This is a genomic window from Mesorhizobium sp. B4-1-3, from assembly GCF_006439355.1.
GTDB lineage: Bacteria > Pseudomonadota > Alphaproteobacteria > Rhizobiales > Rhizobiaceae > Mesorhizobium.
This window is the reverse complement of the sequence record NZ_VFTG01000025.1, coordinates 1-54,747: the sequence shown is the minus strand read 5'-3', so window position 1 is coordinate 54,747 and position 54,747 is coordinate 1. Positions and strand designations below refer to the sequence as shown.

At 63.6% G+C, this 54,747-nt stretch carries 58 protein-coding genes, 1 other RNA gene and 1 pseudogene (1 of these 60 only partly in view); 21 read left to right on the top strand and 39 right to left on the bottom strand.

The genetic code is table 11. The features are described 5' to 3' along the window. Window positions 1–304, bottom strand: the beginning of a protein-coding gene (locus tag FJW06_RS24370; protein WP_140755301.1) for an endonuclease/exonuclease/phosphatase family protein. The gene continues 809 nt to the left of window position 1, outside the view; the window shows 304 of its 1,113 coding nt (coding positions 1–304); its start codon is at window positions 302–304; the stop codon falls past the left edge of the window. Window positions 305–470: 166 nt separating this feature from the next. On the opposite strand from FJW06_RS24370, the gene FJW06_RS24365 reads away from it, so the two are divergent. After that, window positions 471–1,043: a BA14K family protein gene (locus FJW06_RS24365; RefSeq protein WP_140755299.1), complete on the top strand. Its 573-nt coding sequence runs from the start codon at window positions 471–473 to the stop codon at window positions 1,041–1,043. Window positions 1,044–1,214: 171 nt separating this feature from the next. After that, window positions 1,215–1,499 carry a PilZ domain-containing protein gene (locus FJW06_RS24360; RefSeq protein WP_041008222.1) on the top strand — a complete coding sequence of 95 codons (285 nt, stop codon included), beginning with the start codon at window positions 1,215–1,217 and terminating at the stop codon, window positions 1,497–1,499. A 163-nt stretch (window positions 1,500–1,662) separates the two neighbouring features. Here FJW06_RS24360 and ilvC read toward each other — a convergent pair whose 3' ends face one another. The 3 genes from ilvC to FJW06_RS24345 form a co-directional block, all read right to left on the bottom strand. Continuing rightward, window positions 1,663–2,682 (bottom strand): ketol-acid reductoisomerase, encoded by a 1,020-nt coding sequence (ilvC, locus tag FJW06_RS24355; protein WP_140755297.1) that lies wholly within the window; start codon window positions 2,680–2,682, stop codon window positions 1,663–1,665. A 25-nt stretch (window positions 2,683–2,707) separates the two neighbouring features. Next, window positions 2,708–3,361, bottom strand: a complete 654-nt coding sequence (locus FJW06_RS24350; RefSeq protein ID WP_140755295.1) for a TetR/AcrR family transcriptional regulator — start codon at window positions 3,359–3,361, stop codon at window positions 2,708–2,710. 130 nt (window positions 3,362–3,491) lie between these two features. After that, window positions 3,492–3,947: a MarR family winged helix-turn-helix transcriptional regulator gene (locus FJW06_RS24345; RefSeq protein ID WP_140755293.1), complete on the bottom strand. Its 456-nt coding sequence runs from the start codon at window positions 3,945–3,947 to the stop codon at window positions 3,492–3,494. Between the two features lie 95 nt (window positions 3,948–4,042). On the opposite strand from FJW06_RS24345, the gene FJW06_RS24340 reads away from it, so the two are divergent. Together FJW06_RS24340 and FJW06_RS24335 are read left to right on the top strand one after the other, a co-directional pair. Continuing rightward, on the top strand, window positions 4,043–4,348 hold the full coding sequence (locus FJW06_RS24340) for a Rieske (2Fe-2S) protein (RefSeq protein WP_140755291.1): 306 nt from the start codon (window positions 4,043–4,045) through the stop codon (window positions 4,346–4,348). Between the two features lies 1 nt (window position 4,349). After that, entirely contained in the window at window positions 4,350–5,069 is a 720-nt protein-coding gene (locus FJW06_RS24335; protein WP_181178538.1) for a glutathione S-transferase family protein, read from the top strand. Here the strand turns inward: FJW06_RS24335 and FJW06_RS24330 are convergent. Together FJW06_RS24330 and FJW06_RS24325 are read right to left on the bottom strand one after the other, a co-directional pair. After that, window positions 5,023–6,252 carry an NAD(P)/FAD-dependent oxidoreductase gene (locus FJW06_RS24330; RefSeq protein ID WP_140755287.1) on the bottom strand — a complete coding sequence of 410 codons (1,230 nt, stop codon included), beginning with the start codon at window positions 6,250–6,252 and terminating at the stop codon, window positions 5,023–5,025. The two genes, FJW06_RS24335 and FJW06_RS24330, sit on opposite strands and share 47 nt — an antisense overlap. Window positions 6,253–6,335: 83 nt before the next feature. Continuing rightward, window positions 6,336–6,746 (bottom strand): helix-turn-helix domain-containing protein, encoded by a 411-nt coding sequence (locus FJW06_RS24325; RefSeq protein ID WP_140755285.1) that lies wholly within the window; start codon window positions 6,744–6,746, stop codon window positions 6,336–6,338. 269 nt (window positions 6,747–7,015) lie between these two features. Here FJW06_RS24325 and FJW06_RS24320 point away from each other — a divergent pair, with 269 nt between their 5' ends. Further along, window positions 7,016–7,909, top strand: a complete 894-nt coding sequence (locus FJW06_RS24320) for an SDR family oxidoreductase (protein ID WP_140755283.1) — start codon at window positions 7,016–7,018, stop codon at window positions 7,907–7,909. Between the two features lie 200 nt (window positions 7,910–8,109). Here the strand turns inward: FJW06_RS24320 and FJW06_RS24315 are convergent, their stop codons facing one another. From FJW06_RS24315 to FJW06_RS24305, 3 genes are all read right to left on the bottom strand, one after another. Continuing rightward, a complete protein-coding gene (locus FJW06_RS24315) occupies window positions 8,110–10,029 on the bottom strand; it encodes a potassium transporter Kup (RefSeq protein WP_140755281.1) in 1,920 nt (639 codons plus the stop codon). Between the two features lie 139 nt (window positions 10,030–10,168). Continuing rightward, window positions 10,169–12,082, bottom strand: coding sequence for a potassium transporter Kup (locus FJW06_RS24310; RefSeq protein ID WP_140755279.1), 1,914 nt, complete (start codon window positions 12,080–12,082; stop codon window positions 10,169–10,171). An 86-nt stretch (window positions 12,083–12,168) separates the two neighbouring features. Beyond that, window positions 12,169–12,909, bottom strand: a complete 741-nt coding sequence (locus FJW06_RS24305) for a pyridoxine 5'-phosphate synthase (RefSeq protein WP_140755277.1) — start codon at window positions 12,907–12,909, stop codon at window positions 12,169–12,171. Window positions 12,910–13,036: 127 nt separating this feature from the next. Here FJW06_RS24305 and FJW06_RS24300 point away from each other — a divergent pair, with 127 nt between their 5' ends. Then, a complete protein-coding gene (locus FJW06_RS24300) occupies window positions 13,037–13,435 on the top strand; it encodes an STAS/SEC14 domain-containing protein (protein ID WP_140755275.1) in 399 nt (132 codons plus the stop codon). Between the two features lie 26 nt (window positions 13,436–13,461). Here FJW06_RS24300 and FJW06_RS24295 read toward each other — a convergent pair whose 3' ends face one another. The 9 genes from FJW06_RS24295 to FJW06_RS24255 all read right to left on the bottom strand — a co-directional run bounded on the left by FJW06_RS24295 (window position 13,462) and on the right by FJW06_RS24255 (window position 24,273). Then, window positions 13,462–14,589, bottom strand: coding sequence for an ATP-dependent RecD-like DNA helicase (locus tag FJW06_RS24295; RefSeq protein ID WP_140755273.1), 1,128 nt, complete (start codon window positions 14,587–14,589; stop codon window positions 13,462–13,464). A 136-nt stretch (window positions 14,590–14,725) separates the two neighbouring features. Then, window positions 14,726–15,076 (bottom strand): nitrile hydratase accessory protein, encoded by a 351-nt coding sequence (locus FJW06_RS24290; RefSeq protein WP_140755271.1) that lies wholly within the window; start codon window positions 15,074–15,076, stop codon window positions 14,726–14,728. Continuing rightward, the gene (gene nthB, locus FJW06_RS24285) at window positions 15,063–15,722 is read right to left on the bottom strand and encodes a nitrile hydratase subunit beta (protein WP_140755269.1); all 660 of its coding nucleotides are present in this window, start codon (window positions 15,720–15,722) and stop codon (window positions 15,063–15,065) included. Before nthB ends, FJW06_RS24290 begins: the two co-directional genes overlap by 14 nt. Beyond that, window positions 15,719–16,336, bottom strand: a complete 618-nt coding sequence (gene nthA, locus FJW06_RS24280) for a nitrile hydratase subunit alpha (protein ID WP_140755348.1) — start codon at window positions 16,334–16,336, stop codon at window positions 15,719–15,721. Before nthA ends, nthB begins: the two co-directional genes overlap by 4 nt. A gap of 65 nt (window positions 16,337–16,401) precedes the next feature. Next, a complete protein-coding gene (locus FJW06_RS24275) occupies window positions 16,402–19,554 on the bottom strand; it encodes an efflux RND transporter permease subunit (RefSeq protein WP_140755267.1) in 3,153 nt (1,050 codons plus the stop codon). After that, entirely contained in the window at window positions 19,551–20,861 is a 1,311-nt protein-coding gene (locus tag FJW06_RS24270; RefSeq protein WP_140755265.1) for an efflux RND transporter periplasmic adaptor subunit, read from the bottom strand. The genes FJW06_RS24275 and FJW06_RS24270 overlap by 4 nt, the downstream gene beginning before the upstream one ends. 215 nt (window positions 20,862–21,076) lie before the next feature. Beyond that, on the bottom strand, window positions 21,077–21,673 hold the full coding sequence (locus tag FJW06_RS24265; RefSeq protein WP_140755263.1) for a LysE family translocator: 597 nt from the start codon (window positions 21,671–21,673) through the stop codon (window positions 21,077–21,079). A 101-nt stretch (window positions 21,674–21,774) separates the two neighbouring features. Next, window positions 21,775–22,350 carry an acetolactate synthase small subunit gene (gene ilvN / locus FJW06_RS24260; protein WP_140755261.1) on the bottom strand — a complete coding sequence of 192 codons (576 nt, stop codon included), beginning with the start codon at window positions 22,348–22,350 and terminating at the stop codon, window positions 21,775–21,777. A 141-nt stretch (window positions 22,351–22,491) separates the two neighbouring features. After that, entirely contained in the window at window positions 22,492–24,273 is a 1,782-nt protein-coding gene (locus FJW06_RS24255) for an acetolactate synthase 3 large subunit (RefSeq protein WP_140755259.1), read from the bottom strand. A 345-nt stretch (window positions 24,274–24,618) separates the two neighbouring features. On the opposite strand from FJW06_RS24255, the gene FJW06_RS30260 reads away from it, so the two are divergent. Together FJW06_RS30260 and FJW06_RS24250 are read left to right on the top strand one after the other, a co-directional pair. After that, window positions 24,619–24,780: a hypothetical protein gene (locus FJW06_RS30260; RefSeq protein WP_181178536.1), complete on the top strand. Its 162-nt coding sequence runs from the start codon at window positions 24,619–24,621 to the stop codon at window positions 24,778–24,780. 82 nt (window positions 24,781–24,862) lie between these two features. Continuing rightward, window positions 24,863–26,671 carry an NAD(P)/FAD-dependent oxidoreductase gene (locus FJW06_RS24250; RefSeq protein ID WP_140755257.1) on the top strand — a complete coding sequence of 603 codons (1,809 nt, stop codon included), beginning with the start codon at window positions 24,863–24,865 and terminating at the stop codon, window positions 26,669–26,671. 51 nt (window positions 26,672–26,722) lie between these two features. On the opposite strand, the gene FJW06_RS24245 is transcribed toward FJW06_RS24250, so the two are convergent. Further along, entirely contained in the window at window positions 26,723–27,313 is a 591-nt protein-coding gene (locus FJW06_RS24245; RefSeq protein WP_140755255.1) for an HD domain-containing protein, read from the bottom strand. After that, a complete protein-coding gene (locus FJW06_RS24240) occupies window positions 27,310–28,461 on the bottom strand; it encodes a gamma-butyrobetaine dioxygenase (RefSeq protein ID WP_140755253.1) in 1,152 nt (383 codons plus the stop codon). Before FJW06_RS24240 ends, FJW06_RS24245 begins: the two co-directional genes overlap by 4 nt. Window positions 28,462–28,595: 134 nt before the next feature. Here FJW06_RS24240 and FJW06_RS24235 point away from each other — a divergent pair, with 134 nt between their 5' ends. Continuing rightward, on the top strand, window positions 28,596–29,456 hold the full coding sequence (locus FJW06_RS24235; RefSeq protein ID WP_140755346.1) for a LysR family transcriptional regulator: 861 nt from the start codon (window positions 28,596–28,598) through the stop codon (window positions 29,454–29,456). Here the strand turns inward: FJW06_RS24235 and FJW06_RS24230 are convergent. From FJW06_RS24230 to FJW06_RS24220, 3 genes are read right to left on the bottom strand one after another with little or no spacing between them, the layout of a single operon-like run. Further along, window positions 29,379–29,987 (bottom strand): GNAT family N-acetyltransferase, encoded by a 609-nt coding sequence (locus tag FJW06_RS24230; RefSeq protein ID WP_140755251.1) that lies wholly within the window; start codon window positions 29,985–29,987, stop codon window positions 29,379–29,381. The genes FJW06_RS24235 and FJW06_RS24230 overlap by 78 nt on opposite strands. Before the next feature lie 38 nt (window positions 29,988–30,025). After that, complete coding sequence (locus tag FJW06_RS24225) at window positions 30,026–30,334, bottom strand: hypothetical protein (RefSeq protein ID WP_140755249.1); 309 nt, start codon at window positions 30,332–30,334, stop codon at window positions 30,026–30,028. A 5-nt stretch (window positions 30,335–30,339) separates the two neighbouring features. Beyond that, on the bottom strand, window positions 30,340–30,906 hold the full coding sequence (locus tag FJW06_RS24220; RefSeq protein WP_140755247.1) for an XRE family transcriptional regulator: 567 nt from the start codon (window positions 30,904–30,906) through the stop codon (window positions 30,340–30,342). A gap of 151 nt (window positions 30,907–31,057) precedes the next feature. Between FJW06_RS24220 and FJW06_RS24215 the strand changes: the two genes are divergently transcribed. Further along, the gene (locus tag FJW06_RS24215) at window positions 31,058–32,890 is read left to right on the top strand and encodes an ATP-binding protein (protein WP_140755245.1); all 1,833 of its coding nucleotides are present in this window, start codon (window positions 31,058–31,060) and stop codon (window positions 32,888–32,890) included. A gap of 167 nt (window positions 32,891–33,057) precedes the next feature. Here the strand turns inward: FJW06_RS24215 and FJW06_RS24210 are convergent, their stop codons facing one another. Both FJW06_RS24210 and miaA read right to left on the bottom strand, forming a co-directional pair. Then, window positions 33,058–33,849, bottom strand: a complete 792-nt coding sequence (locus tag FJW06_RS24210; protein ID WP_140755243.1) for a GGDEF domain-containing protein — start codon at window positions 33,847–33,849, stop codon at window positions 33,058–33,060. A gap of 124 nt (window positions 33,850–33,973) precedes the next feature. Further along, a complete protein-coding gene (miaA, locus tag FJW06_RS24205; protein ID WP_140755344.1) occupies window positions 33,974–34,918 on the bottom strand; it encodes a tRNA (adenosine(37)-N6)-dimethylallyltransferase MiaA in 945 nt (314 codons plus the stop codon). Between miaA and serB the strand changes: the two genes are divergently transcribed. Then, window positions 34,908–35,795: a phosphoserine phosphatase SerB gene (gene serB, locus FJW06_RS24200; protein WP_140755241.1), complete on the top strand. Its 888-nt coding sequence runs from the start codon at window positions 34,908–34,910 to the stop codon at window positions 35,793–35,795. The two genes, miaA and serB, sit on opposite strands and share 11 nt — an antisense overlap. 8 nt (window positions 35,796–35,803) lie before the next feature. Beyond that, the gene (locus tag FJW06_RS24195) at window positions 35,804–36,376 is read left to right on the top strand and encodes a GNAT family N-acetyltransferase (RefSeq protein ID WP_140755239.1); all 573 of its coding nucleotides are present in this window, start codon (window positions 35,804–35,806) and stop codon (window positions 36,374–36,376) included. 45 nt (window positions 36,377–36,421) lie between these two features. Here FJW06_RS24195 and FJW06_RS24190 read toward each other — a convergent pair whose 3' ends face one another. The 6 genes from FJW06_RS24190 to FJW06_RS24165 form a co-directional block, all read right to left on the bottom strand. Continuing rightward, window positions 36,422–37,939, bottom strand: a complete 1,518-nt coding sequence (locus tag FJW06_RS24190; RefSeq protein WP_140755237.1) for a DegQ family serine endoprotease — start codon at window positions 37,937–37,939, stop codon at window positions 36,422–36,424. Between the two features lie 195 nt (window positions 37,940–38,134). After that, complete coding sequence (locus FJW06_RS24185) at window positions 38,135–38,320, bottom strand: DUF2065 domain-containing protein (RefSeq protein ID WP_140755235.1); 186 nt, start codon at window positions 38,318–38,320, stop codon at window positions 38,135–38,137. A 6-nt stretch (window positions 38,321–38,326) separates the two neighbouring features. Continuing rightward, complete coding sequence (locus tag FJW06_RS24180; protein ID WP_140755233.1) at window positions 38,327–39,307, bottom strand: protease modulator HflC; 981 nt, start codon at window positions 39,305–39,307, stop codon at window positions 38,327–38,329. Further along, window positions 39,307–40,413 (bottom strand): FtsH protease activity modulator HflK, encoded by a 1,107-nt coding sequence (gene hflK / locus FJW06_RS24175; RefSeq protein WP_140755231.1) that lies wholly within the window; start codon window positions 40,411–40,413, stop codon window positions 39,307–39,309. The genes FJW06_RS24180 and hflK overlap by 1 nt, the downstream gene beginning before the upstream one ends. Before the next feature lie 247 nt (window positions 40,414–40,660). Then, the gene (locus tag FJW06_RS24170) at window positions 40,661–41,179 is read right to left on the bottom strand and encodes a dihydrofolate reductase (protein ID WP_140755229.1); all 519 of its coding nucleotides are present in this window, start codon (window positions 41,177–41,179) and stop codon (window positions 40,661–40,663) included. After that, window positions 41,179–42,195: a DUF4424 domain-containing protein gene (locus tag FJW06_RS24165; protein ID WP_140755227.1), complete on the bottom strand. Its 1,017-nt coding sequence runs from the start codon at window positions 42,193–42,195 to the stop codon at window positions 41,179–41,181. Before FJW06_RS24165 ends, FJW06_RS24170 begins: the two co-directional genes overlap by 1 nt. A gap of 141 nt (window positions 42,196–42,336) precedes the next feature. On the opposite strand from FJW06_RS24165, the gene cobF reads away from it, so the two are divergent. Then, window positions 42,337–43,101 (top strand): precorrin-6A synthase (deacetylating), encoded by a 765-nt coding sequence (gene cobF, locus FJW06_RS24160; RefSeq protein ID WP_140755225.1) that lies wholly within the window; start codon window positions 42,337–42,339, stop codon window positions 43,099–43,101. Between the two features lie 71 nt (window positions 43,102–43,172). Here the strand turns inward: cobF and FJW06_RS24155 are convergent, their stop codons facing one another. From FJW06_RS24155 to modA, 4 genes are all read right to left on the bottom strand, one after another. Next, complete coding sequence (locus FJW06_RS24155) at window positions 43,173–43,514, bottom strand: winged helix-turn-helix domain-containing protein (RefSeq protein WP_140755223.1); 342 nt, start codon at window positions 43,512–43,514, stop codon at window positions 43,173–43,175. 84 nt (window positions 43,515–43,598) lie between these two features. Beyond that, complete coding sequence (gene modC / locus FJW06_RS24150; RefSeq protein ID WP_140755221.1) at window positions 43,599–44,711, bottom strand: molybdenum ABC transporter ATP-binding protein; 1,113 nt, start codon at window positions 44,709–44,711, stop codon at window positions 43,599–43,601. Next, entirely contained in the window at window positions 44,708–45,412 is a 705-nt protein-coding gene (modB, locus tag FJW06_RS24145) for a molybdate ABC transporter permease subunit (protein WP_140755219.1), read from the bottom strand. Before modB ends, modC begins: the two co-directional genes overlap by 4 nt. Before the next feature lie 22 nt (window positions 45,413–45,434). Then, window positions 45,435–46,229 (bottom strand): molybdate ABC transporter substrate-binding protein, encoded by a 795-nt coding sequence (gene modA, locus FJW06_RS24140; RefSeq protein ID WP_140755217.1) that lies wholly within the window; start codon window positions 46,227–46,229, stop codon window positions 45,435–45,437. Window positions 46,230–46,389: 160 nt separating this feature from the next. Between modA and FJW06_RS24135 the strand changes: the two are divergent. Then, window positions 46,390–46,634, top strand: a pseudogene (locus FJW06_RS24135) (molybdopterin-binding protein). Here FJW06_RS24135 and FJW06_RS24130 read toward each other — a convergent pair. Together FJW06_RS24130 and FJW06_RS24125 are read right to left on the bottom strand one after the other, a co-directional pair. Beyond that, the gene (locus FJW06_RS24130) at window positions 46,612–47,406 is read right to left on the bottom strand and encodes a thymidylate synthase (protein ID WP_140755215.1); all 795 of its coding nucleotides are present in this window, start codon (window positions 47,404–47,406) and stop codon (window positions 46,612–46,614) included. The pseudogene FJW06_RS24135 and the gene FJW06_RS24130 overlap by 23 nt on opposite strands. Before the next feature lie 141 nt (window positions 47,407–47,547). Further along, complete coding sequence (locus FJW06_RS24125) at window positions 47,548–47,859, bottom strand: DUF2853 family protein (protein WP_042644091.1); 312 nt, start codon at window positions 47,857–47,859, stop codon at window positions 47,548–47,550. 169 nt (window positions 47,860–48,028) lie between these two features. Between FJW06_RS24125 and ssrA the strand changes: the two genes are divergently transcribed. Together ssrA and FJW06_RS24115 are read left to right on the top strand one after the other, a co-directional pair. Next, window positions 48,029–48,389, top strand: a transfer-messenger RNA (tmRNA) gene (ssrA, locus tag FJW06_RS24120). Window positions 48,390–48,492: 103 nt separating this feature from the next. Beyond that, window positions 48,493–49,044 carry an AAA family ATPase gene (locus FJW06_RS24115; protein WP_140755213.1) on the top strand — a complete coding sequence of 184 codons (552 nt, stop codon included), beginning with the start codon at window positions 48,493–48,495 and terminating at the stop codon, window positions 49,042–49,044. A 43-nt stretch (window positions 49,045–49,087) separates the two neighbouring features. Here FJW06_RS24115 and FJW06_RS24110 read toward each other — a convergent pair whose 3' ends face one another. Continuing rightward, on the bottom strand, window positions 49,088–50,293 hold the full coding sequence (locus tag FJW06_RS24110; RefSeq protein WP_140755211.1) for a multidrug effflux MFS transporter: 1,206 nt from the start codon (window positions 50,291–50,293) through the stop codon (window positions 49,088–49,090). A gap of 206 nt (window positions 50,294–50,499) precedes the next feature. On the opposite strand from FJW06_RS24110, the gene FJW06_RS24105 reads away from it, so the two are divergent. The 4 genes from FJW06_RS24105 to FJW06_RS24090 all read left to right on the top strand — a co-directional run bounded on the left by FJW06_RS24105 (window position 50,500) and on the right by FJW06_RS24090 (window position 52,273). Beyond that, window positions 50,500–51,183, top strand: coding sequence for a TetR/AcrR family transcriptional regulator (locus tag FJW06_RS24105; protein WP_140755209.1), 684 nt, complete (start codon window positions 50,500–50,502; stop codon window positions 51,181–51,183). A 116-nt stretch (window positions 51,184–51,299) separates the two neighbouring features. Beyond that, window positions 51,300–51,830 carry an SspB family protein gene (locus tag FJW06_RS24100; RefSeq protein WP_140755207.1) on the top strand — a complete coding sequence of 177 codons (531 nt, stop codon included), beginning with the start codon at window positions 51,300–51,302 and terminating at the stop codon, window positions 51,828–51,830. A 9-nt stretch (window positions 51,831–51,839) separates the two neighbouring features. Continuing rightward, complete coding sequence (locus FJW06_RS24095) at window positions 51,840–52,037, top strand: DUF4169 family protein (protein WP_140755205.1); 198 nt, start codon at window positions 51,840–51,842, stop codon at window positions 52,035–52,037. Between the two features lie 8 nt (window positions 52,038–52,045). Beyond that, window positions 52,046–52,273: a ribbon-helix-helix domain-containing protein gene (locus FJW06_RS24090; protein WP_140755203.1), complete on the top strand. Its 228-nt coding sequence runs from the start codon at window positions 52,046–52,048 to the stop codon at window positions 52,271–52,273. Here FJW06_RS24090 and FJW06_RS24085 read toward each other — a convergent pair. After that, a complete protein-coding gene (locus tag FJW06_RS24085) occupies window positions 52,270–54,075 on the bottom strand; it encodes a chloride channel protein (protein WP_140755201.1) in 1,806 nt (601 codons plus the stop codon). The two genes, FJW06_RS24090 and FJW06_RS24085, sit on opposite strands and share 4 nt — an antisense overlap. A 170-nt stretch (window positions 54,076–54,245) precedes the next feature. Here FJW06_RS24085 and FJW06_RS24080 point away from each other — a divergent pair, with 170 nt between their 5' ends. Then, window positions 54,246–54,674, top strand: a complete 429-nt coding sequence (locus FJW06_RS24080; protein WP_140755199.1) for a helix-turn-helix domain-containing protein — start codon at window positions 54,246–54,248, stop codon at window positions 54,672–54,674. Window positions 54,675–54,747 lie beyond the last annotated feature (73 nt).

The window sequence follows — 54,747 nt, the reverse complement described above, 5'->3', positions numbered from 1 at the left end:
GGTAGCCCTGCCCGACCATCTTGAACAGATAGCCGTATTCGAAGGCCTTCAGCGCTTCGATATTGTCGACCTCCTGCATGCAGATGATGTCGGCGCGGGTGGCCGCGATGGCGAGCGCCGTCAACTGGCGGGTGTCGTCGGACTGGGCGATCGTGCGGGCCTGTTCTAGAATGCGGTATTCGGCCTCGCTCTGGATGTCGAACAGGGCCAGCGTGCGGTCTTCGTTGAGCTGGTTGCGATAGCCCGAGAAATCGAACCTGCCCATCAGGTTCTCGACATTGAAGGTGGCGAGGCGCAGCGACATGGCCTTGACCTTTGCCCGCAAGCGCGGGCGAAGACAAGAGCCAGGCCTATGCTCGTCATGGTTGATGGAACCTTTCCGTTCATCCCCCGTTCAGACGAAAAGTTCCAACAATAGGCCTTTCCCCGGGGTGTGCTGGGCGTGGGGCCTTTACTCCTTGGAGAGTGAAATGAAACCGCTTTTTTCTTCCCTGAGATCCGGGCTTCTGGTCCTGGGCCTCGTCACCGGCGTGACCGCGCCGTCGGTCGCCGGACCGATCCTGCAGCCCGATCTCAGCGTCGCGACGAATGCTGCGCCGAAGATCATTCCCGTGCGCGAGGGCTGGGCCGGCAACAACGGCGGCAGCTTCCAGCAATGGCGTTGGCGCAACCGCGGCGGTGACTTCAGATGGCGTGGCGGCGACCGTCGCTTCTCACGCCACTGGGACGGCGGCCGGTGGGACGGCGGTGGCGACTGGCGCTTCCGGCGCCACCACCGGCACTTCCGTGACGGCGACGCGGCGCTCCTTGGGCTGGGCCTCGGCCTTGGCCTGGGCAGCTTGGCCTACGACAATTACTATGACCCATACTATTACGATCCATATCCGCGTTACGTTCAGCCGCGGCGCATCTACCGGACGGAGCGGCTATCCAGCGCGCATGTCCGCTGGTGCTATGACCGCTACCAGTCCTATCGCGCCTGGGACAACACGTTCCAGCCCAACTATGGTCCGCGCCGGCAGTGCATCTCGCCCTATATCTGAGCTCCTCGACAGCAGGATGAAACGGCGCCCATCGCGGGCGCCGTTTCTTTTGGCGCAACCTGTGCTCCCTATCGGCCGATATACCCTAAATTCATCGGCGGCGGCTATTCATCCACGCAGATACCGCCCAACATAACGATTCGCGCGAACGGGGTGCGAGACGCGCTCACCATGGCCGAAAACGAACACAGGAATCAACACAGGCAACGCGTGCTGAAAGGTGCTGCGATCCTGACCGGCATCAACAATTCCGAAGTGCGATGCACCGTGCGCAACATGCATTCGAACGGCGCGGAGCTGAAAGTGCCGATCGACGCGCGCGTGCCGGACGAATTCCTGCTTTATGTGCCGGTCGACGGCATCGGCTACAAGGCGGTGGTGCGCTGGCGCCGCGAGGATCGCATCGGCGTCGAGTTCACCGGCACCGAGCCCAAGCCGCACTGGCATTACGGGTGAGCCCCATCGACCGGCCTGACTGGTAAAACAAAGCCGACGGATTGCTCCGCCGGCCTCGTGAGATGCGCAGCTAAATCGAGAATTAGTTTCTTCGCCTTGTTGACGATCACCCGCGCGACCGCAGGGCACAGCCGGGTACGCGCAGGCAAGACGTGGATCGCCCTCAGTTCTTGGCTTTGTCGACCAGCTTGTTCTTGGCGATCCACGGCATCATGGCGCGCAGCTTCGCGCCGACTTCCTCGATTTGGTGGCTGTCGTTGTTGCGGCGGATGCCCTTGAAGCGCGACAGGCCGGCCCGGTATTCCTGCATCCATTCCGAGGTGAACTTGCCGGTCTGGATATCCTTCAGGATGCGCTTCATCTCCGCCTTGGTCTCGGCGGTGATGATGCGCGGACCCGAGACGTACTCGCCCCATTCGGCGGTGTTCGAGATCGAGTAGTTCATGTTGGCGATGCCGCCTTCATAGATCAGGTCGACGATCAGCTTCACTTCGTGCAGGCACTCGAAATACGCCATTTCCGGCGCGTAGCCGGCTTCCACCAGCGTCTCGAAACCGGCACGGATCAGCTCGACCAGGCCGCCGCACAGCACAACCTGCTCGCCGAACAGATCGGTCTCGCATTCCTCGCGGAAATTGGTCTCGATGATGCCCGAACGGCCGCCGCCGACGCCGCAGGCATAGGAGAGCGCGAGGTCGAGCGCGTTGCCCGAAGCGTCCTGGTTGACGGCGACCAGGCACGGCACGCCGCCGCCCTTCTGGTATTCGCCGCGCACGGTGTGGCCCGGACCCTTCGGCGCGATCATGACGACGTCGACCGAGGCCTTGGGCTCGATCAGGCCGAAATGCACGTTGAGGCCGTGCGCGAAGGCGATCGCTGCGCCGTCGCGGATGTTCGGCGCGATCTCGTTTTTGTAGATGTCGGCCTGCAATTCGTCGGGCGTCGCCATCATCATCAGGTCGGCCCATTTGGCGGCGTCCGCCACGCTCATCACCTTGAGCCCGTCGGCCTCGACCTTCTTCGCGGTCGCCGAGCCGGCCTTGAGACCGATGGCGATCTCCTTGACGCCGGAATCCTTGAGGTTGAGCGCATGCGCCCGGCCCTGGCTGCCATAGCCGATGATGGCGACTTTCTTGCCCTTGATCAGATTGAGATCGGCGTCACGATCGTAATAGACTCGCATTTTGGTCTTCCTTCCCTTTTGAAGATCAGAGGCTTTGCAGCCGGTTGTTTGCTCCGAAGAGAGCGAGAAACTGCTGCGTCGCGCGGCGGGCATCGCCGCCGATCGCTGCCTCAGTCAATTCCACCCGGTCGCCGAGCAGCAGACGGATCTGCACGTCGCGGCCGACCAGGCCGAAAAAGGTCCGGAACGCCATCTCGGCGTCCTCGAAATCGAGCAGTCCTGCCTGCCGGCCGGCTTCCAGCACCGGCTTCAGGCGTCTGGCAAGCGCGAAGCGGCCATTCTGCAGCACGATGGCGCCGAGGTCATCTTTCCCGGACCCGGCATGGCCGACCGCCACGCGGTTGAGGGCGATCGACGTATCGCTGGAGATCACCTTGAGCCAGTCGGAGGCGAAGCGTTCGAGGCTCGCCGTCAGCGACGCGAGGTCGAGTCCCTTGCGATCGACCGGTGTCACACGCACCTTCGAGGCCTGCCACTGCACCGTCGCCGTCAGCAAGCCGTCGCGGTCGCCGAACCATTTGTAGAGCGTTTCCTTGGAGCAGCTTGCCCGCCGCGCCACCGCGGTCATGGTAAGGTTGTCGCCCTCCTCGACCAACAGGCGAAGCGCCGCATCCAGAACGGCCTGCTGGCGCTCCGTCAGCGTTTCGCTTGTATCGATGTCGGCGCCTGCCTGCAGCACGATCTTTTCCGCTCTTCCGGTCGCCCTGATGCGTACCGTACGTTACGGTTCGGCTTATTGCGCATTCCGGTTTCCGATGCAAGGGGCTGCTGCGAAAAATGACCCCGCGAACCGGCGAAAGGCTCGTCAGCTAATCGCTAATCGGCGGATTGCGTAGCCGTCCGAGCAGGCTGGCCAATGTCTTCAGGTCCTGGGCTGAAAGCTTGTCGCCCATTTGGTCCGCGATCGAAGCGCCATAGACCGCCCAGATGCGGCGGCGCATTTCCCGGCCGCTTGTCGTGATACGCACGGTCTGGCCCCGGCCATCATCCGAAACAGGCAGCTTTTCCACCAGGCCATCCGCCTCCAGCCGGGCCAGCAGCCTTGAGACGCTATACTGCGCCAACAGGATGCGATCGATCAGTTCGAACGGCCTGAGGCCTCCCTCGCCCGCCTCTGCGAGCTCATGCAGCACGTCATACCAGGCGAGCGGCGGCAGGCCGTTTGCCTTCAGCGCGTCCTCTGTCCTCTCGACCAGTTGGCGCGAGACACGCACGAGGCGCGCCCAGGCGGCGATGGCTTCGGGCGACGGGAATTTCTTCGTCATCGGCGCAGCCTAGTGGATAGATGCAATTGCATCAAGCTTGACCATCAATGCAATTGCATCCATATAGATGCAATTGCATCGATAAGGAGTTTCCGATGAAACATGAAATCTGCAAGATCGCCGATGTCCCGCAGACCGGCAGCCTGGTCGCGCCCTTCTTTGGCCGCGAGGTTCATGTCTGGCGCAGCGGCGGGCGCATCCGCGCGGCGGCCAATGCCTGCCTGCATTTCGGCGGACCACTGGACTGCAAGGACGGCGCTTTCGTCTGCCAATGGCATGGCGCGAAATTCGACATGGATAATGGCGAGCGTCTCGAAGGGCCGGCGCCGAAGGGATCCCGCCTGATGTTCCTGTCGACACGCGTCGAAGACGGCGCGCTGAACTATGTCTGGGGAGAGTGAGATGACCGCCGGCCTCACCCTCGTCAGCCATCACCTGTGCCCCTATGTCCAGCGCGCCGCGATTGCGCTCGTTGAAAAAAGTGTGGCGTTCGAGCGGGTCTATGTCGACCTTTCCGACAAGCCGGAATGGTTCAAGGCGATCTCGCCGCTCGGCAAGGTGCCGCTGCTCCGCGTCCGGGACGACGCTTGGGAGGAGGTGATCTTCGAATCCGCCGTCATCCTCGAATTCCTCGAGGAGACCGAGGCCAATCCCTTGCACCCGGCCGATCCGCTGGCGCGAGCCAGCCATCGCGCCTGGATCGAATTCGGCTCGGCCATCCTCAACGCCATCGGCCGCTTCTATTCCGCTGCCGACGAAGCCGCTTTCCTCCACGAAAGCAGAGGCTTGTCCGATATGTTCGCGCGTGTGGAGGCGGAACTGTCGGCAAGGCAAAGCGGCCCATGGTTCGCCGGCGAGCGCTTCTCGCTGGTCGATGCCGTCTACGGGCCGGTCTTCCGCTATATCGACACGTTTGACCGCATCGGCGATTTCGGCATTCTCGACGGCAAGCCGCTCGCCCAGGCATGGCGCGCGGCCTTGAGCAGGCGGCAATCGGTCAAGAAGGCGGTCGGCGCGGACTATCCGCAGCGGCTGCATGCCTTCCTGCGGGCAAGAGGATCTTACCTGTCCGGGATCATCCGACTGCAGGCCATTGAAACTCCGCAAGCCCGATCCGCTTGAACGGGTCGATCACGGTTCCCGCGACCATGGCGGCGAGGAATTGCGGCCCCGGCGGAATTCGCGCCAGTCCCGCCACCATGCGGTCGCGGACAAAGGGCAAGGCTGCGGAGTCCGATTGATAGAACGGCGTCAGCGACAACGACAGCGCCTGGAATACGCGCACGTGCCAACGGCGTGCGCTCGCATAGGTCTCCAGCGCTTCATCGATACCGTTCGTCCGCGCCAGCGCATGGCTGAGCGCGGCCGCGTCGAGCAGCGCCATGTTCGCGCCTTGGCCGAGCTGCGGACTGGTCGAATGCGCGGCGTCGCCGATGACGGCAAGCCGCCGGCCGGCCGGTCGTTTCATCGTGTGATGGCCGTAGCGCGCGAGCGAGAGCTGCTCGAAACTATCGATCTGGTCGGTGAAGACCTCGCATTCAGGCCATACCGCAACCACCCTCGCCTTCCATGCTTCGAGCCCCTCGGCCTTTACGCGTTCGGCGTCGGCCGGCTTGAGGCTCCAGAAGAAGGCCGCCATGTCTTGCGCGCTGGGCTCGGGCCGGCCGATCGGCAGCACGCCGACCATGATGCTTGCCTTGTCGTAGCGCTGCAGCAGCGCGCTTTTGTCGAAGCCGCCCCGCCAGCCGAGCGACGCCCAGAATGCGCCATAGGCGAGCGGTCGCGGCATGGCGGCATCGCCGAGATAGTGCCGCAGTTTCGAGCGCGCGCCGCTGGCATCGACGATCAGGTCGAAAGGCCCGAGCCGCTTGCCGTTGGCGCAAACCAGCGTCGCGCGCTCGGCCGTCTCCGGCGTCTCGACTTCGAGATTGGTTTCGATGGCGATCGCTTCGCGCAAGGCGGCGCGGTGGAGCGCGCCGAACAGCGCCGCACGATGCACGGCAAGGCCGAAGCGGCGGCCGCGCAGCGCGTCGTAGCGGACCTCGAGCACCGTGCGTCCGGTCTGGGCATCGGTGCCGTGCAGCCGTTCGATGCGGCTGCCGAGCGAAAGCATCTCGTCGAGCAGGCCGAGATCGGCGAGCACGGTCAGCCCGGTCGGTTGCAGGATGAGGCCGGAACCGACAGGTTTCGGCGCGTCGAAACGCTCGAAAACGGTGACCTTGTGCCCGGCTCGCTTGAGGTAAAGCGCCGCCGCCAGCCCGGCCGGACCAGCGCCGGCAATCGCGATCTCGTAAGACTTGCCCATCGTCCCCCAACCCGAACCGGCGGGGACAATCCCGCGTGGAACGCGCCGGATCAATCGGGCGCTTTGACGCTTATATCCAGAAATCAGCCTTGGGCGGCATCGAAGGCCGCCCGCGCGTCGCGCACCGCGCCATGATTGAGTTCGGCCCATTGAATGAGCTGTTGCAGGGGCAGGAACATCGAGCGCCCAAGATCGGTGAGGCTGTATTCGACGCTTGGCGGCTTCGTCGGGAAAACTTCGCGATGCACATAGCCGTCGCGCTGCAGCTCGTAGAGCGTCTGCGTCAGCATGCGCTGCGAGATATCGGGAACCAGCCGGCGCAGTTCGCCGAAGCGATAGGGCTTCTCGGCCAGCGCCATCACCAGCAGCGAGGTCCATTTGCCGCTGATGCCCTGGATGACGTCGCGAACCGGGCAATCGGCGAAATTGCCGCCGCCGGTCATGGCCTTATAGACCTCGAGCTTGGCTTTCAGGTTGAATATCTTGCTGTCCATCGCGACATCCGCTCATCGAAACCAAAGCATGTCTCCCGAAGCGGGAACCGGTTTCGGGATAAAGACATGCGTAAAACAAAAACCTGAAGCGCATGGAGCGAACCTGAAAGATCGCGATACGCTTTAGGCCGGCCGGGTGGTTCCCTGACTGTGCCTACCTCCCGAAAAACTGCCTTCTTTACGGCTTGAGGTCAATTCCTATTTTAGCGCTGGTCTCTTTTTGAGACCATCACCTGATCCGCCTCCGACACAATTTTAGGGACCCTCCCATGACCGAAACCCTCCTCGTCACCGGCGCCTCCGGCCAACTCGGCCGCGCCGTCATCAATCACTTGCTGGATGCGCAGAAAATTGCGCCATCGAGCATCATCGCCGCTACCCGCAATCCCGAAAACCTCGCCGATCTGGCCGCGCGCGGCATCAGCGTCAGGGCCGCCGACTTCAACGACAGGACCTCGCTGGAGAGGGCATTTGAAGGCGCCGACCGCGTGCTGATCATCTCGACCGGCGACCTCGATCTGAAGACTGGCCGGCGCCTGAAGCAGCATGAGACGGCAGTGGCGGCGGCCAAGGCTGCGGGTGTTTCACACCTGCTTTACACCTCGATGCCAAATCCCGAGCCGGGCTCGCCGGTGCTGTTTGCCGGCGATCACTACGGCACCGAGCAGGCGATCAAGGCGAGCGGCATTCCCTACACCATCTTCCGCAACGGCTGGTATCAGGAGAACCTGTTCATGTCGCTGCCGCACGCCATTTCGTCGGGCAAGTGGTACACGTCGGCCGCCGACGGACGCGTCGCCCACGGCGCGCGCGACGACATGGCGGCCGCCATCGCCGCCGGCCTCGCATCCGGCTCCAAGGAAAGCCACATCTACACGCTGACGGGCCCGCACGCCTACACGACAAACGAGATTGCGGCGCTGGTAAGCGAGGTGACCGGCAAGCCGCTGGAGGTCATCCAACTCCCGGACGAGGCGCTGACCGAGGGCGTCAAGGCGGCAGGCGTTCCCGAGGATTTCGCCCGCATCATCGTCTCCTTCGATGTCAACACCCGCGCCGGCCGCATCGACGAGGTGACCGATGCCGTCGAAAAGCTCTCGGGCCGCAAGCCGCGGACGCTGAAGCAGTTCCTCGAAGCGAACAAGACTGCCTTGCTCGGCTGAAAACTGGCGCGCCTGGGAGCTTCTCAGGCGCGCTTCACTTCGCCTTCTTGAGCTGTCGATGCTCGATGAGGCTGACCCGTCTTTGGAAGCGCAAGGATGCAATGAGCGCCGAGAAGGCCAAACCCGACGATCGCAAGCACCAACTCGCCGCTCACGCCCCGCCCGCTTTCGCCACTCTCCGGCCGATGCGGCGCAGTCTGTCAGATCGCGACCTGGGTGCCAATCTCCACCACGCGTCCGGTAGGGATCTGGAAATACTCCGTCGCATCCGCAGCCGTTCGCGCCAAGCCTATGAACAGCCGGTCCTGCCAAACCGGCATGCCGGAATTGGGCGACGCCTTCAACGAGCGTCGCGACAGGAAGAAGGACGTCGTCATGATGTCGAACTTCCAGCCCTGCTTGCGGCAGATGGCCAAGGCGCGCGGAATGTTGGGCTGCTCCATATAGCCGAAGGTCAGGGTCACGCGCATGAAAAGCTCGTTGACGGTCTCCAGCTTCACGCGCTCGCTGTCGGGCACGACCGGCTGCGGCGCCGTCACCACCGAAAGGATGACGTTCTTTTCGTGCAGCACCTTGTAGTGCTTGAGGCTGTGCATCAGCGCCGTCGGCGCGCTCAGCGGATCGCTGGTCAGGAACACCGCGGTGCCCGACACCAGCTGGGGTTTTTTCTTCAGAAGATTCGCCGCCAGGAAATCGAGCGGGATCTCGTTGCGGCGGGTCTTGTCGAACAGGTACCGACTGCCGCGCACCCAGGTCCACATGCCGAGGATGATGGCGAAGGCGACCGCCAGCGACGCCCAGCCGCCCTCGAACACCTTGACGATGTTGGAGGCGAAGAAGCCGATGTCGATCAGCGCGAACACCGCGGTCAGGCCGATTGCCGGCCATATGTTCCATTTCCAGATGCGGGTCATGACGATGAACAGCAGCGTCGTCGTCACCAACATGTTGCCGGTGACCGAGATGCCGTAGGCCGAGGCGAGCCTGCTGGATTCGCCGAAGCCGACCACCAGCAGCATCACCACCAGCGCCAGCAGCATGTTGACGCGCGGCATATAAACCTGACCGGACTGCTTTTCGGACGTATGCAGGATCTCGAGCCGCGGCAGCATGTTGAGCTGCACGGCCTGCCGGGTCAGCGAGTAGGCGCCGGAGATCACCGCCTGGCTGGCGATGACCGTCGCCGCCGCCGCCAGCACCACCATCGGGATGAGCGCCCAGCCCTCGTTCATCTCGAAGAACGGGTGGCCGACCGTGCCGCCCTTGGCGAGCACATAGGCGCCTTGCCCGGCATAGTTCAAAAGCAGGCAGGGAAATACGATCGCAAGCCAAGCCAGAACGATCGGCTTGCGGCCGAAATGGCCGAGGTCGGCGTAGAGCGCCTCGGCGCCGGTGACGGCCAGGAACACCGCGCCGACGGTGACAAAGGATACATCAGGCGAATTGATGAAGAAGGCCACGATGTAATGCGGGCTGATGGCCCACAGGATTTCCGGATCATCGATGATGTGATTGAGACCGGACAGGCCGATAGCGAGGAACCAGATTGCCGTCACCGGGCCGAAAACCAGGCCCACGCCGCCGGTGCCGAAGCGCTGGACCGCAAACAGCATCGCAAGGATCAGAAGCGTCAGCGGCACGACATAGGGCTGAAAGGCAGGCGTGACTACATTCATGCCTTCGACCGCCGACAGCACGGAGATGGCCGGCGTGATGACCGCGTCGCCGAAGAACAGCGATGCTCCCACGATGCCGATGCCGAGCACGACCGCCGAACGCGTCGGGAAGGTACCGCGCGCCAGCGCCATCAAGGACAGCACGCCGCCCTCGCCGCGGTTGTCGGCGCGCAGCACGAACATGATGTATTTGACGGTGACCGTTATGGTCAGCGACCAGATGATCAGCGACAGCACGCCCAGAATGTCGGCGCGATTGGCGACATCGCCGCCTGAGGAAGCATGCAGCGCTTCGCGAAACGCGTAGATCGGGCTGGTGCCGATATCGCCATAGACGACGCCGAGCGCTCCCAGCATCAGCACCTTGGTGCTGTGCTGCTCGATTTCCGCGTGGCTCGATTGGTCGGCGGGTTCCGCGTCTGCACCACCATTGGCAAGGGCCATGGACGACACTCCGATAAAGTGCGCGGTGCTCTACGCTTGCTGCAGTGCAATATCAAGTGCCCCGACATGAGGGCTCCCATGCCGCCGGCGCACGGCTTCAGTTTACGGAACGGCAGGACCTCTTCATCCGATGAGATCGTCAGATCGCGACCTGGGTACCAATCTCCACCACGCGTCCGGTAGGGATCTGGAAATACTCCGTCGCATCCGCAGCCGTTCGCGCCAGGCCTATGAACAGCCGGTCCTGCCAGACCGGCATGCCGGAATTGGGCGAGGCCTTCAACGAGCGCCGCGAGAGGAAGAAGGACGTCGTCATGATGTCGAACTTCCAGCCCTGCTTGCGGCAGATGGCCAAGGCGCGCGGAATGTTGGGCTGCTCCATATAGCCGAAGGTCAGGGTCACGCGCATGAACAGCTCGTTGACGGTCTCCAGCTTCACGCGCTCGCTGTCGGGCACGACCGGCTGCGGCGCCGTCACCACCGAAAGGATGACGTTCTTTTCGTGCAGCACTTTGTAGTGCTTGAGGCTGTGCATCAGCGCCGTCGGCGCACTCAGCGGATCGCTGGTCAGGAACACCGCGGTGCCCGACACCAGCTGCGGCTTCTTCTTCAAGAGGTTCGCCGCCAGGAAATCGAGCGGGATCTCGTTGCGGCGGGTCTTGTCGAACAGGTACCGGCTGCCGCGGATCCAGGTCCACATGATCAGCCCCATGATTGAGGCGACCGTGATCGACACCCAGCCGCCCTCGACGATCTTGACGACATTGGCCGAGAAGAAGCCGAGATCGATGACGCCAAACAGCATCGCCAGCGCCAGTGCCAGCGCCAGCTGCCATTTCCAGAGCCAGCGCATGACGACGAACAGAAGCACCGTCGTCATCAGCATCTCGCCGGTCACCGAAATGCCGTAGGCGGAGGCAAGCGCGCTCGAGCTGCCGAAGCCGACGACCAGCAGCATCACGCCGAGCGCGACCAGGAGGTTGACCCTCGGCATATAGATTTGGCCGCTCTGCATCTCGGAGGTGTGCTGTACCTCGATACGGGGCAGAAGGTTGAGCTGCACCGCCTGCCTGGTCAGTGAGAAGGCGCCGGAGATGACGGCCTGGCTGGCAATGACCGTGGCCGCGGTCGCGAGGCCGACCATCGGCACCAGCGCCCATTCCGGCAGCATCTGGAAGAACGGGTTGGTGGGCTTGCCGCCATGCGAGAGCACGAAGGCGCCTTGGCCGAAATAATTCAAGAGCAGGCACGGGAAGACGATTGAGAACCAGGCCAGCACGATCGGCTTGCGGCCGAAATGGCCGAGGTCGACATAGAGCGCCTCGGCGCCGGTCACGGCCAGGAACACGGCGCCGACGGTGACGAAGGCGCCAGTCGGCGTGGTGGCCAGGTAATAGATCGCGTAATACGGGTTGATCGCGAGGAAAACGGACGGGTCGTCGACAATATGATATAGGCCGGCCGCGCCGATCGCCACAAACCATGTCGCGGTCACCGGTCCGAACACCGCCGCCACCTTGCCCGTGCCGAAGCGCTGCACGGCGAAAAGCACCGCCAGGATCATCAGCGTGATCGGCACCACATAGGCATCGAGCGCCGGCGTGACGACCTCCAGGCCCTCGACCGCCGACAGCACCGAGATCGCCGGCGTGATGATCGAATCGCCGAAGAACAGCGCCGCTCCGCAAAGGCCGATCACCAGAATGAGGCGCGAGCCAGGCGGATAGGCGCTGCGCGCCAGCGACATCAGCGACAGCGTGCCGCCCTCGCCCTTGTTGTCGGCCCTGAGCACGAAGGCGACATATTTGATCGTGACGATGATGGTGAGCGCCCAGACGATCAGCGACAGCACGCCGAGCACGTCGTGGCGGGCGACAGAGCTCGACGAGGCATGCAGCGCCTCGCGGAAGGCGTAGATCGGGCTCGTGCCGATGTCGCCATAGACGACGCCCAGCGCGCCGAGCATGAGCACCTTGGTGCTGTGCTGCCGTTCGGTTTCGGCATGGCCCGAGCGTTCGAGGGATTCCGTTTCGCTGCCGTTGGCTAGCACCATGAACCCCACTTTACCGGATTCGTCACGTTCCGAAGTCGCCGCGACACGCGGGACGCACCAAGACTGCCAAAACTACCCAAGGTCCCCTACCATCCGCAGGCCTTCAAGAACCGCCCGACCGTGCCGGCCATGCCATACTCCAGCGCATCCGCTGTCAACCCATGTCCGATCGATACTTCGGCCAATGCCGGGATGCGTTTGGCCAATGCCGGCAGGTTCTGCACCGTCAGATCGTGGCCGGCATTGACGCCGAGTCCGGCCTTGAATGCTGCGTCGGCGGTTTTTCCCAGTCTTTCCAATTCTTTCGCCGCCTTTGCGGAATCGGAATGGAAACCTCCATACGGCCCCGTATAGAGTTCGATGCGGTCGGCGCCGGTGTCGCGCGCCGCATTGACCCCGTCCGGATCCGCGTCGGAAAACAGCGACACGCGGAAACCGCCCTTCTTCAACCGCTTGACGATCGGAGTGAGGAACGCCGCCTGGGCACCGAAGTTCCAGCCATGGTCCGAAGTCGCCTGCGCCGGGTCGTCCGGCACCAGTGTTACCTGCTCGGGCTGGTTCTTTTCGACGAGAGCCAGGAAATCCTCGGTCGGATAGCCCTCGATGTTGAACTCCGCGCCCGGAAATTCGTCGTCGATCAGCGCCCTGATCTCGGGCAGGTCGGAATGCCTGGTGTGCCGCTCGTCGGGTCTCGGATGCACCGTCAGCCCATGCGCGCCCGCTGCAAGCGCGATGCGGCCAAGTCCGGTGACGCTCGGCCATGGCAGGTCGCGGCGGTTGCGCAGCATGGCGACGGCATTGAGATTGACCGAAAGCTTGGCGGGCATGAGCTGAGGTCCAGTGGATCGGCGGGCATCTATACCGCCTTTGACGGGAACAGATAGAGGGTTTCGCGTGTTCCAGGGGATGCGCGTGTTCCAGGGGATGGTTGGAGGCTAAGACAAGGATTTGCCAGTGAATTTCCTCGAAGCCGTGCCGGCGATCCGCCGCATCGAGACCAATCGCGACGCGCTTTTCGCCATAGACGTCGTCGGCGATGTCTCGCCGGCCGACGCGGAAAACCTCTTCGGCCTGCTGGAGGCCGCCTACGCGCTGCATCCGAGGATCGACGTGCTGATCAGGCTGACCGACGAGGAAAGCGTCGACTGGCCCAATATCAAGCAAGACACGCTCCGGCAGGGCGTGGCCGACGCGATGGAACATGTCGTGCGCTGCGCCGTCATCGGTGAGCCGAGTTGGGCTTCTCTCGTCGCCGGCTTGTTCCCTAAAACGCTGCCTTTCGAAGTCAGACGCTTCGATGTCGACGACGAGGAAGCGGCCTGGCAGTGGCTTGGCGCAAGGCCGACGGACTAGGCCGGCCTCACTGAATCCCAACAACCTTAGCGCACCACGGTCAGCCGCTCGGCTGCACGGGTGATCGCCGTATAAAGCCAGCGCTGGCGAGTCTCCTTGAAGGCCCAGCTCTCGTCGAACAGCACCACATCGTTCCACTGCGAGCCCTGCGCCTTGTGGACCGTTAGCGCATAGCCGTAGTCGAAATCGTCGAAGCGCTTCTTCTGCTGCCAGGGGATCTCGGCATCCGGGTCCTCGAACGCCGCCTTGAGTAGCTTGATCTTGGCGACGCCGCGGTCGGGATCATCCTCTTCCGGCGAGACCAGAAGGTTGATGCCGGGCTTCACCGTCTCGCGCGATGAGGTCATCACCTTCCAAAGCGAACCATTGAGCAATCCCTTGGCCGGATCGTTGCGCAGGCAGACCAGCTTGTCGCCCGCCTGCGGGAAGTCGGCGTTGAATCCCTTCAATTCGCGCAGCCTCTGATTGTAGCGCCGGCGCGTGCGATTGGTGCCGACCAGCACCTGGTCGGCCCTGAGCACCAGATCCTGGTTGACTGCTTCCCTGCCGATCACCTGCGCCATGCCGTAGTCGCCATGCATGAACTCGCGGCCTTCGCGCACGTCGAGCGCCAGCCGGATGATGGGATTGTCGCGCGCCTGACGGTGTATCTCGGTCAAGAGCACATCCGGCTCGTGCTCGGTGAAGAAGCCGCCGCCCGAGATCGGCGGCAGCTGCGCCGGATCGCCGAGCACCAGGATCGGCGTGCCAAAGCTCTGCAGGTCGCGGCCGAGCTGCTCGTCGACCATGGAGCATTCGTCGATGACGACGAGCTTGGCGCGCGAAATCGGACTTTGCCGGTTGAGCGAGAAGGTCGGCGACATCGAGGTCTTGCCGGTCACCTCGTCCTCGACCGATTCCTCGCCCTTCGGCCTGTAGATCAGCGAATGGATGGTGCGGGCGTTGGTCGCCCCCTTGGAGCGCAGCACCTGCGCCGCCTTGCCTGTGAAGGCGGCGAACTGCACCTGGCCGTCGACATGCTCGGCGAAATAGCGCGCCAGCGTCGTCTTGCCGGTGCCGGCATAGCCGAACAGCCGAAAGACCTGCGGCCGGCCCTCCTTGAGCCAGCGCCCGACCGCTTTCAGAGCCTCGTCCTGTTGGGGAGAAAATTCCATCAGTGCGACAGACCGGATTCGCAGGCGAAAGACAAGATTGGCCGCTATATCGACCGTCGTCGGCAGCAATCGCTAGGCTCGCCGACAAACTTAGGCTATCAGCCGCAAATCGGAACGTAAAGAGAACAAAGGCGATCTATATGTCCAGGCCTGGATCGTTCTCCAGCAGGATGGGCTTGCCGTGTGGCGTCGCATGGGCGGCACGTTCCCAGGCAGCAGCGAGTTCGTCGATCTCGCGTTTAGGGGCGATACCTTTCCTCGACAAAAGCTTTTCCAGCGCTGCCAGCCAATGCTCATAATAGTCATGTCCGTCACTCGCGGCGCCAGGCTGCTTCACCTCGGCGGACAGCGCCTCCGCCCATTCGCTCCACGAAAACAGGCCCTTGCCGTGCAACGCAACCGTCAGGGCGAAGGCTTCCGCCTGCCACGGCTCGGCGAAGACCGGCTCGTCGAAACCCGCCGGCAACTTGGCCTCAGGCCGGCTCAAGATAGCTCTCCCAGGCATCGATCGAGACGCTGAGCGTGGGATCGGCGCCTTCGCCCCAAATCTCCGCTCCGTCGAATACCACCGTATAGACCCATTGCGGGTTCTCGCCCTTGCCATGCGCATTACTGTCGGGGAAGACGAAGCCATCCCGCACCGCCTCGACCATGGCGCTTTTGCCACGTGCATAACGCGGCAGGCGCGTATGGCCGGTCGGGTTGAAATTCTTCGTGCGCACGCGATCGCCCACGCGAAAACGCGCCGGCGTGGCGACGGGACGGTCGCAGGGCCCGCCTTTGGCGAGCACGGCCGGCACGTCCGCCGCCGTCAAAACCCGCTTCGGAGTCGCCGCCCCATCGACCGCCTTGCCGGCGGCAAGGTCGCGCTCGGTGACGAAGCCGTGGCGTTTCAGCAGCGTTTCCAGCGCCTTGATCCAGATCTGGTAGTAGCTCGATGAATAATAATCGGCAGGATGCAGCGATTCCCGCGCATGCCGGCTTTCATCGATGTTCCAGGCGCCCATCGAACCGGCGGTCAGCGTCACGCCGAAGGCCCGCCTTTCCCATCCGGCGTGGAAATAGGGCTCGTCCTTCTCGGGCGCGACCGGCCCGAAACCCATCTGCCCACCGAGATCCTGCGGGCCGTTCATGCCGGCTCCCCTTCCGGCTCCTTGGCAAGCGCCGTGCCGATCATCGCGTCGCGGCTGACCAGTTCGGCGAGTTGCTCCTCGCTCCAGCCCTCCGTCCCTTTCGGGCGCATCGGCACCACCAGGTAGCGAAGCTCGGCGGTCGAATCCCAGACGCGGATTTTCTTGCTACTAGGCAGCGTCAGCCCGAATTCCTCCAGCACGCCGCGCGGATCGATCACCGCCCGCGAGCGGTAGGGCGGCGCTTTGTACCAGACCGGTGGCAGGCCGAGCACCGACCACGGATAGCAGGAGCAGAGCGTGCAGACGACGAGGTTGTGCGTCTCTTCGGTGTTGAACACGGCTTGCATGTGCTCGCCCTGGCGGCCGGTGTAACCCAGCGACGCGATCGCCGCCGTCGCATCGCGCTTGAGCCATTCGGCATAGGCCGGATCGCTCCAGGCCTTCGCCACCACCCGCGCGCCGTTGCGCGGGCCGATCTTTGTCTCATAGATGTCGACGATGACGTCGATGGCCGCGGGGTCGATCAAGCCCTTTTGGGCCAGGATCGTCTCCAACGCGCGCACGCGCGCCGCGAAGGGATCGAGCTCGTTGTCGTGGTCATGATCGTGGATCATGACCTGCAGACTAGGATCGGCTGCGGTTGGCTGCAAGCGGGTCGCCTTGTGCCAGGCGGTCCGCTCTACTCTGCCGCCATTTTCTTCGGCTCGGCCTCGTCGTCGAACAGCGAGCGCTGCTCGCCGTCTTCCACGACATGCAGCGCCGGCCGGCTCTTCCTCGACGAGAAGCTGAGCAGCCAGCCGGAGAAGTTTTCAAAGTAAACGTAGATCACCGGCGTCACGAACAGCGTCAGCGCCTGCGAGGCGAGCAGGCCGCCGACCACTGCAACGCCGAGCGGCTGGCGCAATTCGGCGCTGGCGCCGGTGCCGAGCGCGATCGGAAACGTACCCATCAGTGCGGCCAGCGTCGTCATCATGATCGGCCGGAAACGCATCAGGCAGGCTTTGTGAATGGAGTCCTTCGCCGACATGCCTTGTCGCCTGAGCTCGAGCGCGACGTCGACCATCATGATGCCGTTCTTCTTGACGATGCCGATCAGCATCAGGATGCCGATCACCGCGATCACCGAAAGATCCATGCCGGCGAAGCGCAGCGCCACCACGGCGCCGAGCACGGCGGACGGCAGGCCGGTGAGGATGGTGAGCGGGTGGATGAAGCTCTCATAGAGCATGCCGAGAACGATATAGATCGTCAGGATCGCGCCGCCGATCAGCAGGCCCTGGTTGGCCAGCGAATCCTGGAAGGTCTTGGCCGTGCCGGCGAAGCTCGTAGAGATCTCCTTCGGCATGCCGATCTGCTCCTTGAGCTGGTCGATGCGGGTCACCGTGTCGCCGAGCGACACGCCCTGCGGCAGATTGTAGGAGATCGTCACCGCCGGAAGCTGCCCGAGCTGATTGACCGTCAGCGCGCCTGCCGTGCGGTCGACATGCGCGAAGGCGCCAAGAGGCACCAGGCTGCCGCTAGCGGTCCTCACCTGGATGGCCAGCATTCGCTCCGGCGACCAGCTGATCTTGGGATCGAGCTCGGTGACGACCGCATAGCTGTCTGCCGACCCAAATATCGTCGAAACTTGGTCCGTGCCGAACCCGCCATAAAGAGCCGTGCGCAGCGTGCTGGTATCGATGCCGAGCTGGGCAGCCTTGTCGCGATCGATCACCAGCGACGCCTGCAGGGCATTGTTCTGCAGATCGCTTGTGACGTCGGTGAAGTGCGCGTGGTCGGCGACCATCGCGTCGTTCAGCTTCTGCGCCCAGACGTCGGTCTGACTGGTGTCTAGGCCCTGCACCACGAGCTGATAGGCGCTGGCGGACTGCCGCGAGCCCAGCCTGAGGTTCTGGACCGGCTGCATGTAGGTCTCGATGCCAGCCACGTTGGAAAGTTGCTTCCTCAGGTCGGACTGCACCTTCTCGATGTCGGGCCGCTGGCTCTTGTCCTTCAGCTGAACGTAGAGCCTGCCCTGATTGAGCGCGCTTTGGCCGCCGCCCACCGACCAGGCGACATGCGTCACATAAGGAGAGTGCGTGAAGACGTCAGCAACCTGCCCTTGCAACTTGACCATGGCGTCGAAAGAAATGTCCTGGCGCGCAAGTGTCGAAACTGAGATCTGACTGATATCCTCCTGCGGGAAGAAGCCCTTCGGCGAAACCTGGATCAGCCACACCGACGCCGCCGCGGTTACTACGAAGACGAGGAACACCAGGAAAGTGTTTCGCAGGCAGAAGCCCAGGATCCGGTCGTAGCCGCGCGTGATGAGATCCGGCTTACGGCCGGGCGCATGCTTTTCGCGATCGGCCTTGGTCACCGACAACAGCCGCGAGCAGAGCATCGGCGTCAGCGTCAGCGACACGAACATCGAGGCCAGGATGGCGACGGTCACCACCACGGCGAATTCGTTGAAGATGCGGCCGATGACGCCGCCCATCAGAAGCACAGGAATGAATACGGCCACCAGCGAGATCGAGATCGAGATGATGGTGAAGCCGATTTCGCGCGCGCCCTTGAGCGAGGCGTCGAAGGCCGACAGCCCATCTTCTTCCATGTGGCGGAAGATATTTTCCAGCATGACGATGGCGTCGTCGACCACAAGGCCGACCGCAAGCGTCAATCCCATCAAGGAGATGTTGTCGATCGAGAAGCCGAACAGGAACATAGCGCCAAGCGTGGCGATCAGCGAGATCGGCACCGCCACGGCCGGAATGATCGTCGCCGTCACCCTGCGCAGGAACACGAAGATCACCAGCACCACCAGCGCTATGGTCAAGAGCAGCGTGAACTGGACGTCGTCGACGGCCTGGCGGATCGAGGTCGAGCGGTCATTGAGCAGCTTGATCTGGGCGGCGGCCGGCATCTGGTCCTGGAAGGACGGCAGCATCGCCTTCACCTTGTCGACGACATCGACGGTGTTGGCATCGGGCTGGCGCTGCACGGCCATGATGATCGCACGTGTCCCGTCGTACCAGCTAGCCGTCGTCGTGGTCTCGACCGAATCGACAACGCGGGTAACCTCGCCCAACCGCACCGGGTGACCATTCTTGGTGGCGATGATGAGATTGGAGAAGCCCGCTGCATTAGCCAGTTGCGTGTTGGCGGTAATCGTCAGCTGCTGCTTGTTGTTCTGCAGCACGCCGAGCGGGGTGTTGCTGTTGGCCGACGCGACGGCCGCCTGCAGCTGATCGATCGAGATGCCCCGCGCGGCGAGCGCGGTCGGATCGATCTGGATGCGCACGGCATATTTCTGCTGGCCGAAGATCGAGACCTGCGCCACGCCGTCGATGGTCGACAGCGAAGGCGAGATCACGTTTTCCGCGAAGGCATCGAGATCCGTCAGCGGGACCGTGTCGCTGACCAGTGACATCAGAAGGATTGGCGCATCGGCGGGATTGACCTTGCGATAGCTCGGTGGCGAGGTCATTTCCGGCGGCAGCGATTTTTGCGTTCTTGCAATAGCCGCCTGCACGTCGGCCGCGGCGGCATCGATGTCGCGGTTGAGCACGAACTGGATGGCGATCGAGGTCTGGCCGAGCGAATTGGTGGTCGAAATCGAATCGATGCCGGCGATCGTAGCGAATTGCTTGATCAGCGGCGTGGCCACCGATGTCGCCATCGTCTCCGGCGAAGCGCCGGGCAGACTGGCCGAAACATTAACTACCGGAAATTCGGCGCTCGGCAGCGCCGCCACCGGCAGGAATTTATAGGCAAATATGCCGCCCGAAATGAGGGCGAACGACATTAGAAGGGTGGCGACGGGCCTGCGAATGCAGAACTCGGAAATCATTGGCGGGCCTCGCTGGCCTTGTCGGCCTCCGCGACCTTGGGCGATGCCTGATCGCCGGATCCGGCGGCGGCTTTGCCTTCATGCACCGCCGCGCCGTCCTTCAGCCGTGTCTGGCCTTCGACGACGACCTTCTCGCCGCTCTTAAGCCCCTGGCTGATGGCGCTGTTGTCGCCTGTCGTCAGCGCCACCTGAACGGGCCGCATTTCGACCGTGTTGTCCGGCCTGACGACATAGACGAAGGGTCCCTTCTGGCTAGGCTGCACTGCGACGGTCGGAACCGAGGTCATCTGCGGCATCGTGCCGGCTTCGAGCACCACGTTCACATATTGCCCGGGCCACAGCGAAAGATCCGGATTGGGTATGCTCGCCCGCGTAGCGATGGTGCCGGAGGCCGTGTCGACGCTGGAATCCACGAAATCAAGCGTCCCCTTGCCGATCGGCGTGGGATCGCCGTTCCTGGTCAGCGTGACGTCGCCTTGCTGTGGGTCGGCGAGCGCCTTGTGCAACAAGGCAAGGTTGCTTTCGGGCAGCGTGAAGTTCACCTGCAGAGGGTCCATCTGCGTGATGGTGACCAGCGGCGTCGAGCTGCTTGAGTTGCCGTTGCTGGTGGTGACGAGATCGCCGACCGAGACGTTGACGGCGCCGAGCCGGCCCGCGATCGGCGCGGTGATCGTCGCATAGCTCAGTTGCACTGTGTCGGCATCGATGGTCGCCTTGTCGGCGTCGATGGTAGCGGCCGCGGCCCTCTGCGCCGCCAGCGTCTGGTCATAGGTCTGCTGCGTGCCGGCCTGCTTGGCGACGAGGTCCTTGGCGCGCTGCAGATCAGCCTGGGCGCTCACCAGCATCGCCTGGTCCTTGGCGAGCTGCGCCTGATCCTTGGCGAGCTGCGCCTTCAGCGCGCGGTCATCAAGCGAAATGAGCAGATCGCCGGCCTTGACCATCTGCCCGTCCTTGACCGCGATCGCCACGATCTGGCTGGAAACACGGGCGTTGATGTTGACCACCTCCGGCGACGAGACGAAACCGATGGCATAGCGGCGGATCGGGAAATCGGCGGTCGTCGCGGTGGCGGAGACGATCGAGGCCGAACGCGGACCGCCGCCTTTCGCATTGTCGCCTTTCGCATTGTCGCCCTTCGCATTGTCCGGGGCGCCGGCCGTTTTGTCGCCGCTCGCCGTCTTGTCCGCGGCGGCTTGCTTGCCCGAAATCAGCTGCTGGACCCTCGCCAGCGTTGCGGGCGAATAATAGACCCCGACGCCCGCCAGACAGGCGATCGCAACAACTGCAAAGGCGATTTTTCCGCGCATCGACAAATAAGCCCTTTACCCGACACGCCGATCCCGGTGGTCCATTGTAGCTCGATTCACGGCTCTTCGCCGCGATTTTCGCCGAATAGATAGGACAAGGCCTTGGCGGAAAAGAGCCAAAACGCGGCATTACGAAGATTTAATGTGCAGTGCACAAACATTGAGCAGCTGGCTAAGATGCCGTCGCGAGCCCTTGCGTCAGTCCCAGAATGCCCTCAGCGAAGCATCGGCCACAGCGTCGCCGCCAGCAGCACGCCCATGGTGATGTTGAACCATTTCAGCCGTGTCGGATCCGACAGGAAACCGCGCAGCGCCGTGCCGAAGCCGGCCCACACCGAAACGCTGGGCAGGTTGACGATGGTGAAGGCGATCGAGATCAGCGCCACCGAGACGAACGGGTGATCGGCATTGGTGTAGACAGCCATCGCGGTGATCGCCATCACCCATGCCTTGGGGTTGACCCACTGGAAGGCAGCGGCATCGATGAAGCGCATCGGCCGTCCCTCCGCCCGTTTTCCGTCGCTGATCGAACGCGACATGGCGATCTTCCAGGCGAGGTAGAGCAGATAGGCGGCGCCAGCAATCTTCAGCGCCGTATGCAGCACAGGCAACGCCGTCAGCACTGCGCCGAGCCCGAAGCCGACCGCCAAAAGCAGGATCAGAAAGCCGATGCTGATGCCCAGCATGTGCGGAACGGTCCTGGCGATGCCGAAATTGACGCCGGAAGCGAGCAGCATGAGGTTGTTCGGTCCCGGCGTGATCGACGTCACGAAGGCGTAGACCAACAGGGCAAGGAATGTGTCGAGCGACATGTTATCCTCCCGAATATATCAGCCTTACTGTCCTTTTAGCAAATGCGAAAAAGCCAGAAACGGGCAACCGCCGGGCCAAAGAAACAGGATGGTCGTCCTGTTCACATTCCCTGCGGACCGCGGTTCATCGCGGCGACGCCGGTGCGGCAGATCTCGACCAGGCCGAGCGGCTTCATGATGGCGATGAACTGGTCGAGCTTGGAACCCTTGCCGGTGATCTCGAAGATGAAATGCTCGGTGTTGGCGTCGATGACCGAGGCACGGAAAGCATCCGCGAGACGAAGCGCCTCGACCCGGGCGTCGCCCGTGCCGGCGACCTTCACCAGCGCGAGTTCCCGTTCCAGCGGCCGCTCCTGGCCCATCTCGTGCGAGCGCACCGTCAGGTCGACCACCCGATGCACCGGCACGATGCGCTCGAGCTGATGCTTGATCTGCTCCATGACATGCGGCGTGCCGCGCGTCACGATGGTGATGCGCGACAGATGCTTCTCATGCTCGGTCTCGGAAACGGTCAGGCTCTCGATGTTGTAGCCGCGACCGGAAAACAGGCCGATGACGCGGGCAAGGACACCCGGCTCGTTGTCGACCAACACTGAAAGCGTGTGCGTTTCCGGCTTCTCGGTTTCCTTGGCGATAAAATAGGCGGAGCCGGTCGGTTGAAGGTGTTGTGCGTTCATAAGGTGAATCTCGATTCAGACTTTTTAGCCAATTCTCTGTTTGCGCACGGCTTTCTCTCGATAGCCCCGCCTTGATGGCTGGTGTTATGGATGGAGCATGATGCTGCCCGAAAACTGCTTCTCGCTTTTCGGCATCATGCTCTAAACCAGTTCCCTGCCCTTGGCGTCGATGGCGTTGGCCACCGCTTCGTCGGTAGCCTCGTCCGGCAGGAGCATTTCGTTATGCGCCTTGCCCGACGGGATCATCGGGAAGCAGTTGGCCAAGGTCGCCACGCGGCAGTCGAACAGCACCGGCTTCTTGACCGAAATCATCTCCTTGATCGCGTCGTCGAGCTCGTCCGGCTTGTCGCAGCGGATGCCGTGGCCGCCATAGGCTTCCGCCAGCTTGACGAAGTCGGGCATCGCCTCGGTATAGGAATGCGACAGCCGGTTGCCATGCAGCAGCTGCTGCCACTGGCGCACCATGCCCATATACTGGTTGTTGAGGATGAAGATCTTGATCGGCGCCTCATATTGCACTGCCGAGCTCATCTCCTGCATGGTCATCTGCACCGAGGCGTCGCCGGCGATGTCGATGACTAGCGCATCGGGATGCGCGATCTGCACGCCGAGCGCCGCCGGCAGGCCGTAGCCCATCGTGCCCAGGCCGCCCGACGTCATCCAACGGTTCGGCTTGTCGAAATGATAATGCTGCGCCGCCCACATCTGGTGCTGGCCGACCTCGGTGGTGATGTAGGTATCCTTATCTTTGGTCAGTTCGTAGAGCCGCTGGATCGCGTATTGCGGCATGATCACGTCGTTGTTCATCTTGTAGGCGAGCGAATCCCGCGCCCGCCATTTCGCGATCTGCTCCCACCACGGATAAAGCGCCTTCTTGTCAACCTTGGCGGTCGCCCGCCACAGCCGCACCAGATCCTCCAGCACGCGGCCGACATCGCCGAGGATCCCGATATCGGCATGGACGTTCTTGTTGATCGAGGACGGATCGATGTCGATGTGGATCTTCTTCGAGTTCGGCGAGAACGCACTGAGCCGGCCGGTGATGCGGTCGTCGAAGCGCGCGCCGATGCAGATCATCACGTCGCAATCATGCATCGCCATATTAGCTTCGTAGGTACCGTGCATGCCGAGCATGCCGACCCAGTTCTTGCCTGAGGCCGGATAGGCGCCGAGCCCCATCAGCGTGGAGGTGATCGGGAAGCCGGTGAGGTCGACCAGCTCGCGCAGCAGATGGCTCGCCTCCGGACCGGAATTGATGACGCCGCCGCCCGAATAAATGATCGGCTTCTTCGCGCCGGCCATCAGCTCGACGGCAGCCTTAATCTTCTCCAGATCGCCCTGGACCCTGGGCTGGTAGCTGGTGCGCGGGGCCGTCTGCGGCGGCACATAGATGCCCTTGGCGAACTGCACGTCCTTCGGGATGTCGACCACGACCGGGCCGGGACGACCCGTCGTTGCAACATGGAAGGCTTCATGGATGGTGGCGGCGAGATCGTTGACGTCCTTCACCAGCCAGTTGTGCTTGGTGCAGGGCCGCGTGATGCCGACCGTGTCGCATTCCTGGAAGGCGTCGGAACCGATCAGCGAGGTCGGCACCTGGCCGGTGAGACAGACCAGTGGAATGGAATCCATCAGCGCGTCCTGCAGCGGCGTCACCGCGTTGGTGGCGCCAGGGCCGGACGTCACCAGGAGCACGCCGGCCTTGCCGGTCGAGCGCGCATAGCCTTCTGCCGCATGGCCGGCGCCCTGCTCGTGCCGGACCAGGATGTGCTCCACCTCGTCCTGTTGGAAAATTTCATCGTAAATCGGGAGAACCGCGCCGCCCGGATAGCCGAAGACGTGCTTGACGCCATTGTCCTTCAGCGCCTGCACCACCATTTCGGCGCCCGTCATCTCGCGCCGCTCGTTCTGTCCGTTGCTCATGGGTCTGGTCCCGTACTGTTCGCCGTCCGGCGATTTGCTGCTCGTTTAGTTCGGTTGAAGGCAATAAAAAAGGCCCCCGAGGGAGCCTGTGGGATGCGCATGGGAGGTTTTCGCCCGGCGGTTACACCGCCTTGCCCACGCGCCAGCCTACGAGAATGAGTGCCGTTTTCATGGGCGCGGACAATAAGGGCGAAAACGCGGGCTCGTCAATGGGGTCCCGTGCGAATTCACCCGTCCGCGAGAACGGGCGCCTGCCCGCTCCCATGGTACAGCTACCATAGTACAGTTGAGCGCGCCTCTCCGACGCACCACTATGCGCTGGCAAAGGACGTGCGAGGAGGACGCATGGCTGGCGAGCGGGAGCATATCCGCGAAATCGAACAGGTGCTGACCGGCGTGCGCTCGGCCCGCGACGATATCGTGGTTCAATCCTGGCTGCGTTGCATCGATACGCATCGGCTCGACCCGGCACGTCCGACGGAAGCCTGTATCGTCTTAACAGATTGATTTCATTGTAACCCCTTATGAGCGCAACGGTTGGCACGCCGCTTGCTGCTCATGCCGCACTCTAGCAAGTGGAGGAGAACAAATGCTCGAGAGAACACCCACCACCAAGGCGCAGGCCCTGCTCGACAAGTTCGGCAAGGCACTGGAAGCCGGCGATATCGACAGCGCCGTCAACTGCTTCCAGGCCGACTGCTACTGGCGCGACCTCGTCACCTTCACCTGGAACCTGAAGACGATGGAGGGCCAGGACCAGATCCGCGACATGCTGCAGGCGACGCTGGCCAGCACCAAGCCGACGGGCTGGGCGATGGCCAGGGGCGAGGAAGCGAGCGAGGACGGCGGCGTCATCACCGCCTGGATCACCTTCGAGACGAATGTGGCGCGCGGCTTTGGCCTTGTTCGGTTCAAGGGCGACCTGATCTGGACCCTGCTCACCACCATGGCGGAGTTGAAGGGCCATGAGGAGAAAGCGGGCTTCACCCGTCCCCTCGGCGCCAAGCATGGACACGGCAAGGACCGCAAGACGTGGCGCGAGGAGCGCGACGACGAGATTGCAGAGCTCGGCCACACCAGGCAGCCCTATGTCGTCATCATCGGCGGCGGCCAGGGCGGTATCGCGCTCGGCGCCCGGCTGAAGCAGCTCGGCGTGCCGACCATCATCGTCGAGAAGAACGAGCGTCCGGGCGACTCCTGGCGCAAGCGCTACAAGTCGCTCTGCCTGCACGACCCGGTCTGGTACGATCACCTGCCCTATATCGACTTCCCGAAGAACTGGCCGGTCTTCGCGCCGAAGGACAAGATCGGCGACTGGCTGGAGATGTACACCAAGGTGATGGAGCTGAACTATTGGTCCTCCACCACCGCGAAATCCGCCAAATACGACGAGAAGGCCAAGGAATGGACCGTCGTCGTCGAGCGCGATGGCAAGGAAATCGTGCTGAAGCCCAAGCAACTGGTGCTGGCGACCGGCATGTCCGGCAAGGCGAACTGGCCGAAATACAAGGGCCAGGACATATTCAAGGGCGAGCAGCAGCACTCCTCGACCCATCCCGGTCCGGACAAATACCGCGGCAAGAAAGTGGTGGTCATCGGCTCCAACAACTCGGCGCACGACATCTGCGCGGCGCTGTGGGAAGGCGGCGCCCACGTGACCATGGTGCAGCGCTCGTCGACCCATATCGTCAAGTCGGACACGCTGATGGATATCGGGCTTGGCGCGCTCTACTCCGAGCAGGCGGTTGAGAACGGCATGACGACACGCAAGGCGGACATGATCTTCGCTTCGCTCCCCTACCGCATCCTGCACGAGTTCCAGATTCCGCTCTACCAGCAGATGAAGGAGCGCGACGCGAAATTCTACGACGACCTGGAAAAGGCCGGCTTCATGCTCGACTGGGGCGATGACGGCTCCGGCCTGTTCATGAAATACCTGCGCCGCGGCTCCGGCTACTATATCGATGTCGGCGCCTGCGACCTCGTCATCGACGGCTCGATCAAGCTGAAGAGCGGACCGGGTGCTGCGGTGCAGGAACTCACCGAAACCGGCGTCAAATTCGTCGACGGTACCGAGTTGCCGGCAGATCTGGTGATCTACGCCACCGGCTACGGCTCGATGAACGGTTGGGCCGCGGACCTGATCTCGCAGGAAGTCGCCGACAAGGTGGGCAAGGTCTGGGGCCTGGGCTCCGCCACCACCAAGGATCCGGGTCCATGGGAAGGCGAGCAGCGCAACATGTGGAAGCCGACGCAGCAGCAAGCGCTGTGGTTCCACGGCGGCAACCTGCATCAGTCACGGCACTATTCGCAGTACCTGTCGCTGCAGCTGAAGGCAAGGCAGGTCGGCCTGCCGACTCCGGTCTATGGGCTGCAGGAGGTCTATCACAAGAGCTGACGCACAGCGCTCTCGCGTATGGCGGAAGCCCGGCCAGCCGGGCTTCTGCGTCTATGCCGCCTTTTCCGCCGCGAACTTCTTCACCACGCGCTCCAGCAGCGGCACGTAATCGCGAAAGGCGCGTGTCTTCATGTTGGCGACCTTGCCGCCCTCATCCCAGATGCGCACCCGCACCGCTTCGTCGTGGAAGGGGTTGCTGCGAAACTCGGCCACTTCCTCCGCGCTCATCGGCCCGCCCTGCAGCGACAGCGTGTGCACCGAGGCCGGCGACAGCTTGCCGAAATAGGTCGGGTCGGTGGCGCACAGATAGCGCTTGGCCGAGACATGCAGCCTGACGCATTCGACGATGACCGGCGGAAAGAAAGGCGCGAGCACTTCGCCGCCCGCCTCGTCATGATGCTTGTCCTCGACGTCGTCGGGCGAATAGGTGCCGAACTCGCTGGTATAGTGGCCGATGTCGTGCAGCAGCGCCGCCGCCACCAGTTCCTCCGGCGCGCCGTCCTGCTCGGCCAGCCACGCGCCCTGCAGCATATGCTCCGACATGGTGACCGGCTCGCCGAGATAGGATTCGGCGCCGCGGCGCTCGAAGATATCGGCGATGAATTCGACGATGTTGCCTGCGTCCAATTCGTTCGGTTTCATTCCGCCGCCTCCTTGAAACCATGCTCGAGCGCGGCAAGCGTCGAAAGCAGGCCGTCCTTATCGGCGTAGCAGCCCTGCAGCCAGCGCTTGCCGCTGCCGGAAAACGCCTTGCGCGCGTGCATGACGCGGGTGTTGTCGACGATGAAAGATTCTCCCGCCTCAAGCTTGAAGGTCACCTCGAAGGAAGGATCCTCGATCAGTTCGGCAAAACGGCGATAGGCCGCGTAGTATTTCTCCATCTCGGCAAAGGGCACGTGGACCGCCGGCGCCAGCGAGCGGTTGTTGAAGCGGATGCAGATCAACTCGCCGTCGGGCCCGAGCTCGATCATCGGCCGCTTCGACTGCAGCCGCACGCCCGACGAGCCGGCATATTCGAAGCGCGCCGGACAGGAAGAGAGCAGCCGGAAGCCGTCCGGGTTCTCCGCCTGAAGCGCCGCCGCCACCGCGAACCCATCGACGACGCTGGATTCGCCGCCTTCCACCGTGTTCTCGATGCACGCCAGGATCTGCAGCGTCGGCACCGGATCGCGATAGGGATTGTCGGTATGCGCCTGCAGGCCGAGATTGGTGTAGGCGAGATTGTTCGGGTTGACCTCGGCGCGCACTTCGAACCAGCGCCCGTAATTGGTCTCCCGGATGTAGCCGAAGAGGTCGGCCACCTTGCACAGCGCGCCGGATTCTGTGGGCAGGCCATCCATGATGGCAAAGCCATAGGCCCGCACCGCCGAAAGCCATTCGCGCAGGACGCCGCGGTCATGCAAGGCCGCCGCGTAGCTGGCGCGCGGCACCGAATTCTGCATTGTCGACTTGGTCCAGCGCTGAATGACGTCGCCCGTCCAGCCGGGCTGCCGAGATTCGACGCGATCATAGGCGTTGGCCCACAGCCACTGGGCTGGGAAGCTGACGGTCTTGTCCTCGGGCACGAACCTGACCTCCAGCGCTCCGCCCTCGATCGAGGCCTTGTCGATCCGCGTTTCCGCAGGAATATCGAGGATGGTGATCAGCCGCTGGCCGTTGCCGGCGCTGCGCGTCTTGTCGTCCAGCGCATTGTCGCGCAGCCACATGGCGTGGAAGCGGCTCACCGCTCCGTCCTTCCAGCCAAGTTGGACCGTTCGTCCGTCATCGCTCAGCCTTACCGTCGTCAGCATATCCCGGAAGCTCCCATTCTCTATCATTACCGCGAGCACGGATTGCATGGTGGCCTCACCAGAGGCATAATTCAAATTATCGTTTTATGGGTATTGGCGCTAAATTTCTGATGGCTGGAAGAGCTCTCGATACGATGCCTCCTCTCGATTGGCTGCGCAGTTTCGAGGCGGCCGCCCGCCTCTCGAACTTCACCGCGGCGGCCGCCGAGCTCGGGCTCACCCAGGCAGCGGTGAGCCAGCACATCCGCTTTCTGGAAGAGCGGCTCAGGACGCGATTGTTCGCGCGCCTGGCACGCGGCGTGGCTCTGTCGCCGGAAGGCGCGGCCTATCTCCCCCACATCCAGTCGGCATTCGCGACCATCGGCAACAGCACCAACGAACTGTTCGAGCCGCGCGCCGTGCAGACCGTCTCGATCCGGGTTCCGATCTCGTTTGCGCTTCTGGTGCTGGTCCCGGCCCTGCCCGACCTGGCGAACGCGCTGCCGCAGATCCGGCTCGACCTGGTGACCATCCACCGGCCGACCGACTACGACCAGCCGGGCTCGGCACTCGACATACGGTTCGGCCACGGGTCCTTTCCCGGGCGCGAGGCCGACCGGCTGACCATCGAGCGGCTTGTCCCGGTCGCGGTTCCGCCGCTCGCCAAGGATATCGATTGGACATCATTGCCGCTGCTGCTGGTGGCGGGCGCTCGGGAGATGTGGGCGGAATGGTTTGCCGCCGCGGGATTTTCCGGACAGCCCCGGCGCTCGCACCGCTTCGACAGTTTCGTGGCCGCCATGGAAGCCGCGAAGGCCGGCGCCGGAGCGCTGCTCGGCTCGCGCCCGCTCATCGACACGGCCCTCAAGGAAAGGGCTCTCGTCAGGCTTTCGGATTTCGAGCTTTCGAGCCCATCGGGCCATTTCCTGACAAGGCCGTCATCGTCGCGATTGTCCGGCGCCGAGCAGGATTTCCGCCGCTGGCTCCTGTCGCGCATCGCCAGGATTTCGGGATAGCTCGTCGGCCTCTGCTCCTATCCACTTCCAGTAGATCAACGTGCCGGTCAGACCGCCGTGCGGTTTCAGCGCGAAATTGGGGATTTCGCCGGTCAGGGTGAAGCCGAGCTTCTCATAGAGGCCCGCCGCGCCCTCTTCGCTCGCCGTGTCCAGCACCAGCAGCGTGCGGCCTTTCTGGACCGCGAGCTCCTCCACGGCACGCATCAGGCGGGTCGCGACGCCTTTGCCGCGGTGGCCGCGGCCGGTCATCAGCTTGGCGATCTCGGCGCGATGCGGCTGGTTAGGCGGGAAGTCGAGCAGCAGCGTGACGGTGCCGGCAAGCGCATCGCCTCGCCAAGCGCCCAGCACCGCCCTTTCGTCGCGCGCGGCCGCGGCAAGCGACTTGCGCCAGAAGTCCCGCGCGGCCTCTGGCGATAACGGATGCATGAAGCTCACCGACCCGCCGGCGGCGACGGTCTCGATCAGCAGATCGGCGAGCATGGCGATGGTCGCCGCATTGTCGCTCAACGCCCGGATTTCAAGGGAGTTCATGCTGGTGCTCTCCAGGTGACGAAACATCGGGGGCATGGTCATTCGAAATGGCTGGTCCGCCTGCGCCGGCGCGCCTGCCGGATTTCGGCGATACGGTCGGCGTCGTCGTCGCTGAGATGGCGGCCGCGCTCGAGGATCTCTAGCGTATATTCCTCATAGGTCAGTCCCAGCCGCTCGGCCCTTTCCAGCCGCATCAGCATGACGGCGTGGCTTGGAGCCTTCCAGGCCTTGCCGTGGGCGGCGCGCCAGGCGAGGAAGATGTAGGCGTCGCCCTTCCCCCAGGGCGGGCCTTCATAGTCGTCGAGCGGCGGCCCGCCATTGTGCGAGCGTTTTGGCCGGCGAGACATAGGGGTCAGTCCCTGACCAATGCCACGAGATACTCCGCCGCATCCGGTCCGGGAGCATGAAAGACGCAATCCGACGGGGCACCCAGCGCCAGGCAGTCGCCGGGATCGAGCCTGTGCACCACATCGCCCTCGGTGAAATCCAGCCTCCCGTCGATCAGCCATATCTGCTGCTTGATGAAGGCGTAGGATGACGCCGGAAGACTGACCTTGGCGCCTGCCGGTAGGCTGACCCTGACCAGTTCCAGCGGCATCTGCGATGCCGGCGACAAATGCCGCCGGATGTAACCGGTTGCCGGATCCTGCCAGACCGGCTGCTCGTCCTTGCGCGAGACGCCGCCGCCTTGCATCTCGGCTCGTGCGATCAGCGTCGACAGCGTCATGCCGAAGGCCGCCGCGATACGCACCAGGAGTGCTGCGGTCGGACTGGTCGTGCCGCGTTCGATCGCGCTAAGCATCGCCTTCGAGACGTCTGAGCGCTCAGCCAATCCGGCCAGAGACCAGCCCCTCACTGTTCTTTCGGAGCGTATGCGTCTGCCGATAGTGACTGTGATGGCGTTCGATATATCATCCATACGTCCAATATAACGGAATTTCGGAAACTGGGAAGAGGCTGTTCGATCGAATTGTCGCGGCTGGCTTAACGGCGCCTACACCATCCGACCTCACCTGACTTTAACCCCGATCGGATAGGGTTCCGCTGCAGGGAAATGGGACAGGTCACCGATGTTTGTTGAACGCGAAGCCTCCGTCGGGGAACCGACCTCGCAGGAACGCCGCAACATCCAACAGAACGACAAGCGCACTTTGGGCAACGTCGTGCAATGCGACGGCGCGCGCGCCACCATCAGCGCCCATGCGGAAGACGCCGAGGGCACAGTCACCGGCCTCTGGACCGTCGGCAGGATGATCTCCATCAATCTCGGCTCGACGCGAACGGTCGGCCTTGTCTATGCCATCGGCAAGTCGGACCGCGCCTGGAACCACGATGGGCAGAATCTGATCGAGGTCAGCGTCGAGCTGGTTGGCGAAGTGCGCGACGGCGCCGAGCCTGGCGCCAAGCCGGTGTTCGACCGCGGCATCACCACCTATCCGCATATCGGCGCCATCGCCCACCGCATCCGAAGCCGCGACCTGCAGGCGGTCTACGACCTGGCAGGGCGCCATTCGGTGACCATTGGCACGCTGTCGCAGGATGAGTCGATCGATGCCAACATCGCCATCGACGACACGCTGGCGCGCCATTTCGCCATCGTCGGCACGACCGGCGTCGGCAAGTCGACGGCGGTCTCGCTGCTCTTGCGCAAGACGATCGCGTCGCGTCCCGACCTGCGCGTGCTCATTCTCGACCCGCATAACGAGTTTGCCGCCTCGCTGCCAGAATATTGCGTCAAGGTCGATTCCAAGACGCTCGACCTGCCGTTCTGGATGTTCAGACTAGAGGAGTTCGCCGAAGTGCTGTTTCGCGGCCGCGAGACGGTGCCTGAGGAAGTGGATGTGCTGCGCGACCTGATCCCGGCCGCCAAGAACCTCTACCGCAACCCGAATTCCGGCACCTATATCAGGCGCGGCAGCGACGCGCTGACGGCGGACACGCCGGTGCCCTACCGCATTGCCGATCTCATCAAGCAGATCGACGAGCGGATGGGCATGCTTGAGGCCAAGAACGACCGCCCGACCCTGAAATCGCTGAAGACGCGCATCGAATCGGCCGCTGCAGACCCGCGCTATCGCTTCATGTTCAATTCGCGCCTGATCGAGGACACGATCCACGAGACGATCGGCGACATTTTCCGCGTCCCCAGCCATGGCCGCCCGGTCACCTGCTTCGAGATGGCGGGCATGCCGTCGGAAGTCGTCAACTCGGTCTGCTCGGTGCTGGCGCGCCTGGCCTTCGATCTGGCCTTGTGGAGCGAGGGACGGCTGAAGCTGCTCCTGCTTTGCGAAGAAGCCCACCGCTACATGCCGGCCGATCCGCGTCTCGGCTTCGCGCCGACCCGGCACGCGCTGTCGCGCATCGCCAAGGAAGGCCGTAAATATGGCTGCTATCTGGGCGTCGTCACCCAGCGCCCGGGCGAGCTCGACCCGACCATCCTGTCGCAATGCTCGACCTTTTTTGCCATGCGGCTCGCCAACGAGCAGGACCAGGCGATCATCCGCTCGGCGATCGCCGACTCCTCCGCCTCGACCCTGGCGTTCCTTTCTTCCATGGGGCAGCGCGAAGCTATCGCTTTCGGCGAAGGCGTGGCGACGACCATGCGGCTGAAATTCGAGAAGCTGCCGCAGGAGTTCATCCCAGGCACCGCGAAGGGCGAACAGATCAAGCCCTCCGTGGACGGCAACGACGTCGATCTGGCCATGATCGTCGAGCGGCTGCGTAACGTGCCGAAGCCGCAGCAGTCCATGGCTTTCGCCGAGACCGTGGACTCGAGCCGCCAGGCCGGCGATCCGGACTACAAGAAGCCGGCCAACTCCCCGCGCGTGCAGCCCGACGACGACTTCGACACTCGCTACGGCCTGAAGCCCTCGACCTTCGGCATGCGCCAGTTCAACGATTGAACGACCAATCTTCGCAAGCACCGCCAAATTCCGAACAAGAATTCATCAGGCCGGATCGAATGACCTGGCTTTCGAGAAGCCGGAGCGGAGCGGACATTCAGTCCGTGAGCACCGGAAGTCGAGAAAGGCGCGTCAGTTGACCGGCCTCATGAATTCATGTCGGAATTTTAGGCGCAGACGCGGTTGCGGCCCTGCTTCTTCGCCTCATAGAGCTGGCGGTCGGCACGGCGATAGAAATCCTCCGCGCTCTCCTTGTGGTCCCAGACGGCGAGGCCGACGCTGGTGGTGACCTTGAGACGCACATTGCCCGACATGACCGACAGGTTGGCGATCGCCTTGCGGATGCGCTCGGCGAAGCGGGCGAGCAGTTCGACATCCATGTTGGGGGTGACGACGGCAAACTCCTCACCGCCCAGCCGCGCCACCACATCGTGGTAGCGCGTCATGCCTCTCAGGCAGGTGGCGACGGCCCTCAGCACCTCGTCGCCGACATCGTGACCGTGCGTGTCGTTGACCTGCTTGAAATGGTCCAGGTCGAGGATCATCAGCCCGACCGGCCTGTCGATGCGGCGAAACTCCTGCAGATATTCGCGCAGCGCATCGTCGAAATAGCGGCGGTTCTGCATGCCGGTGAGACTGTCGGTGAGCGCCGCTTGCTCAAGCGTCTGCGAACGGGCGCTGAGCGACACCGTCATGGCCCTGAGCTTGCCCTCTTCCCGCACCTGGCCGCGGATCAGCGGGTAGATGAAGAAGCTGCCGAAGAACAGCGCGGTCGCCAGCAACGCGCCTGTAACGAACAGCAATTTGTTGAGATAGACGATTTTGTCGACGCGCGATGCGGCATCGAGGTCTGCGGCGATGTCCTGCAATTGGCCATAGGCATGGAAGGTCACCAAGCCGGCGGCCAGGATCACAAAAATAAAGACGAAAAATGCGGATTCCGCCTTATGGAAACGCATCAACTCCCCGCGGCACTGTAGCCCCAAAGGTTATGGCATGGCCGACCTTACGGACCGTTAATCCGAACAACTTTAGCGAGAATTGGAGCCGGCGATTTTAAGGTGCTGATTGAAAAAGCTTTAGTCAGTCCAGGACCGCCAACTCGTCGCCCGGCCGCAGCCTGCGCCACTCCGAACCCAGCTGGTGCCTGAACCATGTCGACTGGCGCTTGGCATATTGCCGGGTCGCGATCTTGGCGCGTTCGATGGCTTCGGGAAAACTTGACTGGCCGGCCGTCGCCGCCTGCAGCTCGCGCACGCCGATCGCCTTCATCGCCGGCAGGTCGGGATCGAGGTCGAGCGCAATGAGTTGACGCACTTCGTCGAGCGCGCCCTTGTCGAGCATCTGGTCGAAACGCGCCTCAATGCGTAGCACCAGTTGCTGCCGATCCGGCTCGATGACCAAGAAGCGCGAGCTGTCGCGATCGATCAGCGGCCGGCCGCGCGCCGCCTGCCATTCGAGGATCGAACGACCCGAAGCGTCGAGCACCTCAAGCGCCCGCACGATACGCTGGCCGTCGGTTGGCCTGAGCTGCATGGCCATAGCCGAGTCCTCGTGCATCAGCAGGCGATGCAGCCTTTCGGCCCCTTGTTCCTTGAGCTCGTAGCGCCAACGCTCGCGGACGGCCGCCGGAATGTCGGGCATATCCGAAATGCCTTCGGCCAGCGCGCGGAAATAAAGCCCGGTGCCGCCGACGAAGACGACCGGACGGCCCGACAGGACGTCATCGTCGATCAGCTTCGTCACGTCGCGCAGCCACGCGCCGGTGGAATAGGCCGTGGATGGATGCACGTGGCCGTAAAGGAAATGCGGCGCGCGCGCCATCTCGGCGGCGCTCGGCCGCGCCGTCAGGACGTCGAGCACGGAATAGCCCTGCATGGAATCGGTGTTGACGATGACCCCGCCATTGCGTTCGGCAAGATCGAGCGCCAGCGCCGACTTGCCGCTGGCGGTCGGCCCGGCTATCAGGATCGCGTTCTTGATGCGGCCTTCGCCCGCCTGCCTGCCGGAATTTTCGATGCCGCTGATCGCCACTTTAGTGTCCCGTCCAGAAGCCCGCGCCGTGCCGGCCTCGCTTGCGAATATGGCCTTGCGGGCCGCCGGCGCAAGCGCCGTTCATTGGCTGGCCGAGGATGTCGCCTGCGATCTTGTTTTGCCGGAGACGCCGGATATCGGCGAAATGACCGCCAACCTGCGCGCCGCGCTGACCGCCGAACCGATCGACGTCATCGTCCAGCCCGCCGAAGGCAGGCGCAAGAAGATCCTGCTTGCCGATATGGATTCGACCATGATCGACCAGGAATGCATTGATGAGCTTGCCGACGAGATCGGCGTCAAGGATCATGTGGCGGCGATCACCGCACGCTCGATGAACGGCGAGATCGCCTTCGAGCCAGCCTTGCGCGAGCGCGTTGCCCTGCTGAGCGGTCTCGACACCGCCGTGGTCGACCGCATCATCGCCAATCGGCTGACGCTCGCCGCCGGCGGTCGCGCCCTGGTGCAAACGATGCGCGCCCATGGCGCCTGGACGGCGCTGGTCTCGGGCGGCTTCGACGTCTTCACCAGCCGCATCGCCGCCAAGCTGGGGTTTCAGGAAAACCGGGCCAACCGCCTGATCGAAGACGGCGGCAACTTTACCGGCATGGTGGCCGAGCCCATCCTTGGCCGCGCGGCCAAGGCCGAAGCGCTGCTCGACATCGCGAAGAGGCTCGGGCTGACGACGGAGGATGCCATCGCGGTCGGGGACGGCGCCAACGATCTCGATATGATCCGTCTTGCCGGCACCGGCGTTGCGCTCCACGCCAAGCCTGCGGTGGCGGAGCAGGCGCGCATCCGCATCGATCACGGCGACCTGACCGCGCTGCTGTATCTGCAGGGCTATCGCCGGGATGAGTTCGTCTTTTGAGGTCTTCGATGACGCCGATCCGTACCGAGCGCCTGATCCTGCGCAACTGGGAGGAGCGCGACCGCGCGCTTTTCCACCGCATCAACTCCGACGAGCGCGTGATGGAGTTCTTCCCGTTCCGCCGCGACCGCGCCGCGGCGGACGCCAAGATGGACGAGGTTCGCGCCTGGATCGATGAGGACGGCTACGGCTTCGCCGCGGCCGAGATTGCCGCAACCGGCGAATGCATCGGCTTCGTCGGTCTGTCCGGAACGGAAGACATCGACGTGCTGGTGCCCGGCACGATCGAGATCGGCTGGCGGCTGGCGCCGGAATTCTGGGGCAAGGGCTATGTCACCGAGGCATCGGAAGCCTGGCTCGCCTTCGGCTTCGAAACGCTTGGCGTCGACGAAATCGTATCGTTCGCGGTCGCCGGCAATCACCGTTCGATCGCGGTCATGAAGCGGCTCGGCATGCAAGCCGATCCGGACGCCGATTTCGATCATCCCGCTGTCCCCGACAGCCACCCGCATCTCAAGCGGCATGTCCTCTACAGGCTGTCGCGCCAGGACTGGCAGGCACGAAAAAGGGCGGCTCGCTAGCCGCCCTTTTCGTTGAAGTCCAGTTGTTTGGGCGCGTTTCCGGACTCAATCCATCCGGATCGTCACGAAGCGCAGTTCGCCAGTCTTCGAGGCCAGCATCAGGAGCGCGTTCTTGCGGCCCTGCTCCTTCAGCGCGCCGATCCGGTCCATCACGTCCTTCGGCGTTCCAACCGATTCCTGCGCGATCTCGGTGATCACCTCGCCGGGCTGGATACCGCGCTCTGCCGCCGCCGAATCCTTGGCGACATCGGTGATGACCACGCCCGACACGTCGGCCGCGATGCCGAATTTCTGCCGTGTCTGGTCGTTGAGCTCGCCGACCGTCATGCCGAGCACGGAGGCCGTCGATACCGGAGGCGCCGCCTTGTCGCCCTTGTCCTGGTCGGTGTTGCCGTTCTCGCCGCTGGCCAGCTTTTCGCCGTCCTCGAGCCGTCCGAGCGTCACCTTGACGGTCTGCTCGACGCCTTTGCGCACGATGACCACGTCGACCGCCTTGCCGACCGGGCTTTCGGCGACGACGCGCGGCAGGTCGCGCATTTCGTGGATATCCTTGCCATCGAACTTGATGATGACGTCGCCGGCCTGCACCGAACCGTTGTCGACCGGCCCGCCTTTGATGACGCCGGCCACCAGCGCGCCCTTGGCGGTCGCCATGCCGAGGCTTTCGGCGATGTCGTCCGTCACCGGCTGGATGCGCACGCCAAGCCATCCGCGCCGCGTCTCACCATACTGGCGGAGCTGGTCGACGACGCCCGCGGCAAGCTGCGATGGGATGGAGAAACCGATGCCGATCGAGCCACCCGACGGCGAGATAATCGCGGTGTTGATGCCGATAACCTCGCCGGCAGCGTTGAACAGCGGACCGCCGGAATTGCCGCGGTTGATGGCGGCGTCGGTCTGGATGAAGTCGTCATAGGGGCCCGAATTGATGTCGCGGTTACGCGCCGAGACGATGCCGACCGTCACCGTGCCGCCCAGGCCGAACGGATTGCCGATCGCCATCACCCAGTCGCCGACGCGCATCTTGGTGGAATCGCCGAATTTCACCGCCGTCAGGTTGTGGCCCTTGGGGTCGACCTTCAGCACCGCGACATCGGTCTTGGTGTCGGTGCCGACAAGCGTCGCCTTCAGCGTGACGCCGTCGGAGAAATTCACCTCGATGTCGTCGGCGTCGGCGATGACGTGGTTGTTGGTCACCACGATGCCCTGCTCGGCGTCGATGACGAAGCCGGAGCCGAGGGACTGCACTTTCTGCCCGCCACCGCCCTTGTCGCCGCCACGGTTCTTGAAAAAATCGTCGAAGAAGTCCTGGAACGGCGAGCCCTCGGGCAGTTGCGGCATCGGCACCGCGCCCGGCCCTTCCGTGCCTTTCACCGTCTGCGAGGTCGAGATGTTGACCACCGCGCCGAGCAGGCGCTCGGCGAGATCGGCGACCGAAGGCGGCCCGTCGGCGGCAATCGTCGGCCTGACGAAGGACGGGACAGCGACAATGCCGACCACGAATGCCGTGGCGCCGGCGAAGGCCATGCGCCGCGCCGCGCGCAACAGGGTCTCGGATATCATCATGGCCTCCCGGTGGTTCTGAAAAGGAGAAGCGCATCCGCAAAGGCGCCCATCCTGTTCATGTTGGCAAGAAATAAGGCACGTTTGCGGCTATAGCTATCGGCGAAAGATAAATCGTCAATCGCTTCGGCACCAAGGAATTTCCCTTCAAGCAATTCCAGCGGTTTTTCGTCTGGAACTACGCAAAACAAACAACTAGCCACGGACCAGCCAGACGATGCCGACACCGATGGCGATCGCCGCCAGGCCGCCGATCCGCAGCATATTTTCCGGCATCGACAGCACCTCGGCGGCGAGTTTCCGGGCCAAAGCCGGAAACCCTCCATAGACCAGCCCTTCGATCACTAGGACCAGGCCCATTGCGGCCAGAAAATCCTGCACCGCCCGTTACTGGGCAGGGCCGGGTTGCGTCGCAGGCGCGGCCGGTGCCGTCGCAGGCGCGGCCGGTCCCGTCGCAGGCGCAGGTGGCGCGGAAGGCGCCGGCCCGGGCTTGCTATCCGGATCGCGGAAATAGCGGAAGAACTCGGATTGGGGCGAGAGCACCATCGTCGTTCCGGTGTTGTCCAGCGCCGTGCCGTAGGCGTTCATCGAGCGATAGAAATCGAAGAAGGCCGGATCGCGCTTATAGGCGTCCGCGAAGGTCGCGCTGCGCTGCGCCTCGCCCTCGCCGCGCAGGATTTCCGATTCCTTCTGCGCCTCGGCGACGATCTCCACGACCTCGCGGTCGGCCCGCGCCCTGATGCGCTGCGCCGCCTCGTTGCCGCGCGCCCTCAGACGCTCGGCTTCGGCCAGGCGCTCGGCCTTCATACGGTCATAGGTCTGTTGCGAGACCTCCGCAGTCAGATCGGTCCGGCGGATGCGCACATCCTCAATGTCGAGGCCGAGCGAGGTCGCGTCCGGACGCAACTGGTCGCGCACCTCCCGCATCATGTTGCCGCGCTCTTCCGAAAGGGCAGCCTCGAAGTCGCGAAGGCCGTAGACACGGCGCAGCGCCGCGTCGAGACGCGTCTTCAGGCGGGCCTCGGCCAATTCCACCTGGCCGGATACTGCCGCGCGGAACGTGCGCGGATCCGAGATGCGGTAGGCGATGAAGGCATCGACCTCGTAGAACTTGCCGCCCGAGACCTGGACGCGGATGTTGTCGAGGTCGAAGCGCATCACCCGCTTCTCGACCATCTGCACGCTGTCGGCGTCGAAGAAGGCGAACGGCGCCTTGAAGTAGACCCCAGGCTCGCTCTTGACGTCGATGATCTCGCCAAATCTCAGAACGATCGCCTGCTGGCCCGCATTGACCACGAAGATCGAGGAGTAGAGCAGGAACAACAGGACAGCCGCGACGACCGCAATGATGGGAAGACGGTTTGCCATCACTGGTTACCTCCCGTCGTGGCGCCCAGGGGCGCCGGCGGCGTCTTTGGCTGCAACGCCGGCAGCGGCAGGTAAGGCAGCACGCCCTGACCGTTGCCCTGCTCGACGACGACCTTGTTCGAGTCCTTCAGTATCTTCTCCATGGTTTCAAGATAAAGCCGCCTGCGCGTGACGTCGGGCGCCTTGGCATATTCGTTGTAGACGGAGATGAAGCGCTGCGCCTCGCCTTCCGCCTCCTGAACGACCCGGTTCTTGTAGGCTGCGGCGTCCTCGCGGATCTGCGCCGCCTGGCCGCGCGCCTGGCCGAGCTTCTGATTGGAATACTGGTTGGCCTGCTCGACGAACTTGTCCTCGTCCTGCTCGGCGCGCTGCACTTCGTCGAATGCGTCGGCCACCTCGCGCGGAGGTGCTGCGTCCTCGATCGAGACTGCATTGACCTGGAGGCCGGTCTTGTAGCCATCGAGCGTGCCCTGGATGATCTCGCGCACCCCCGTTGCGATGCCTTGGCGGTCGTCGCGGAAGATGTCCTGCGCCGGACGCCGGCCGACGACTTCGCGCATGGCGCTCTCGGCCACCTGGGTCAGCATGCCGTCGGGATCGGAAACATCGAACAGATAGGCCTTGGGATCGGAGACCTGATAGGCGACCGAGAACTGCACATTGACGATGTTCTGGTCGCCGGACAGCATCAGCCCGGAGCCGCTGCTCGAGCCGCCGCCGATGCTGACGAGCTGCTCGGAGATCTTGGCGGTCTCGACCGTTTCGACCGGCCACCAGTGGAAATGCAGGCCCGGCTGCGAAAGCTCGGTCTTCGGCTGGCCGAAGCGCAGCTCGACGGCAACCTCGTCGGGCTGCACGGTGTAGATCGCCTTGAACGCCCATAGCACGATGAGGGCCAGCGCGATCAGCCCGAGCACAGCCGGGCTGGCGCCGCCGCCGCCCGGAAGCGCGCGCCGCAGCCTGTCCTGGCCGCGGCGGATGATGTCCTCGAGATCGGGAGGCGAACCCTGCGGACCGCTCGGCCCCTTCGGTCCCTGCCCCCAGGGCCCCTGATTGCCGCCGCCGCCCCACGGGCCGCCGCCGCCGCTTTTGTCGTTCCAGGGCATGAATGTCCTTTCGCTTCGGTTCCCTCAGGCCTTGCGGCGCAATCCTAGCGCATGACCACGAAAATCCATATCGGTTTTCGAAAAGGAATCATGCCCCAAAATCAAAGTATTACGGCGGCCTCTTGCGCGTCCGGTTGGACACGCGCCGCTGCAACACCGTTCTTCTATAGGGACGCCTTGGCCCGCTTTCAACGCGATGTGCCATCGCCGGAGTCCGATTTGGGCCGGTAGCGACCGTTTGTCGTCGTCAATGACCGTCGCGACGGCGTTGGTAGATGGTGTAGCGCGTTGCGTGGCTGTCCTTCTCGCCGGCGGGAAAATCCTCGGCGCTGGCGACTTGCCAGATGCCTGGGTCGATCGGCGGGAAATGCGCATCGCCATCGACGCTGGCCAGCACATGCGTCACATGCAGCCGGTCGGCAAGCGGCAAGGCCTGGGCATAGATCTCGCCGCCACCGACCACGCAGATCTCCTCGGCCCCCGCCATGCAGCGGCCGCGCACCTTGGCCAGCGCGATCGCGTCATCCAGCGAGTGGGCCACTTCTATGCCTTCGGCGCGCCAGGCTTTGTCGCGCGTCACCACGATGTTGAGCCGGCCAGGCAGCGGCCGGCCGATACCTTCATAGGTCTTGCGGCCCATGATGATCGGCTTGCCCATCGTATCGGCCTTGAAGCGCTTGAGATCGGTGGAAAGCCGCCACGGCAGGCCGCCTTCGCGGCCGATCACGCCGTTTTCTGCGATGGCGACATAGATCGCGATGTCCATCAGCCGCCGTTCCCGTCATTGTCCGACGGCTCCAGCAGCAGGATGTCGATGTCGTGCTCCGGATAGAAATCCTTCGCGGTGATCTCGAACGTCGTCGGCCCGAGCTTTTTGACATTGTCGCCGCAGAAGGAGACGAGGTTCTTGGGGCTGCCCTTGTCGATGGTCAGCTTGAAATTGCCGATGGTACCGGATGCCCAATTGCCCCCCGTCGTGAGGATGTAGGCGATCCGGCTCTCGTAATATTTCGGGTAGCCGTCGGGATTTTCCTTCGCCGCCTTGCGCACCGCGTTCTCGAACGCGCCGTCCATGCAGTAGCGGGTCTTGTAGGCACTGTATTGCGGGTCTTGGAACTGGCCCTCGGAGAAGAAGCTGACCGAGGAGGTGCCGCCGACGCTGGGCTTGTAGCGATGCGAGACATGGACCTCCTTGTTGGCCGGGAAGGTCGAGCGCCACCAGTAGGTCGAGCGCAGCTGCCAGAAGGGCACATAGGCGGTCTGCATGCCCGAGCCGTCATCGGCGGTATCCTCGATGATGATGCCGCGGTCTTCCCAGTCCTTGGTGACATCCTTGGGCAGCTTCGCCAGCGCCGCCTTGGCGGTATCGCCGAATGGATAGAGCGGCACGTTCTGGGCCTTGAGATCGGCGGTGATGTCGATGCCCAGCGCAAACGCCCTTTGCTCGAGTTGCGGTTTGGCATCAACGCCGTCGATCGTCACCTCGAAGCCGAGGAAATTATCGCTCTGAGCCTCCGGGATTGCCGGCATCTCGTTCGGATCGCCCTCGATGTCGGGCATCGGGAACGCGACTATGGAGCTGACATCCTTGTCGGTGTTGTTGCGGAAGACATAGTCGACCGTCACGTTCTCCGGCGAGATGAAAAGATCCTCGCTCTGCATGGCGACGGCGTCGCTGCGCGACAGGATCAGCCCGCCTGTGCCGAGTTCGGCGACGGAATCATTGGCGAAGGCCGGAGCGGCCGTTATTACCAGCGCTGCGGTCAATACGGTGCGTAACATGGACCCCCTCCTCTGTGCCGCGATACCGGGATCAGCCGGATGATGTCTTCCATCTATCGTTTCAACGTAGTGTTTCAAAGCTCTTCGTCACGCATACGGGTACTTCTGGACACCGCGTCGCCGATCGGGCAGGAGATCGCCATGCGCAAGCTCCTCGTCATCGGCATCGGCGCCGGCAATCCCGACCACATGACGGTCCAGGCCATCGACGGCCTGAACCGCGCTGACGTGCTGTTCATCCCCGACAAGGGAACGAAGAAGAACGATCTCGCCGATTTGCGCAGGCAGATCTGCGACCGCTTCGTCACCAATCCGAAATCGCGCCGGGTCGAGTTCGATGTGCCGGTCCGGGCCGAGCCGACATCGTCTTACCGGACAACCGTCGACGACTGGCACGAGGCGATCGCGGAGATCTACGAGGCCTTGATCCGCGATGAGCTTGCCGGAGACGGCTGCGGGGCCTTCCTGATCTGGGGCGACCCGTCGCTCTATGATAGCGCGCTGCGCATCCTCGAACGCGTTCGCCTGAGGGGCAATGTCGGTTTCGAGCTCGAAGTCATCCCCGGCATCACCGCGATCCAGGCGCTAGCCGCCGCCCACGCGACCGCGCTCAACCGCATCGGCGATTCGATCCTGGTGACGACCGGTCGTCGGCTGACCGAAGAAGGACTGCCTGCCAATGCCGGCTCCACGGTGGTCATGCTCGACGGCAAATGCGCCTTCAATACGCTTGCCGACAAAGACGTCCTCATCCAATGGGGTGCCTATCTCGGCACGCCGGACGAGATCGTCATCTCCGGCCGGCTGGGCGATGTAGGCGCCGAGATCGAGAAAGTCCGCGAGGAAGCCCGGCGGAAAAAGGGCTGGATCATGGATACTTATTTGCTGAGGAAATTAGAGGAGTAAGGGAGTAGGGCAGTAAGGCAATAGGGGGCGCGCACATCGCGTGCGAGAGAATTCCAGGACGTCCTACTGCCTCATCCCGCGTCGATCTCCGCCTGCAAGGCCTGCATATGGATGGCAGCGGCCGATGAAGCGGCTCGCTCTATGGCGCGAAACCGGCTGACGACCGCCAGACCTACCGATGTCAGTTGCGCGCCGCCACCTTTGCGGCCGCCGGTCTGCGCCGCGACCAGCGGCTTGCCGAAGACCCGGTTCATGTCCTCGACCAGGTCCCAGGCATGCTTGTAGGACATCTCCATGCCGCGCGCCGCGGCCGAGATCGAGCCAAAGGCGGCGATCTGCTCCAGCAACTCGATCTTGCCCGGGCCGATCCGGCCATCGGGGTCGAGATTTATCCGCAGGCTCAAAGATGGCATGTCCTGTCCTCCGCGATCATGCCGAGATTACCTTCTCCGCCGCCAGATCGCTATTCCAAATCAACATAGCGATATTGCTCTTCGTCAACCATCCGCCTCAACCGATAGCCCTGCCCCCGTCGTCGCGCTGTCGAAGCTCACTGTCTTGATCACCGCGAACACCTGGCGGCCAAGCGCCAGACGAAGGGCTTGTTTGGACTGTTCGGTGATACGCGCGAGCACGATCGCGCCATTGCAGTCGATGGCGATTTCCACCGTCGGCCCGACGCCCGGTCTGACGGCTGTGATCGTTCCCGCCAGAATGTTGAGCGCGCTGAGGCCGGTCGGCTTGTCTGTGGCGATCATGACGTCGCGGGCGCGGATGCGCAGCCGTACCGTCGCTCCGACCGGCCGGGCCAGCCGCGGCACGCGTATCTCGCCGGCCTGCGAGCCGAGCACCGTCATGCCGAAAGCCTCGTCGTGGTGCAGAACCTTGGTGTCGAGCACCGCCCCGCCCTCGCCGCGCTCTTCGGCCGGCAGCAGATCCAGCCGCTGCATGATGGCCTCGGTCGGGCCTGAGGCCGCGACCTTGCCTTGCGCAAGCACCACGACGTCGCTTGCCAGCCGCGCCACCTCGGCGATGGAATGGCTGACGTAGACGATCGGGAGCTTCGTCTCGTCGCGCAGCCGTTCGATATAGGGTAGGATCTCAGCCTTGCGCCCCTCGTCGAGCGAGGCGAGCGGCTCGTCCATCAGAAGCAGTTTCGGGCTGGCAAGCAGCGCGCGGCCGATGGCGATGCGCTGCTTCTCGCCGCCCGACAGTTTCGCCGGCCGCCGGTCGAGCAGGTGAGCGATGCCGAGCAGGTCGACCACCGCATCCATCTTGGCGTAGCGCTCGGAAGACGGCGTGAACCAGCGGCCGTAGCGCAGATTGCCGGCGACGCTCATATGCGGGAACAGCCGCGCATCCTGGAACACCATGCCGATCCGCCGCTTGTGCATCGGCACGAAGATGCGCGCTTCGGTGTCGACCAGCACGCGCCCGTCGACGGCAATGCGACCCTTGTGCGGGCGGATGAGGCCGGCGATCAGGTTGATCAGTGTCGACTTGCCCGAGCCCGACGGCCCGAACAGCGCCGTCAGCCGGCCCGCGCTCTCGAAACGCGCTTCCACGGCGAAGTCGCCGAGCCGATGGTGGATATCGACCGAGAACGTCATTCGATGTCCATCCGCCGGCCGACGCGCCGCGCGAGCACTTCCGAGGCGATAAGCGCGACCATCGAGATGGCGATCGAGATCAGCGTCAGCCTGAGCGCGCCTTCGTCGCCGCCGGGCACCTGCGTGAAAGTGTAGATTGCCGAAGGCAGCGTCTGCGTTTCGTTGGGGATGTTGGAGACGAAGGTGATGGTGGCGCCGAACTCGCCCATTGCCTTGGCGAAGGAAAGGATCGCGCCGGCGATCAGGCCGGGCAGGATCAGCGGCAGCGTGATGGTGGCGAACACCCAGAGCGGATTGGCGCCGAGCGTGCCGGCCGCCGCCTCCATTCTGCGGTCGACCGCTTCGATCGACAGCCGGATGGCCCGCACCATCAGCGGAAAGCCCATGACCCCGCAGGCCAGCGCCGCGCCCGTCCAGCGGAACGAGAAGACGATGCCGAAATGCTCGGCCAGGAAGGCGCCGGCCGGGCCGCGCCGGCCAAAGGTGAGCAGGAGCAGGTATCCCGTCACCACCGGCGGCAGGATCAGCGGCAAATGCACCAGCCCGTTGAGCAGCGTCTTGCCCCAAAAACGCCCCCGCGCAAGCAGGAGAGCAAGCAGGATGCCGGGCGGCAGGCTGGCGATCATCGCCACCGTCGCCACCTTGATCGACAGCCGGACCGCATTCCATTCGTCGGGAGTGAGGTCCAGCAGCCAGTTCATGTCAGCGTTTGCGCGGTCTTTCTCAGTTGCTCGGCGCGAGCACCGTAAAACCCTGCTCCTTGAAAAGCTCGGCGGCCTTGGCCGACTCGACGCATTTCAGGAAGGCAGCCGTATCCTTGTCCTTCGAATCGACGGTCTGGGCAATCGGGTAGATGATCGGTGGATGCGAATCTTCCGGAAAGGTGCCGACGACCTTGACGCCCTTCTCGGCATGCGCGTCGGTGGCGTAGACGATGCCCAGCGCCGCCTCGCCCGTCGACACCAGCTTCAACGCTGCACGCACATTCTCGGCCTGCGCGACCTTGCCCTCGACAGACGACCAGACGCCCAGCGATTCCAGCGCCGCCCTGCCGTATTTGCCGGCCGGGACCGCCTTGAAATCGCCCATGGCAAGCTTGCCGTCGCCGATCAGCTTGGCGAGGTCGAAGCCTTTCTCGACCTTGGTCTCGGCCGTGGAATCCTTCGGCGCGACCAGGACGATCTGGTTGCCGAGCAGCTTCACTTCGGTGTCCGGCTTGGTCAGCTTCTTGTCGGAGAGATATTTCATCCAGTCGAGGTCGGCCGATACGAACACGTCGGCCGGCGCGCCGCCTTCGATCTGCTTGGCCAGCGCCGAGCTCGCCGCGTAAGAGATGGTCGCGGCTTCGCCGACTTCCGGTTCGCAGGCCTTGTTGACGGCGTCGAGCGCGTCCTTGAGGCTCGCCGCTGCAAAGACGATCACCTTGTCGTCGGCATGGGCCGCAGGCACTGCAGCCATCAACATTGCCGTGAAACCTCCAATGGCGATCGCCTTCAACCCGAAACCCCTGCCCGTCATGAAAGTCTCTCCCTGGTTTCAAAATCCGTTCAGCCCAAAGCCTCAGACCGATATATCCGGATGAACATAACAAGGAAAGGCTTTTCGCCTGCCACGGCATCGTGCGCCGGCGTGGTCTCGGCTAGGATAAACGGAAACAGCGATGCTCAAGGAGAGACGGATGAAGATCAGCTCCCGCAATGTGCGAAGGGCAAGGTCACCGAGATCGTCAAGGGAGCGACCGCCTCGCATATCAGGATCGACATCGGCGGCGGCGTCATCGCCACTCCTCAGATCACCAACGAGGCGGTCGCCTCTTGCGCCCGAAAAGGCAAGCAGGCCTATGCGGTGATCAAGGCCTCGGACGTCATGGTTGGCATCGCCTGGTGCCGGCGGGGCTCACTCATACCGCGATCGGCGCCTTGATGTTGGCATCCGCGAAATAGTTTTCGAGGCGGAAATCCTCGAAGCGGAAGGCAAAGAGGTCGTTCACTTCCGGGTTGATCCACATCGTCGGCAGGGCCTTGGGCGTGCGCCGCATCTGCTCGCGCGCCTGCTCGAAATGGTTCGAATAAAGATGCGCGTCGCCCAGCGTGTGCACGAAGTCGCCGGGCTTCAGCCCGGTCACCTGCGCCACCATCATGGTGAGCAGGGCATAGGAAGCGATGTTGAACGGCACGCCGAGGAAGATGTCGGCCGAGCGTTGGTAGAGCTGGCACGAGAGCCGGCCTTCCGAGACATAGAACTGGAACAGGCAGTGGCAGGGCGGCAGCGCCATCGCCTCGACTTCGGCCGGATTCCAGGCTGAGACGATCAGCCGGCGCGAGTTAGGATTCCTGCGTATCTCCTTCAAAAGGCCCGCGATCTGGTCGATCTCGCCGCCATGCCCGTCCGGCCATGAGCGCCACTGTTTGCCATAGACCGGGCCGAGATCGCCGTTCTCGTCGGCCCATTCGTCCCAGATGGTGACGCCATTGTCGTTGAGATATTTGATGTTGGTGTCGCCGGCCAGGAACCACAGAAGCTCGTGGATGATCGACTTCAGATGCAGCTTCTTGGTGGTCGTGACCGGAAAGCCGCGCGAAAGGTCAAAGCGCATCTGGTAGCCGAACGCCGAGCGCGTGCCGGTGCCGGTGCGGTCGCCGCGATCGACGCCGTTCTCCAGCACATGCTTCAACAGGTCGAGATATTGGCGCATCGGCTCCGCCTCGATTCGGGTGACAGGCAATCATACTCGACTGACAGCCGGTCGAACACCGCAAAGCAGGCTGCGGTGTTGGTCGCGCCAAAAGTCCACGGTGCCGGCACGATTTCGTGCCGGCTGCCAGGTGGCAGAGCCTCAGAGCGAGCCGAGTTTGCCGAGGTCCTTCGCGACCAGATAGTAGAAGGTCACGCGGCTCTTGGTGTTGTCGGCTTGCATGGCCTTGCAGGTCTTCTCGATCGAGGCGTTCGCCTTTGCGGCATCGGCGATGCCGAGCTTCTTACCGATCCAGTTCTCCCGGACGCGATCAAGTTCCTTCGGGTCGGTGCAGGAGACCAGCGAGGAATCGCGGTTCCTGAGCGCAATGCCCAGATGCTTGACGATCTTATCGACCGCGTCCGCACTGGCGCCGGCATCGTATTTCTTCACATCCGCAAGATAGTCGGCCATCGAATTTCCCCTCGTCGGCGCCACGGATCCGGTCGATGAGGGTTGTGGCGCGCCGCGCAACCTCTGCGCTAGGTCAGAGACTCCTCACCGGGAGCGAGATTTGATTGAGTAGGCGCGCAAGTCAACCCTTGGCTGCACAGTTTGGCATTAACCGGATAAGCGCCGGTTTGGCCTTTATTTTTCCCTCGTCGCTCCCTATATTCGCTTCGTCGGCTTGACCGACTATGGCGATAAACAGGCGATGAAATAAGCCGTTCGGACCCGGGGGCGGTACCCGGCGCCTCCACCAAAAACCGCTCTGGCTGACGGAGCGGCTTTTGCTGGGGGCGAAATAGGATCGACGAAGGTGTAAAGATCGTACTTTCGCCCGGCATTGTACCACCGTTATCGGGCTAAACTTATAGTTGCCAACGACAACTATGCGGAAGCTCGTCTCGCTGCTTAATGCGGCGCGAACGCTTCAAATCAAGCCCTAGAGGTTCGCACTTCTAGGCGGGGTTCGGAGGTACCTGGCAACAGAAACCTCCATCTTCCCCTCCTTTTTGCTTCTTCCCAGACCAACCGACGGCCAAGGTTTGTCCGGCGCTCGATGCGCGGCGCGCAGCCTTGCCGCCCATCCTCCATGGACAAGCGATGCAAAACGATTCCGACCGATACTTCGTGCTGACCGGCGGCCCCGGTTCCGGCAAGACCACGCTGATCGATGCGCTTAGAGCCCAGGGCTTCGCGACCGCGCCCGAAGCCGGACGCGGCATCATCCGTGACCAAATGGCCATCGGCGGCCCTGCCCTTCCCTGGCAGGATCGCGCGCTCTTTGCCGAGCTGATGCTAGCGTGGGAGCTGCGCTCCTGGCAAACCGCGCATGCCGAACCCGGCCCGGTCTTCTTCGACCGCGGCGCGCCGGACACGATCGGCTATCTCAGGCTCTGCTGCCTGCCAGTGCCGGATCACATCACGAGCGCGGCGGAGAAATTCCGCTACGCGCGCCGGGTCTTCGTCGCGCCGCCCTGGCCCGAGATATTTACTCACGACGAAGAGCGCAAACAGACGCTCGACGAAGCCGAGCGCACGTTCCGCTCCGTGACCAGCGTCTATGCAGAGCTTGGCTACGAACTGGTGCCGTTGCCCCTCGCTTCGGTCGAAGAGCGGGTACGCTTCGTTCTCGATCAAACAGGCCTGCAATGAAAAGGCCGGGCAAGCCGGCCTTTTCGGGTTGTTTCGAGGCGCCCTACTCCGCCGGCGCCTCGACCGCTTCGCGCGCGCGGCCGAGCGTCAGCTTGGCCAGCGTGAAGGAGATCACCGCGCAGAGCGTGATGCCCGCCACCATCGGCAGCGGCGTGCCGTCGAAGAAGATGCCGGCGACGCCCATGGCCAGCGCGCCGATGGCGAAATGCAGCGTGCCCATCAGCGCCGAGGCGGTGCCGGCAATCTCGCCATGCTCTTCCATCGCCAGCACCGAGGTGGTCGGAATAACAAGGCCGAGGAAGCCATAGCCGACGAAGAGCAGCGCCGCCATCACGTCGAGTCGGTCGACGCCGGAGGCCATGATCGCGAACAGCGCCACCATTACCGTGGCATAGCCGGTGACCGCCACCCAGACCACGCGCTTCAACCCGAAGCGGTCGGCGAGCATTCCGGTCAGCTGCGACATGCCGATGAAGGCGACCGCGTTGATCGAGAAGAACACGCTGTAGACCGAGGGCGAGAGGCCGTAATGGTCGATCAGGATGAAGGACGAGCTCGACAGATAGACGAAGAAGCTCGCGATGCCGAACCCGGCGATCGCCACAAGGCCCAGGAAATTGCGGTCGCCCATCAGATAGCGGTAGCCGGCAAGCGCCGTGCCGAAAGACGAACCGGCGCGCTCTTCGACCGGCCGCGTCTCCTTGAGCGAGGTGGCAAGCAGGATCGTTGCAAGCGCCGCGGCACCCGTGACGGTCCAGAACACGGCGCGCCAGCCGAAGCTTTCGATGATCTGGCTGCCGGTCAACGGCGCCAGAATCGGTGACACCGAGAACACCAGCATCAGAAGCGACATCAGCTTGGCGGCGTCGTTGCCGGTGTGCAGGTCGCGCACGATGGCGCGCGGCACCGCCATGCCGGCGCTGGCGCCGAGGCCCTGCAGGAAGCGGAAGGCGATCAGCCATTCGATGTTAGGTGCCATCGCCGAGCCGACGCCGCCGACCATGAACAGCGCGAGGCCGGCATAAAGCGGCGCCTTGCGGCCGACCATGTCGGAGATCGGGCCGACGACGATCTGCCCAAAGCCCATCGACAGGAAGAAGATCAGAAGGCTCATCTGCACCGCGGCGGTGCCGGCATGCAGGTCCTGGCCGATCGAAGGCAGCGCGGGGAGATACATATCGATCGCAAACGGGCCGATCGCGGACAACAAGCCGAGCACGACCGCGATGCGGAGGAATTTGGGACTCATGATAAGCTCTTTTCGGATCTGGTTGCCGCCGCGAATGCCGGCGTCTGAACCCAGGACGTTCCATCCCGCGGGGAATCCTACAATCAGAGTGAATTCATTCGCCTATCAGGCGAACATATTCGTCTCTCCGGCGGGATTCCCCTTTCTTGTGTCCACAAATTTAGACAGACTTGTCCAATTCGTCAATCACCGCTATATAGATTTTCATGAAGCACGGCGTTTCTCCTGACACTTTCCCGCCACGCAGCCACGAGGCCAAACGCGTGTCGGTGGTGGATGCGGCCGCGTCCGTCTTCTGCCGCGAGGGCTATGCCGGCGCCAATATCGACCTGATCGCGGCCGAGGCCGGCGTCTCGCGCCAGACCGTCTACAACCATCACGGCGACAAGGAAAAGCTCTTCGTCGCCGTCGTGCGCGACCTGACGGAACGCTGCAATGCCGGCATCTTCGCCACCATCGCCAGCTTCCCCGACCAGCCCACGGACCTTGAAGCCGACCTGATCGCCTTCACGGTGCGCATGAACCGCAATTGCATCTGCAACCGCGACGGCCGTTTTCTGCGCAAGCTGATCCAGGCGGAGGGCGAGCGTTATCCGGAACTGTTTGCCGAATGGCGCGAACAGGGGCCTGGCCGCACCTGGTCGGCGCTTGCCGCCCGCTTCGCCCGGCTTGCCTTCGCCGGGCATCTCGCGATCGGCGACCCCGACGTCGCGGCGCGTCAGTTCCTGGCCCTCGTCAACGCCGAGCTTCAGATCACTTTCATGCTCGGCGGCACGCCGACCGAGGAAGAGGTGCTGTGCTCCGCCACCAATGGCGTGCGGACCTTCCTCAGCGCCTTTGCCAGGAAGAAGTCGCCAGCCGGCAAACCGGCCGCGCTCGTTCACGCCTGAGCGATCAAATCGCCGACACCCCTCTTGGCCTCACGCCTTTGCGCCTATATGCGGTTTACGCCGCGCTCAAGCTTGATTACAGCTATGCGGACGATTCAACGGAACCCGACCATCACATGGCCGACGACCATATCCGCTACGACATTCTGGCCCAGGAGGCTCTGCGCGGCGTCATGCGCAAGGTCCTGGCCGAGGTCGCGCGCACTGGCCTTCCGGGCAATCATCATTTCTTCATCACCTTCTTGACCGGCGCGCCGGGCGTGCGCATCTCCTCGAGGCTGCGCGAACGCTATCCGGAGCAGATGACCATCGTTATCCAGTTCCAGTATTGGGACCTCAAGGTGACGGATACCGGCTTCGAGGTCGGGCTTTCCTTCTCCGACGTTCCGGAAAAGCTCGAGATCCCCTTCTCCGCCGTGCGCGGCTTCTACGACCCGTCGGTCAATTTCGAACTCGAGTTCGACGTCAAGACGGAGGGCGCCGAAGACGAGGCCACGGCTCCGGCGCCCGAACCGGTCGCCGTCGTGCCGGAGAAGAAGGCGGAAACCAAGAAGAAGGCCGCCGAGGCCGAAAAGAAGCCGGCGGTCGCCGAGACCGGCGGCAAGGGCGCCGACGTCGTCTCTCTCGACGCCTTCCGCAAAAAGTAGCGCGGCGCCATGGGCGAGGTCGTCAATCTCCGCCAGGCCCGCAAGCAGAAAGCGCGCACCGAGAAGGAACGCCAGGCGAGCGAAAACCGGGCACTGCACGGCCGCTCGAAGACGGAGCGTGAGCGTGACCGGCTGACGTCGGAGAAGGCCGGGAAATTCGTGGCCGGCCATCGCCGGGAAAAGCCCGACGACCCCGGCAAGCGCTGAGTCCTGCAATGGCCGCGGTCGAAAAACGTTCGGTAACGATCCGCGGTCACCGCACCAGCTTTTCCCTGGAGCAGCCTTTCTACGACGACCTCATCGCCATCGCCGCGCAGCGTTCGCTGTCACTCGCTGCGTTGGTCGCCGAGATCGACGAGACGCGCACCCGCGACGCCAACCTGTCGTCGGCGCTGAGGCTCTATGTGCTGGCCTGGGCGAAACGCGGCGGCGCTGCGATCTAGACTGCCTCGTCACGGACGCTTTGTTGCGTCTTGCGCCTTGCGCCGAAACTGAGCAGTGCCGAACGGTCGCGCTCCTCCGCCTGCTTTTTCGACCTTACCCGCATCATGTCTTTCCAGCCGATATAGCCGACGAGCCGTTCATCCTCGCGTGAGACGACCGGCAGATGCGAGATATTGGCGTTAAGGAGCTTGTCGGAAAGCGCCTCCAGATATTCGTCCGGATAAGCGACCGTGATCTTGCTGCCGGCGAGCAGCTCACCAAGCGTGGCTTTGCGATGCTTGCCGTTGCGCCGCCAACGCAGGATCGCCGGCGGATCGATCACGCCGAGCACATGGCCCGCTTCGTCGACTACCGGGAAGCTCGGATGCCGCGTGTCCGGCGCGGTCAGGAAGGTCGCCGCGCCATGCAGCGTCATCGTCGCCGGCACGCTCTCGACCTTGGTCGTCATCACTTCCTTGACCCTGGTCAGGGCAAACGGATCGACGCGGTATTCGCGCACGAGATGGTGCCCTCGCCGCGCCACCTTCTCGGTCAGGATCGAGCGCTTCATCAACAGCACGGTGACCGCATGCGCGGTGGCGCAGGCCGCGATCAGCGGCACCAGCACATGCGTGTTGCCGGTGAGCTCGGTGGCGAAGAAGGTCGCCGTCAGCGGCGCACGCATGGTGCCGCCCATGGTCGCCGCCATCGCCAGAAGCGGCCAGAAGCCGGGGCTTGCCTCGGGCAGGATGCCCGAGAGCACCGCTCCCATTGCACCCCCCATGATGAGCAGCGGCGCCAGCACGCCGCCCGAGGTTCCCGAACCCAGCGCCACCGACCAGATGACAGCCTTCACCACCAGAAGCAGCAGCGCGGCGGTGGCGACCGTGCGGCCGTCGAGCATGTTGGCGATGTTGTCGTAGCCGACACCGAGCGCGTGCGGCTCGATCAGGCCGCCGATGCCAACCACCAGGCCGCCGATCATCGGCCACCACATCCAGTGAATCGGCAGCTTCAGGAAAGCGTCCTCGCAGGCATAGACCAATTGCGTCAGCAGTCCCGAAAGCAGCCCGGCGGCGATGCCGACCAACACCCAGCCGCCCAGCCCGGCGATCGATGCGTCCATGCTGCCTGAGAACGGAAAGATCGGACTCGGCAAGTGCAGCAGCGTGCGTTCGACTTCCGCGACGATCGCGGCGACGGCGACAGGGATGAAGCTGCGTGGCGTCCATTCGAACAAAAGCAGCTCGACGGCGAGCATGATGGCGGCGATCGGCGTACCGAACACCGTCGTCATACCGGCCGCAGCACCTGCCACCAGCAGCGTCTTGCGTTCATTGTCGCTGACCGGCAGCATCTGCGCGATCAGCGAGCCGATGGCGCCGCCGGTCATAATGATCGGGCCTTCGGCGCCGAACGGTCCGCCCGAGCCGATCGAGATTGCCGACGAAAGCGGCTTCAGCACCGCGACCTTGGCGTCGAGCCGCGAGCGTCCGAGCAGGATCGCCTCGATGGCCTCGGGAATGCCGTGGCCGCGGATTTTCTCGCTGCCGAAGCGCGCCATCAGGCCGATGATCAGCGCGCCGATCACCGGCACGATCACGGCGGCAAGCCCCAGGGGCGTGTCCTCGAGCTTGAGGTCGGCCAGCGAGAACTGGCCGAAATAAGCAATGTTGGTGGCAAGCCGGATGAGCTGCAGAAGCACGATGCCGGCAAAGAGCCCGGCGGTCGCCACCACCACGGCGATGGCCGCGATGATGAGCACGCGCGGATCAGTCGTGAAGTCGCGAAGATGGCCGTTGCCGGCGTGAGTGGATTTCATTTTGGGAGCCTGAACTTTCTGGCGGCGCAAAGGCCATCCGGTTTCAGGTGGCCTCATATCGTAACACGATATAAATCTTCAAGCCGTTTTCGATCCCTGCGCCGCGTCATTTTGGACAAGGATCGCGACAAGCTGTTGAGCTTTTGCGGGAAAGGACCATAAGTCGGGGAATGACGCCGCCGAAACCACGCCCCGCCATCAGTCAGGCCGACTACCAGCGGCTGTCGCAGTTCCGTTACCTGATCCGTCGCTTTCTCGAATTCAGCCAGGTCCAGGCCAACGAGGCGGGCCTCACGCCGCGCCAGCATCAGGCGCTGCTGGCGATCAAAGGGTTTCCAGGCGGCGGACCGGTTGCGGTGGGCGACCTTGCCGAGCGGCTGCGCATTCGCCATCACAGCGCCGTGGAACTGGTGAACCGCCTTGCCGAGGCAGGCCTGGTGATACGCGATCAGGACAAGAGCGATCACCGCCGCGTCTTGCTGCAGCTCACCCCTTTGGCCGACGATCGCCTGGCCGAACTGTCGGCCGCGCATCTCGACGAGCTGTCGCGCATCGAGCCAATGCTGCGGCGTCTGCTTTCGCGCCGGGAAGAGTCCTAGGCTGCAGTGACAATTTAACGGTTTGGGATTCCCATCGCGAGGCAAATCAGATTCAAGGCTGACTTTTGGAGGT

Coding starts and splice junctions, on each gene's coding strand:
- FJW06_RS24365 (WP_140755299.1), top strand. CDS start 471: ATGAAACCGCTTTTTTCTTCCCTGAGATCCGGGCTTCTGGTCCTGGGC.
- FJW06_RS24360 (WP_041008222.1), top strand. CDS start 1,215: ATGGCCGAAAACGAACACAGGAATCAACACAGGCAACGCGTGCTGAAA.
- ilvC (WP_140755297.1), bottom strand. CDS start 2,682: ATGCGAGTCTATTACGATCGTGACGCCGATCTCAATCTGATCAAGGGC.
- FJW06_RS24345 (WP_140755293.1), bottom strand. CDS start 3,947: ATGACGAAGAAATTCCCGTCGCCCGAAGCCATCGCCGCCTGGGCGCGC.
- FJW06_RS24340 (WP_140755291.1), top strand. CDS start 4,043: ATGAAACATGAAATCTGCAAGATCGCCGATGTCCCGCAGACCGGCAGC.
- FJW06_RS24335 (WP_181178538.1), top strand. CDS start 4,350: ATGACCGCCGGCCTCACCCTCGTCAGCCATCACCTGTGCCCCTATGTC.
- FJW06_RS24330 (WP_140755287.1), bottom strand. CDS start 6,252: ATGGGCAAGTCTTACGAGATCGCGATTGCCGGCGCTGGTCCGGCCGGG.
- FJW06_RS24325 (WP_140755285.1), bottom strand. CDS start 6,746: ATGGACAGCAAGATATTCAACCTGAAAGCCAAGCTCGAGGTCTATAAG.
- FJW06_RS24320 (WP_140755283.1), top strand. CDS start 7,016: ATGACCGAAACCCTCCTCGTCACCGGCGCCTCCGGCCAACTCGGCCGC.
- FJW06_RS24315 (WP_140755281.1), bottom strand. CDS start 10,029: ATGGCCCTTGCCAATGGTGGTGCAGACGCGGAACCCGCCGACCAATCG.
- FJW06_RS24310 (WP_140755279.1), bottom strand. CDS start 12,082: ATGGTGCTAGCCAACGGCAGCGAAACGGAATCCCTCGAACGCTCGGGC.
- FJW06_RS24305 (WP_140755277.1), bottom strand. CDS start 12,909: ATGCCCGCCAAGCTTTCGGTCAATCTCAATGCCGTCGCCATGCTGCGC.
- FJW06_RS24295 (WP_140755273.1), bottom strand. CDS start 14,589: ATGGAATTTTCTCCCCAACAGGACGAGGCTCTGAAAGCGGTCGGGCGC.
- nthB (WP_140755269.1), bottom strand. CDS start 15,722: ATGAACGGCCCGCAGGATCTCGGTGGGCAGATGGGTTTCGGGCCGGTC.
- nthA (WP_140755348.1), bottom strand. CDS start 16,336: ATGATCCACGATCATGACCACGACAACGAGCTCGATCCCTTCGCGGCG.
- FJW06_RS24275 (WP_140755267.1), bottom strand. CDS start 19,554: ATGATTTCCGAGTTCTGCATTCGCAGGCCCGTCGCCACCCTTCTAATG.
- FJW06_RS24270 (WP_140755265.1), bottom strand. CDS start 20,861: ATGCGCGGAAAAATCGCCTTTGCAGTTGTTGCGATCGCCTGTCTGGCG.
- FJW06_RS24265 (WP_140755263.1), bottom strand. CDS start 21,673: ATGTCGCTCGACACATTCCTTGCCCTGTTGGTCTACGCCTTCGTGACG.
- ilvN (WP_140755261.1), bottom strand. CDS start 22,350: ATGAACGCACAACACCTTCAACCGACCGGCTCCGCCTATTTTATCGCC.
- FJW06_RS24255 (WP_140755259.1), bottom strand. CDS start 24,273: ATGAGCAACGGACAGAACGAGCGGCGCGAGATGACGGGCGCCGAAATG.
- FJW06_RS30260 (WP_181178536.1), top strand. CDS start 24,619: ATGGCTGGCGAGCGGGAGCATATCCGCGAAATCGAACAGGTGCTGACC.
- FJW06_RS24250 (WP_140755257.1), top strand. CDS start 24,863: ATGCTCGAGAGAACACCCACCACCAAGGCGCAGGCCCTGCTCGACAAG.
- FJW06_RS24245 (WP_140755255.1), bottom strand. CDS start 27,313: ATGAAACCGAACGAATTGGACGCAGGCAACATCGTCGAATTCATCGCC.
- FJW06_RS24240 (WP_140755253.1), bottom strand. CDS start 28,461: ATGCTGACGACGGTAAGGCTGAGCGATGACGGACGAACGGTCCAACTT.
- FJW06_RS24235 (WP_140755346.1), top strand. CDS start 28,596: ATGCCTCCTCTCGATTGGCTGCGCAGTTTCGAGGCGGCCGCCCGCCTC.
- FJW06_RS24230 (WP_140755251.1), bottom strand. CDS start 29,987: ATGAACTCCCTTGAAATCCGGGCGTTGAGCGACAATGCGGCGACCATC.
- FJW06_RS24225 (WP_140755249.1), bottom strand. CDS start 30,334: ATGTCTCGCCGGCCAAAACGCTCGCACAATGGCGGGCCGCCGCTCGAC.
- FJW06_RS24220 (WP_140755247.1), bottom strand. CDS start 30,906: ATGGATGATATATCGAACGCCATCACAGTCACTATCGGCAGACGCATA.
- FJW06_RS24215 (WP_140755245.1), top strand. CDS start 31,058: ATGTTTGTTGAACGCGAAGCCTCCGTCGGGGAACCGACCTCGCAGGAA.
- FJW06_RS24210 (WP_140755243.1), bottom strand. CDS start 33,849: ATGCGTTTCCATAAGGCGGAATCCGCATTTTTCGTCTTTATTTTTGTG.
- serB (WP_140755241.1), top strand. CDS start 34,908: ATGCCGCTGATCGCCACTTTAGTGTCCCGTCCAGAAGCCCGCGCCGTG.
- FJW06_RS24195 (WP_140755239.1), top strand. CDS start 35,804: ATGACGCCGATCCGTACCGAGCGCCTGATCCTGCGCAACTGGGAGGAG.
- FJW06_RS24190 (WP_140755237.1), bottom strand. CDS start 37,939: ATGATATCCGAGACCCTGTTGCGCGCGGCGCGGCGCATGGCCTTCGCC.
- FJW06_RS24180 (WP_140755233.1), bottom strand. CDS start 39,307: ATGGCAAACCGTCTTCCCATCATTGCGGTCGTCGCGGCTGTCCTGTTG.
- hflK (WP_140755231.1), bottom strand. CDS start 40,413: ATGCCCTGGAACGACAAAAGCGGCGGCGGCGGCCCGTGGGGCGGCGGC.
- FJW06_RS24170 (WP_140755229.1), bottom strand. CDS start 41,179: ATGGACATCGCGATCTATGTCGCCATCGCAGAAAACGGCGTGATCGGC.
- FJW06_RS24165 (WP_140755227.1), bottom strand. CDS start 42,195: ATGTTACGCACCGTATTGACCGCAGCGCTGGTAATAACGGCCGCTCCG.
- cobF (WP_140755225.1), top strand. CDS start 42,337: ATGCGCAAGCTCCTCGTCATCGGCATCGGCGCCGGCAATCCCGACCAC.
- FJW06_RS24155 (WP_140755223.1), bottom strand. CDS start 43,514: ATGCCATCTTTGAGCCTGCGGATAAATCTCGACCCCGATGGCCGGATC.
- modC (WP_140755221.1), bottom strand. CDS start 44,711: ATGACGTTCTCGGTCGATATCCACCATCGGCTCGGCGACTTCGCCGTG.
- modB (WP_140755219.1), bottom strand. CDS start 45,412: ATGAACTGGCTGCTGGACCTCACTCCCGACGAATGGAATGCGGTCCGG.
- modA (WP_140755217.1), bottom strand. CDS start 46,229: ATGACGGGCAGGGGTTTCGGGTTGAAGGCGATCGCCATTGGAGGTTTC.
- FJW06_RS24130 (WP_140755215.1), bottom strand. CDS start 47,406: ATGCGCCAATATCTCGACCTGTTGAAGCATGTGCTGGAGAACGGCGTC.
- FJW06_RS24125 (WP_042644091.1), bottom strand. CDS start 47,859: ATGGCCGACTATCTTGCGGATGTGAAGAAATACGATGCCGGCGCCAGT.
- FJW06_RS24115 (WP_140755213.1), top strand. CDS start 48,493: ATGCAAAACGATTCCGACCGATACTTCGTGCTGACCGGCGGCCCCGGT.
- FJW06_RS24110 (WP_140755211.1), bottom strand. CDS start 50,293: ATGAGTCCCAAATTCCTCCGCATCGCGGTCGTGCTCGGCTTGTTGTCC.
- FJW06_RS24105 (WP_140755209.1), top strand. CDS start 50,500: ATGAAGCACGGCGTTTCTCCTGACACTTTCCCGCCACGCAGCCACGAG.
- FJW06_RS24100 (WP_140755207.1), top strand. CDS start 51,300: ATGGCCGACGACCATATCCGCTACGACATTCTGGCCCAGGAGGCTCTG.
- FJW06_RS24095 (WP_140755205.1), top strand. CDS start 51,840: ATGGGCGAGGTCGTCAATCTCCGCCAGGCCCGCAAGCAGAAAGCGCGC.
- FJW06_RS24090 (WP_140755203.1), top strand. CDS start 52,046: ATGGCCGCGGTCGAAAAACGTTCGGTAACGATCCGCGGTCACCGCACC.
- FJW06_RS24085 (WP_140755201.1), bottom strand. CDS start 54,075: ATGAAATCCACTCACGCCGGCAACGGCCATCTTCGCGACTTCACGACT.
- FJW06_RS24080 (WP_140755199.1), top strand. CDS start 54,246: ATGACGCCGCCGAAACCACGCCCCGCCATCAGTCAGGCCGACTACCAG.